We start from the raw sequence: 57,671 nt of genomic DNA on the forward strand, positions 1-57,671 counted from the left end.
TTATTTTGTTCTTCAATCGAGGCGAATTTACGATATACCGGCATCGGGTTTAAAAATTCAACTTTTAAACGCTTTTGAATAGCAGTATAAAGCGGCATAGCAGCATTCAATTGTTCTTGCGCTTTCCAAACTTCTGAATAGCGTTTTAAAACTACCGGATTGTACATACCGCCAGCAATTACAGACGAATTAAAGGATTGGTCTGAAATTACGGTAAATGATTTGTTATGGGCACGTAAGGTTTCGGAAAACGAAATGCCTGCTAACCCTAAACCAACAATTAAAAAATCTTTCATGATGCAAAAATAAAAAACTCCTGCCATAAAGCAGGAGTTTTAATTTATATTTTGAATTAAATTAATACGTCCACATATCTTGTTCGATATCGCGAATTTTCTCTTTAATTCTTTGAGATTCTAATAATTGCATTTGAGCATTTTCTATAATGTACTCATCAATTGCTCGGTCACCATAAACGTTTTCTTCTTTGTAAATAACAGATCCGAAACGACGGCCTGTAAATAAATTATCGAACGAGAAAGGCACAGATGAATTGCGGTTGTTAAATGCATAATGCTCATGTAGTAAATCACGAACAGATGGATAAAAAACCCAAAAAAGTTCGGTTGTTGCATCTTCCATACCACGTGCTTTAGATAAAGCATCAACAGCTACTGGTGCAATTCCTAAAACACGGAATTTCATTTCAGCTTGCATGGCATCAAAAAACCAATAACCTACTAATTTGTATTGTACCACATCGGCAGGTGTTACTTCAGAATTAACAAAATGCCATTCTTCTAAAATTCCTTGTGCTTTTAACTCTTCTTCAGAACGTCCGTTGTACATGTTTACAATTTCGTTTCCTTCGTTAGTTAATTCAGAAAAGGTAAAAGAAGACAAAATTTCTTCTAAAGTTTTTCGGCTTTGAAAATACGAATCAGAAAAAACTTCAGTGACTTCACCATCTTTAATTCCATCTAAAAGAACGCTAAATAAAGGTTTTCTACCACTTCCTAAATTATCTTCGATTGGGAAATAAAATGGAAAGTTGATGCGCTCATCTAAATCAATAATTTCCCAAACGCGCTTTCCGTACAATACATCACGGTCATTAATCCATGGGTAAGGTAACGGTTTGTCGTTATCTGCTTCTAATTGCGCTGCTGTTTTTTCCCCAATTTCTTCAGGAATCTTCGCATTCAACAAGTTAGATTGCGCAAATGTTGCGGTTGAAGAAAATATGATTGAAGAAAATAGTAATAAAAATCTTTTTTGCATTTTGTTCTAATTTTAAATTAGTTAACCTCCCAAATAAAAGGAGATGATCCAGGCATTCTATAGCCAGGAGCTCCGTCTAAAGTAGTTTTTACGTTGTTAATCGTAATTTTATCACCTTTTTGAGCTGTAGCAATTGCTTTTTTAGCTTGATCGGTCATTCTATCACCATTTACAACAATTGCAGGTTGCCCTGGTACAAATAATTCAAATCCGGTAACTTTTGTATTCACATCGTAAACGAAATCTGGGAATGCAACTTGTACTGGTGAATTTGCTAAATCTGCTTTACTTCCTTTTGCTGAGTTAACAGAACCACGAACTTTTGCAACCGGAGCAGGAATACCACGAACATTAAATGTTTTTTGGTCAGTAACTTTAGTTCCGTCAGGTAAAACAGCGGTAACATTTACAGTTGCTTGGTTACCTTGAATAGTTGTTACATCCCAAACGTATCCGTTTCCAGATTTTGATAATCCTGGAGCCGATGCTGTAACTTTATCGTTAGAAACGCCAGCAAAAGAAATAGTCATTGGGTTTTGTACCCCACGGTAAACCGTGTTCATTTTATCTGCAGAAATGTTTGCACTGTTTGGTTTTGGAACAACAACATAATTTCCGTTGATTGGAATATTAATTGCTTTTCCGTCTTCCATAAATGTAAATTGTCCGCCAATTTTATGATCTCCTACATTACCTGCAGCAAATTTAAAAATAGCTTCACCTTTATCAATTTTAACTTTGTTACCGTTTACTACAACGCTTGTTGGTACAGTAGATTCGTCATAACGACCTAAAACCACACGTCCTGTAACTGGTTCACCAGCAAAAAAAGCTGATTTATCCATAATTACAATAGCTTGGTAGTTTGTCATAGAAGCTGCTGCAGCTGCTGTGTTACCCATAAATGCTGAAAAAGCATCTTGTTCAATTTTTCTAACATCATTCTCCATTGCAGAGATTTTTGTTAAAGATGCAATTGATGGGAAACCTTTGTAGTGGTAATCTAAATATTTTTTTGTAATTCCTTCGCCATCTTTAACGTCAGAAATATCAAATTTAGAATCTACTTCTTGTAAAACAGTAGCTAGCTTTTTATCGTCGCCAATTGCTTTGCGCATCCCTGCTTTATAAGCTTCTATAGCATTAATAAAAGCTTGCCCTTTTTCAGAATATCCGTCACCTGAAAACCAAGTTTCGTCTAAACCTGCACCTTTATCCATAGTTTCGTAAGGTAATTTTCCGTTTTCAGGAACAATTCCGTTAGAATCTAAAATTAAGGTTTTAGTAGCTTCTAATTCAGTATAAAACTTATCAGAAACGGCTTTAATTTCTTTTGCTTTATCGTAAGGTATTTTATATTGTGCAGGATTTTCGTCTGCTTTTGCAGCTAAGGCTGCAAATAAATTTTTGTTGTTTGCTGTTGCAGTTGTATTGGCTGCTTCGAATTTTTCATTCATTAACCCGAATGCTGACAATACTTCTTTGGACATATTTAATGCCATCATTGCGATGAAAACCAGATACATCAGGTTAATCATCTTTTGTCTAGGTGTTTGCTTACCGCTTGCCATTTAAATATAAGTTAAATTAATAAGTACTGATAGTTAATATTAACTAACTTTTATTTGTTTGTCATAGCAGATAACATGCCTCCGTAAACGTTGTTTAAGCTTGTTAAATTTGCTGTTAAGTTTTGCATTTGATCTTTTAATAAAAGATTGTTTGCTGCAACTTCTTTATTAATTTCTGCGTTTTTAGATGCGCTTTCTAATTGTGTTTTGTATAATCCGTTTAATGCTTCTAATTGTGAAGCAGCTAACGTCATTTCTTCAGCGTACTTTTTAGTTGAGGCAACAGAATCTACTGTTGGAGCAATTGCTTTAGCAGCACCTTCAAAATTTTTGATACTGCTTCCTAATGAGTTCATTAAGTCAGCATCAATTTTAGCTTCACGTAATAAATTATCTAATTTTTCAGAAAGCAATCCTTGGTCTTGACCATTTCCTGCAAAACCATTTCCGCGGTTTACTGGTTCTCCACCAACTAATTCTGGATATGCTTTTGTCCAATCTAATTCTTCTTCATGGTCGAAAGCAGATAAAGCGAAAATTGCAGCTTCAACTACTAAACCTATAATTAACATTGGAGATGCATACGGCCAATGCATTAATTTGAATAATGCTCCAATAATTACAACTGCTGCTCCCATTCCGTAAGCAAAGTTCATCACTCTTTTAGGTAATAATCCCATAATAATAATTTAAGTGTTATATACTATTTAAATTTAAAGTTCAATTATCTAGGTGCGTTACCTGTAGTTTGCGTTCCCATGTAATCTTGCACAGTACGGAAACCAATGTAACTGCGTGATGTATCTGCATATTCCCAGTAGCGTGTTCCCACTTGTAAGTAATATGCAACGTCTTTCCAAGAACCACCACGTACCACTTTACGACGGTTAGTTGGGTCAGAAACATCCGGATTCATTGTTGAGCTGAATTCAAATGAGTTATGTTGGTACGATGAATGAGTCCATTCTGCAACGTTACCAGACATGTTATATAGGTTATAACCATTTGGATCGAATGATTTTGCTTCTACCGTATAAAGAGCTCCGTCTGCAGAATAATCTCCACGCATTGGTTTAAAGTTTGCTAAATAGCAACCTCTATCATCAATGGTATAAGGACCACCCCATGGGTACGTTGCACCTTCTAAACCACCACGAGCGGCAAATTCCCACTCAGCTTCTAATGGTAATCGGAATGAGTTTACAAAATCTCTACCTTTTTGTTTTTTAATGTAAGCATTTTTATACATGGTTCTCCAAGAACAAAAAGCTTTTGCTTGGTACCAGTTCACACCAACTACTGGATAATCACCATAAGCTTGGTGCCAGAAATAATCATTATGCATTGGCTCGTTGTATGAGTATGCAAAATCTTTAATCCAAACAGTTGTATCTGGATAAATGTTTTGAATTTCTGTTTTTACGTATTGGCTACGTTTAGATCTGGAATTGTTAGTTGACTTATCTTTAGCTGCTTTATCGATATCCATTTGCGTATAACGATAATTAAGCTTAGAAACGTCAATTGTTTTTAATCCGTTGTAAGATTCACTTTCTGGTAAATACATGGTATCCATAACTTCAACATAATGTTCGTCTGGATATTTTTGAGGATCTTGGTGAAGTTTAATTTTTTTATTTAAACGACGTCCCGCAAATTCATCATCAGAAATACTGTAATAGTTTTCATACATATACTTATCGTATGGTGACATTTTAGATTCGTCAACATTAGTAAATGCATAATCAGCTATTGAAGGTTCGGAACCGCGACCTTCGGTTGCAGTTAATCCCATTTCTTCAGCTTTTATTGCAAGTTTAGTACGAATAATAGAATCCTTTACCCAATTTACAAATTGGCGATACTCACTATTGGTAATTTCAGTTTCATCCATATAAAAAGAACGAACTGTAACTGTTTTGGTTGGCGCATCTGTAACACCTAGAAAATCATCATCTGATTTCCCCATTATAAATGCTCCACCTGGCACTAATGTCATTCCATACGGCTTTTCTGGATGCCATTTTTTTCCCTTTGCTCCTACAAGTTCTCCTCTGTCGCTTTTGCTACAGCTTCCTAAAAACAATGAAAAAAGTGCTGATAACACAATGAACTTCTTCATATAAATTTGGGTTAATTATATACTACTTTTAACAGGTGTAAACCTATTTATATTTTTTAAAATAAACAATGATAACGTTAAAAAAAAGAAAATAAAAAATTATGCTCTTTTAAAGAGCTACAACAAGCTTTTTTTTAACAACTTCCACCATCTTTCTGGTATTTCACCAGCACGGGCATTTTCGTAATCTTCTGCAGCGCAAGGAATAACGAGTTGTCCTGCGTTTGTGCTTGCGTCACTATTCATTTCTATCCACCAACGGTTTGTTATGATGCTGTTGTAAAAAACCAACTCTATATCTCTTAACGGAACGATAAATTTCTTAAAATTTATATCGTCTACACTAACTCGTTCGTATACACGATATTGTAAACCTTCTATGAAATACCAAATTATCTGGCTGATCAGCACAGCTTCGGATTTTGAACCTTGTTGATTAAACACACCAAAGCATGATACAGACTCACTAATTCCAGCATAACGAGCTAAAGTACAAATTTCTTTTCCATCAAATCCGTTAGGAACAAATTCTGAAAAATTTCCGGAACTTGCGCTTTTTACCGAAAGCATATCAATAGAAACTAAATTTGCTTCTCGAATAATAGGCTCAGCTAAATGTAACTTTGCCGTTATTTCGCCCAATCTAAAAGCATCAAAACTTAATGACTCAACAAAATTAATTTCGTCTTGTGCATTTAAAAACGTCTGATAACCAATGTTTGCATAATTATATAAATTACTTGGCTCCTCAAGAATCATTTGTGTGACATATGAATCTGCTGGAGATTTATACAAACCTTTAAAATCTAACTTCGCATCAATTGCCACATAATTAACTAATGTTTTTTCCGGATCGAATGCGCGATATAAAGGATAAACATGATCTTGCGAACCGCCTAAAATAATAGGCACTATGTTTTTATGCAACAACGCCGTCACTGCTTTTTGTAAAACATAGTAAGTATCGCTAACATTTTCACCAACAGGCACATCTCCTAAATCGGCAATATTACTGTCCCAGTTACCGGGAAATAAGTTATAAAACGCTAATCGTATATGATTAATTGTATATTCTTGACTTTTTTTTTGTAATCCCCTGGCATCCATCACTCCTACAATAGCAATTTTAACATTACTTAAGTCGGGAAAGTTATTTTTTGAATGTTTTAAAACGCTTCTTCCCAAAGCTAATTCAGGGAGCATTTCAATTTGATGAAGTATTTCTTCATCAATCGGATTTAAAAAACTAAAAGCCATAAATATAAAATTTTAGGTTATTATTTTTTGGGTGCCGCTTTTTTAGCTGTTGTTTTAGTTGTTGCCTTTTTTGCCGTAGTTGTTTTAGCTTTGGTTGCTGTTGTTTTTTTAGCAGCCGTTTTCTTTTCGGGCGTTTTTTTAGCAATCATTTCTTTTACCTCATCTAAGGTTAATTGTACTGCATCAACATCTTTAGACAATTCGATTTTAACTTTACCACTAATAATAGTTGAACGTCCCCAACGTGCTTTTTCGACACGAATACCTTCGTCTTCCCAATTGTGAATTACTTTATCGATTTCTTTTTGAATTTTATCTTCAATCAATTCTACAATATCTGCTTGAGATAGGTTATCAAAATCATATTTTTTATTCACGTTAATAAACATGCCGTTCCATTTTAAGAATGGACCGAAACGCCCTACGCCTTTTTGCACATCCATACCTTTAAAGGTTGCAATTGGTGCATCAGCTTTTTGTTTTTCTTTAATAATTTCGATAGCCATAGCTAACGAAACATCAACCGGATCCATGCCTTTTGGCAAAGAAATAAATTGAGACCCGAATTTAACGTAAGGACCAAATCGGCCATTATTTACTTCAACTTCTTCACTTTCAAATTCGCCTAGTTTTTTTGGTAATTCAAAAAGTTTTAAAGCTTCTTCTAATGTAATGCTTGCTATGTTTTGATCTGAACGTAAACTTGCAAATTTACGTTCTTCATCTTCACGTTCTCCAATTTGAGCCATTGGACCAAATTTACCTAAACGAACAGATACAGGTTTTCCGGATTGCGGATCAACACCTAAGGTACGTTCACCCGATTCGCGTTCTGCATTATCCATAACATCGTTCACTTTTGGGTGAAAATGCGAATAGAATTGATGCATCATATTGGTCCAGTTTTCTTTACCTTCAGCAATCTCATCAAAATCCTGCTCTACCTTTGCGGTAAAGTTGTAATCTAAAATGGTATCGAAATTTTTAACCAAGAAATCGTTTACGATAACACCAATATCGGTTGGTACTAATTTACCTTTATCCGAGCCTGTATTTTCTGTTAATTGCTTGGTTGCAATGGTATTATTTTTAAGAATTAGTTGGTTGTACTGACGTTCACTACCTTCAAACGTTCCTTTTTCAACATAATTACGGTTAATAATTGTTGTAATGGTTGGTGCGTAGGTTGACGGACGTCCGATACCTAATTCTTCTAATTTTTTAACTAAAGCAGCTTCTGAATAACGTGCTGGCGGACGAGAAAAACGTTGGGTTGCTGCAATGTAATTTGCTGATAACGGTTCGTTAACTTTTAAGCTTGGTAACATACCTTCTTCTTGCTCTTCTTCGTCATCGTGCCCTTCTAAATACACACGTAAAAAGCCATCAAACTTAATCATTTCACCAGTTGCTGTAAAAAGATCGCTGTGGTTATTTGCTTCAACCTTTAAATTGGTACGTTCTAACTGCGCGTCGCTCATTTGCGAAGCTAAAGTACGTTTCCAAATTAAATCGTATACACGTGCCTGATCACGATCAATAGCTACCGAATGCTTACTCATATCGGTTGGACGAATGGCTTCGTGGGCTTCTTGAGCGCCTTTAGATTTGGTTGCAAAATTGCGAGGTTTAGAAAATTCTTTACCGTATGAACGAATAATTTCGGCTTGAGCAGCGCTCATTGCTTCATTAGATAAGTTCACGCTATCGGTTCTCATATAAGTAATTAACCCTGCTTCATATAAACGTTGAGCTAACATCATGGTTACCCCAACAGGTAATCCTAATTTACGAGCAGCTTCTTGTTGTAAGGTAGAAGTTGTAAATGGTGCTGCTGGCGATTTTTTTGCGGGTTTGGTTTCGATGTCTGAAACCTTATAAGTAGACCCTACATTTGCTTGTAAAAAAGCTTCAGCTTCTTGTTGCGTAGCAAATGATTTAGGTAATTTTGCTTTAAAAGATTTTCCGTTTTCAGTTTTAAATTCTGCAGAAATATTATAGGTTGCAACCGAATTAAAGTCTTGTATTTCGCGTTCGCGTTCAACAATTAAACGTACCGAAACCGATTGTACACGTCCGGCAGATAATCCGCGTTTAACTTTGCGCCATAAAACCGGCGAAAGTTCGTAGCCCACCAAACGGTCTAATACACGGCGTGCTTGTTGTGCATTAACTAAATTATAATCAATATCACGAGGATTTTCTATCGCTTTTAAAATTGCATTTTTAGTAATTTCGTGAAATACAATGCGTTTTCTTTTTTCAGGTTTAATATTTAATTCTTCGGCCAGGTGCCAAGCAATAGCTTCACCTTCGCGGTCCTCATCGGATGCTAACCAAACCATTTCGGCATCTTTAGCTAACTGTTTAAGTTTTTTAACCAATGCTTTTTTATCTGCGGAAACTTCGTACGTAGGTTTAAAATTATTTTCTATATCTACGCCCATTTCGTTAGCAGGAATATCAGCAATATGACCAAAACTGGATTCGACCTTAAAATCGCTACCCAGAAACTTTTCTATCGTTTTTGCCTTAGCAGGAGACTCAACAATCACTAAATTTTTTGCCATTTATATCAAATTTTATTGAACAAAAGTATAGGTTTTTTTTTAATAATAAGCCAAGGTTAAAAAAGTTTGCTTTTTTACTTACTCAATCTACATCCCTTAAAAATTAGTTAATTGGTTTATTACGACACATTTATAAGACGAAAAAATGTACTTTTAAGGTACTAATCGCCTATATTAAATATTTGTAAAACGTATGAAACTAAATTTTTTATTTAAATCAGCTTTACTTTTTACAGCTTTAATAAGCTTTACAGCCTGTTCTAGCACTAAAAGTTCGGTTAAAAACAACACGCCAAAACAAACAGCTACCAAGCACAAAACTAAAAACAAATCAAAATCGTATAAAAAAAATGTGATTGCGAGCTATTATCACGATAAATTTAATGGAAGAACCACAGCTAGCGGAGAAAAATTTAACAACAACAAATTAACCGCAGCACATAAAACTTTACCTTTTGGTACTATTGTAAAGGTTACCAACACAGCTAACAATCAATCTGTAATTGTGAAAGTTAATGACCGAGGCCCGTTTACTAAAGGACGAGAAATAGATTTATCAAAAAAAGCATTTTTTGATATCAGCGAAAATAAAAAAAACGGATTATTACATGTTAACATAGAAATTTTAGACTGATAAAAAGAAAAAAAAACATTTAAAAATCAGTTGTACAAATCTAATCTGTTTTTAATGCAAAAAACCGCGCTGACAGTTTGTCACATAACCGAAATAAATTCTATCTTTGCAAACTGAATAATACACTTTTAAGTGATTTATGGAAAAAGTAATTGACGAAAACAAACAAGGTACAAGCCTTGAATTAGAACAGAAGGAAAGCAACACCAAAAAACTTTTTATAGAAAGTTACGGTTGCCAAATGAATTTTTCGGACTCTGAAATTGTAGCATCTATTTTAGCAAACGAAGGATATAATACAACGCAAAACTTGGAAGAAGCAGATTTGGTGTTAGTAAACACCTGCTCTATTCGCGATAAGGCTGAACAAACCGTTCGTAAACGTTTAGAACAATATAACCGAGTTAAAAAGCACAACCCAGGAATGAAGGTTGGGGTTTTAGGTTGTATGGCAGAACGTTTAAAAAGTAAGTTTTTAGAAGAGGAAAAAATTGTAGACATGGTGGTTGGTCCAGATGCTTACAAAGATATTCCGAACTTATTAAAAGATGTTGACGAAGGGCGTGAAGCTATAAACGTAATTCTTTCTAAAGAAGAAACGTATGGAGATATTGCTCCAGTACGTTTAAACTCAAACGGAGTTACCGCATTTGTTTCAATCACACGTGGTTGTGACAATATGTGTACATTCTGTGTGGTTCCTTTTACACGTGGTAGAGAGCGCTCGCGCGAACCACAAAGTATTATGTCAGAAATTGCTGATTTATGGGAACGCGGCTTTAAAGAAATTACTTTATTAGGCCAAAACGTAGATTCATACCTGTGGTACGGTGGTGGGTTAAAAAAGGATTTTGTAAAAGCAACTGAAATGGAAAAAGCAACAGCTGTTGATTTTGCTCAGTTGTTAGATATGGTTGCTACTGCATACCCAAAAATGCGTTTTAGATTTTCAACTTCTAATCCGCAAGATATGCACGAAGAAGTAATTCATGTTATGGCAAAACACCACAACATTTGTAAATACATTCACTTACCGGTTCAATCAGGTTCTACACGTATTTTAAAAGAAATGAACCGTCAACATACTCGTGAAGAATATATGGCTTTGGTAGATAAAATTTATGCTATCATTCCAGAAATTTCGTTATCACAAGATATGATTGCAGGTTTCCCAACAGAAACCGAACAAGATCATCAAGATACGTTATCTTTAATGGAATACGCAAATTACGATTTCGGATTTATGTTTGCTTATTCAGAACGTCCAGGAACCATGGCTTCGCGTAAAATGGAAGATGATGTGCCGGAAGAAGTTAAAAAACGTAGATTACAAGAAATTGTTGATTTACAACGTGCAATTGGTTTAAAACGCACGCAACGCTTTTTAGGACAAACCGTTGAAGTTTTAATTGAAAAAGATTCTAAACGATCAGAAACGCAATGGTCTGGTAGAAACTCACAAAATACAGTAGTTGTGTTTGAAAAACAAAATTACAAAGTAGGTGATTTTGTTTTGGTTAAAATTACAGATTGTACCTCAGCAACATTAATTGGTGAAGCTGTAGGTTATTCAGAAATGCAAAGCTAATTAAAAACAAAGCCACATTTAAATTTATATATGGAAAGCGTTCAAGCTATAAAACAACGATTCGAAATTATTGGTAACGACCCCAAGTTAAATAGAGCACTTGAAAAAGCCATTCAAGTTGCCCCTACTGACATTTCGGTACTAGTAACCGGAGAAAGTGGAGTTGGTAAAGAAAGCATTCCTAAAATTATACATGCACTATCTCACAGAAAACACGGCAAATATATTGCCGTGAACTGTGGTGCAATTCCAGAAGGAACCATTGATTCTGAATTATTCGGACACGAAAAAGGCGCATTTACCGGAGCAACCACAACCCGCGAAGGTTATTTTGAAGTTGCCGATGGCGGAACCATTTTTTTAGATGAAGTTGGTGAATTACCTTTAACCACCCAAGTTCGCTTACTTCGCGTACTTGAAAATGGTGAATTTATAAAAGTAGGTTCGTCACAAGTACAAAAAACCAACGTACGCATTGTAGCCGCAACCAACGTAAAAATGCACGAAGCTATTGAAAAAGGTAAGTTTCGTGAAGATTTGTACTACCGTTTATCAACCGTAGAAATATTTTTACCTCCATTACGCGAACGTCATGGCGATATTCATTTGTTATTCCGCAAATTCGCATCAGATTTTGCAAACAAATACAAAATGCCTCCTATTCGTTTAGACGAAAATGCAGTAAATTATTTAACCAATTACCGTTGGAGCGGTAACATTAGGCAACTACGCAATTTTGCCGAGCAAATTTCTATTTTAGAAACCAAACGCGAGGTAAATTTAGAAACCATAAAACATTATCTACCCATGCAAGGTAAAAACTTACCAAGCGTGATAGAACATAAAAAAGCAGATTCTGATTTTAGCAGCGAGCGCGAAATATTATACAAAGTGCTTTTTGACATGAAAGCCGATTTAAACGATTTAAAAAAATTAACGTTAGAATTGATGCAAAACAACAATTCTAAAAACGTGCAAGAAAATAACAAATCGTTAATTCAGCGTATTTACGGTCAAGAAAATAACATAGACAATGTAGTACCAACGCACGAACGCAATAAAGAAGAAAGTTTTGCTGCCATACCAATTGTACCACAAAACAACAAAGCAACTACGCCAGAAATTATAAACAATTATAATTTAGACGAAGATGAAGACTATTTGTTAGCAGAAACCGTTGATGAAGAAGATTCTTTACGTTTAGACGAAAAAGAAATCGAACTAATAAAAAAAGCTTTAGAACGCAACAACGGCAAACGCAAAGCAGCAGCAGAAGAATTAGGTATTTCTGAACGAACCTTATATCGAAAAATTAAACAATTCGATTTATAGCATGAAAAAATTATACAAAATAATATTACCAAGCCTTTTATTAGTACTTTTATCAGGCTGTGGTATTTATAGCTTTACTGGTGCAGGGCCAATTAACGCAAAATCTTTTCAGGTAAATTATTTTTTAAATAATGCGTTATTGGTAGAGCCAGGTATTGACAGAAAATTTACAGTTGCCTTGCAAGATTTAATTCAGAACCAAACCAATTTGGTATTAACAAATGCCGATGGCGAATTGGTTTATGAAGGTGAGATTGTAGATTATCGTATTACCCCAATGGCAGCAACAGCCAATCAGTTTGCAGCTCAAAACCGTTTAACTATTAGCGTTAACGTACGTTTTATGAGTAAAAATGATCCGGAAGATGATTTTGAAAAACGTTTTTCTCATTTTTACGATTACTCAGGCGATGCTATTTTAACGGGAGCACAATTAAATACAGCGGTTGACGAAATTTTTGAACGTATTACACAAGATGTTTTTACAGCATCTTTAGCTAAATGGTAAACAAGATTGACGAAAAATGATTTAACATATTTATTGGCGCATCCGCATCAAATTACCCCGGAGCAAACAACCGAGTTAGAAAAGGTTTTGCAAAACTTTCCTTTTTTTCAATCGGTGCGTGTGCTTTACCTAAAAGGTTTGTTTAATCAAAACAATTTTAATTACAATAAAGAGTTAAAAATAACGGCAGCTTATACAACCAATCGTACGTTGTTGTTTCATTTTATTACTTCAAATTTTTTACAAAATATTTCTGCCGAATCTGTTTCAGAAAACAAAGAAAATAATACATTTGTTACCGAAACAAAAATTGAAACAATTGCTCCAGTAATTCCTGATAGCGAACCGTTAGAGCGGTCGATTAAAAAATTAATTAATCAGGTCGACAACCACGCAAATTCGTTTATTATTAATTGGGGGGAAGAAGTTGAAAAGGTAGAAATTAATTCAACACCAAAAAAAATAGAACCAACATCAAATACCGATTCCGATCAGTTGGTTGCTTTTAATACCAATGAATCGCATTCGTTTTCGCAATGGTTGCAGCTTACTAAAATGAAACCCATTGAACGTGAAGATATAGAAAAGCCAAAACCAGAAGCATCTATTGAAGAAGATAGTAAAACTACTAAATTTGAGCTGATTGATAAATTTATTGAAGCAAATCCGAAAATAGGAACAGTAAAGCAAGCTATTGCACCGGTTAACGTTGAAAAATCGAATCAGGAAAATTCAAGGTTAATGACCGAAACATTAGCAAAAATATATTTAGATCAAAAAAAATATCAAAAAGCAATACAAGCTTATGAGATTTTAATTTTGAAATATCCAGAAAAAAGTAGTTTATTTGCAGAACGAATTACCGAAATAAAAAAAATTCAGAACAACAATAATTAAAAAACAACCAATATGTTTACACTTTTTTTAGTACTTATTACTATTGTGTGCTTATTATTAATCGTAGTTATAATGGTACAAAATCCTAAAGGTGGAGGTTTATCTTCAGCAATTGGAGGAACACAAATGTTAGGAGGCGTTCAGAAAACTTCAGACTTTTTAGACAGAAGTACATGGACATTAGGGTGCCTATTAATGGCTTTAATCTTATTATCTTCTATCAGCTTTACATCAGCTTACGGAGATACAGGATCTATTTTAATAGATAACACTGTGGTACCAGCATCTTTACCAGAAGCTCCACAAACTATTACCAACGAAGTTCCGGCAGAAACTCCAGCAGAATAATTAAGTATTTACATACATCAATATAGAATGTCAGTTTTGTGAAAAACTGACATTTTTTTATGCAAAATTGTCAGCAAAAATGAATTGGCACACTTTCTGAATTATATTTTAGTGTAATTTTAATTATAATAAAACAAATTAAATATGGCATTAAACATTAAACCATTAGCAGATCGCGTAATCGTTGAACCGGCTGCAGCTGAAACACAAACAGCATCTGGAATCATCATCCCTGATACAGCTAAAGAAAAACCACAAAAAGGAATTGTTGTTGCTGTAGGAAATGGGAAAAAAGACGAACCTTTAACTGTAAAAGTTGGTGATACCGTTTTATATGGTAAATACGCAGGTACCGATTTAAAGTTTGAAGGAAAAGATTATTTAATTATGCGTGAAGATGATATTTTAGCAATCATCTAATTGAGAAAAAAGAATTAAAGTAACATTTAACTAAACTCAAAAAAATTAAACAAAATTAAAATGGCAAAAGATATAAAATTTGATACAGACGCTCGCGAAGGTTTAAAACGCGGTGTTGATGCATTAGCTAATGCAGTAAAAGTAACCTTAGGTCCAAAAGGTAGAAACGTTATTATTTCTAAATCTTTCGGTGCTCCTCACGTAACTAAAGATGGTGTTTCAGTAGCGAAAGAAGTTGAGCTAGTTGATACGTTAGAAAACATGGGCGCACAAATGGTTAAAGAAGTTGCGTCTAAAACCAACGATTTAGCTGGTGACGGAACAACAACTGCAACTGTTTTAGCACAAGCAATTGTTAAAGAAGGTTTAAAAAACGTTGCTGCCGGAGCAAATCCGATGGATTTAAAACGCGGTATTGATAAAGCAGTTGAAGCTATTGTAGCTGATTTAGCAACACAAGCGCAAGAAGTTGGTTCTACTACAGAAAAAATTAAACAAATCGCATCTATTTCTGCTAACAACGACGAGGTTATCGGTGAATTAATCGCTGAAGCTTTTGGTAAAGTAGGTAAAGAAGGTGTTATTACGGTTGAAGAAGCTAAAGGAACAGATACATACGTTGATGTTGTTGAAGGTATGCAATTTGACCGCGGATATTTATCACCATATTTCGTTACAAATCCTGAAAAAATGGAAACGGAATTTGATAACCCATACATTTTATTATACGACAAAAAAATATCTTCTTTAAAAGAATTATTACCTGTTTTAGAGCCGGTAGCGCAATCAGGTAAAGCTTTATTGATTATTGCTGAAGATGTAGATGGCGAAGCTTTATCTACCTTAGTAGTAAACAAATTACGCGGTGCTTTAAAAATTGCTGCGGTAAAAGCGCCAGGTTTTGGTGATAGAAGAAAAGCAATGTTAGAAGATATTGCTATTTTAACAGGTGGAGTTGTTATTGCTGAAGAAAGCGGTTATACATTAGAAAATGCAACTTTAGAAATGTTAGGAACTGCAGAAAGAGTTTCTATTGATAAAGATAACACAACTATTGTAAACGGTGCTGGTGATTCTGAAATGATTAAAAACAGAGTGAACCAAATTAAAGCGCAAATGGAAACTACAACGTCTGATTACGACCGCGAAAAGTTACAAGAGCGTTTAGCTAAATTAGCTGGTGGTGTTGCTGTTTTATACGTAGGTGCAGCTTCTGAAGTTGAAATGAAAGAGAAAAAAGACCGTGTAGATGATGCATTACATGCAACACGTGCAGCAGTTGAAGAAGGAATTGTTGCTGGTGGTGGTGTAGCTTTATTACGTGCTAAAAATGTTTTAGCAAACGTAAGTGCGCTTAATGCTGACGAAAAAACCGGTATTCAAATCGTAGCGCGTGCTATTGAAGCACCTTTACGTACCATAGTAGAAAACGCAGGTTTAGAAGGTTCTGTAATTGTTGCTAAAGTAAACGAAGGTTCTGGTAACTTTGGATACAACGCAAAATCTGACGAATATGTAGATATGTTAGCAGCTGGTATTATCGATCCTAAAAAAGTAACTCGTGTAGCTTTAGAAAATGCTGCGTCAGTTTCTGGAATGATTTTAACTACAGAATGTGCTTTAGTTGATATTAAAGATGAAGGAGCAAGCCAAATGCCAATGGGCGGAGGTATGCCTGGAATGATGTAATATTTTATTTACAAACAAAAAAAGCCAACTCGTACGAGCTGGCTTTTTTTGTTATATATTAATTAGTTAAACCGATTGTGGTTCATTTTTTTTACCAATAAAATAACCAACTACAAAACCAATAAGCGATGGCAATACCCAACCCAAACCAAAATCAAATAACGGAATCTGATTTAAAAATGCATCAAAACTTGGGGTTACAACATTATTCATTTCATAAATTAGCTTAATAACCATTAATAAAGCAATAATACTGGTAGCTAAAATTGCACCAACATACGCTTGTTTTACTTTTACAAATCCGCCAAAAAATAAAGCGTATAATATTAAAGTAATCGTTATTGGATAAACAAATGCCAACGGCGGGTAAGCAAAGTTAATAATCGCATCAACCCCATAAATAGATAAAAATAAAGACACCAAAGCACAAATAATAACAAAAGCTTCGTATTTAATTTTTCCGTTGGTTAAATCGCTAAAAAATAAACCTGCAGCTGTAGTTAACGCAATTGCTGTGGTTAAACAAGCAAATCCCATAGCTAAAGCTATTGCAATTAAACCATATTCTCCTAGAATGTTTGCTGCAATAGTAATCAACAATTCAGAGCGAGAAATACCGGTATCATAAATACCTGAAGATGCACCCAAATATATTAAACCACCATAAACAAATAATAAGCTTAAAACTGAAATTACACCTGAAATAATAACAACTTGTGTTTTGCTTTTATTATCGGTATAACCTTTAGCTTTTGTTGCTTTAATAATAATTCCAGCAAAAATAACAGAAGCCAAAACATCTAAAGTTTGGTATCCTTCTGTAAACGCATATGAAAAGGCATTAATCATGTTTAACTCTGTTTGCTCTGTAGCCGATTGCGGATTAATAACGCCAGCAAAAATTAACAAAGCCAACAACACCAACAATATTGGGGTTAATACGTTACCAATTACGTCAACAATTTTTGATGGACGAATAGATAGTGCTATCGTAATAATAAAAAACAGCAAACAAGGAATAAAAGCACCAACTGAAGGAAAAAAAGTACTAACTCCAACCTCGTACGTTACAGCTGCTGTTCTTGGAATTGCAATTAACGGTCCAATGCAAATCATAATAATCGTACCAATAATTGTACTTAATTTACTGCTAATTATTGCCCCCAAATCATTAAATGAATCTCCAAATTTAATTACTGCTAAAATACCTGTAAACGGTAATAAAATACCAGATAAGCCAAAAGCTAAAATTGCTATTAAAAATTCGTTACCTACTTTAACGCCAATATGCGGAGGTAATAATAAATTACCGGCACCAAAAAACATGGCAAATAAAGCAAAGCCAATAGTTAAGGTGTGTGTGAATTTTTTATTATTCATCTTGTAATGTGAAATGTTTGTTAAGTTATTTCAAATATAAGATTATCATATAAATAAAAAACCCTCAAGTAAAAAACTTGAGGGCTTATTTAAAATTTTAACATATTAAGCACGTTTAAATGCAATTTTTTCTCCAACTTTTAGCTTATTAGATTTTGCTAAAACGCCGCACATATGAAATAACATTCTAGCGCCAACGTTTCCGTCCCAATCATCAGATTCTCCTGGAGCAACTTCAACCAAATCAAATCCAATAATTTGCTTATTTGTAGCTGCTAAACGTGAAAGTAAATAAGTAGCTTGTTCAAATGAAAAACCACCTGGTACTGGAGTTCCTGTATTTGGACAATACCACGGGAACATGCCATCAATATCAAATGAAATAGCAACTTTTTCTGGTAACGCAGCAATTATTGTATCACATTGTTGTTGCCAAGTTACGCCTTCAAAAGTTTCTTGTTTTAAATCCATATCAGTATGCACAATAACACGGTCTTTTTGAGCAACGTCAACTTCTTGCTCACAAAAATCACGAATACCAACTTGAACAATTTTTGATATTTGAGGAATTTGTAAAGCATTATACATAATTGATGCATGCGAATAGGTAAATCCTTCGTAAGCAATACGTAAATCCATGTGTGCATCTAAATGCAAAATGCCAAAAGAATCGTGTTTTGTAGCTAAAGCTTGGTAATATCCTAACGGAGTAGAATGATCACCTCCTAAGAGTGCTACCAACTTTCCTTGATCCATCCAATGTAAAATACGCGCTTTTACTTCGTCGTTCATGGTTGCACAAGCACGATTAATTTTATCTAAATCTGCTTGCAAAGCAGGAAACGTTTCTACAGCTTCACCGTTTTCTAAAGCTTCAATAATAGGTTGAGCTAAGCTTTTATATTTTTCAGAATTTTCAGCCCAATGTTCTGGCGCTTGATCCATATAAATACCTAATTTCCATAATTCTGGAAATTCTTGGTGATTTAAATCAACCTGAAAAGACGCATCCATAATAGCATCTGGTCCTTCAGATGCTCCTGCGCCGTAGCTAACGGTAACTTCCCAAGGAACCGGAACAATAACAATATCACTTTCTTCAGCTGTAAACGGTAATCCGTAAACCGTTGCATCTGCTAATCCTGGTTGAGAAGGATCAAAATTCTATTTTTTTTTGTTTTGTTGACATTTTATCAATCTAAATTATACTGCAAATTTAAATATTTTTTTAAACTAAACCAGCCTTTAATATTTGACCAAAATTATAAATGTCTTGATACGAAGTATAAAAAGGCACGGGTGCTAAACGAATTACGTTGGGCTCACGCCAATCTACAATTACTCCGTTTTGCATCAAATAGGTAAACAATTCTTTACCTTGCCCATGCAAAAATAAAGAAATTTGAGAAGCGCGTTGTTCAGGCTCAGCTGGTGTAATTACTTCAAAATTAGCATGAACTTGCGAGGCAATATCTTGTAAAACAAAAGCTAAATAGGCAGTAATTGTATCGCGTTTAGCAATCAAAGCATCCATTCCTACTTCATTAAACATAGCAACCGAACCTAAATAAGGCGCTAACGATAAAACAGGTGGATTAGAAATTTGCCATCCTTCTGCACCTTGAATCGGATCAAAAGCTGGTTCCATTAAAAAACGGCGTTCCTTATTATGCCCCCACCAACCGGCAAAACGCGGTAGGTTAGATTTATGATGTTTTTCATGCACAAAAATTCCGGAAGCACTACCCGGCCCAGCATTCATATATTTGTAACTGCACCACGCAGCAAAATCAACTTGCCAATCGTGCAAATGCATTTTAATATTTCCGGCTGCATGCGCTAAATCCCAACCAACATAGGCACCAACTTGATGCCCAGCTTTTGTAATAGCTTGCATATCTAAAACTTGGCCGGTATAATAATTAATTCCTCCCATTAAAACCAAAGCCAACTCATTACCAACCGATTGAATGGTTTGCAAAATATCTTCAGTTCTAAAATTATGTTCGCCCGGTCTACGTTTTACCTCAACAATTGTAGTTGCCGGATCTAAACCGTGATTACGAACTTGTTCTTGAATTAAATATTGATCAGAAGGAAAGGCTTTTTCTTCGCAAATAATTTTAAATCGTTGTTTTGTTGGGCGATAAAATGAAACCAACAAAAGATTTAGATTTACAGATAAGGTATTCATTACCGTAACTTCTGACGGTTTTGCACCAACAATTTTACTTAAAGGTTCGGCAAAACGCTCCTGGTAATCCCACCAAGGTTTTGATCCGTTAAAATGACCTTCTACACCTAAATCAGCCCAATTGGTCATAACTTCATCAACATATTCTTTAGCTATTTTGGGTTGTAAGCCTAAAGAGTTTCCGGTAAAATAAATAACTTCCTCTCCGTTAACTTTCGGAAAGTTAAACTCAGCTTTATATTTAGCTAAAACATCTTGTTGGTCAAGCTGTTTGGCAAAATCTAATGTATTTTTAAATTGCATGTTCAGGTTTGTTTATTTGTTCAATGTACAAATTTTGGTAGATAAAAACCACAAAAAAAGCCAACCTATTGGTTGGCTTTTTATATGAAAATAAGTTTACTTATAAAATTAACATGGCATCACCATATGAATAGAATTTGTAACCTTCTTTAACTGCTTCATCATATGCTTTACGCATTAAATCGTGCCCCATAAATGCAGAAATCATCATCAATAAAGTAGATTTTGGCGTATGAAAGTTTGTTACCATACAATCTGCAATTGAGAAATCGTAAGGAGGGAAAATAAATTTATTTGTCCATCCGTCAAAAGCATTTAATGTACGGCTTGAAGAAACTGAACTTTCTAAAGCACGCATAGATGTTGTACCAATGGCACAAACTTTAAATTTCTTTTGTTTTGCGTTGTTTACAATATCACAAGTTTCTTGAGAAATATGTGCTTCTTCAGAATCCATTTTGTGTTTAGATAAATCTTCAACTTCAACCGGATTAAAAGTTCCTAAACCAACGTGTAAAGTAAGTTCTGCAAAATTAATACCTTTAATTTCTAAACGTTTCATTAAATGTTTAGAAAAGTGCAAACCAGCAGTTGGTGCTGCAACAGCTCCTTCTTCTTTAGCATAAATGGTTTGGTAACGCTCAGCATCTTCTTCTTCAACCGGGCGGGTGATATATTTAGGAATTGGAGTTTCTCCCAATTCAACTAATTTAGAACGAAATTCTTCGTACGAACCGTCATATAAAAAACGTAATGTACGTCCGCGAGAAGTTGTATTATCAATTACCTCAGCAACTAAAGAATCGTCTTCTCCGAAATATAATTTATTACCGATACGAATTTTACGAGCCGGATCTACTAAAACATCCCATAAGCGTTGTTCTGCATTTAATTCTCTTAACAAGAAAACTTCAATACGCGCTCCGGTTTTTTCTTTATTTCCGTATAAGCGAGCAGGAAAAACCTTGGTGTTGTTTAACACCATTACATCGCCTTCGTCAAAATATTCAATAATATCTTTAAATAATCTATGTTCAATCTCCCCGGTTTTACGGTGAATCACCATTAAACGAGATTCATCTCTGTTTTCTGCAGGATATTCTGCTAATAACTCCTCAGGTAAGTTAAAATTGAAATTAGATAACTTCATGTGTCATAGTTTAAAATGCTTGCAAATATACGACATTGAACTAGGGGTTGTCAAGTAAATCGCGATTTATATTTTTTGTTCGTCTAAAAATGTTACTTTACCAGTTTCTAAATCGTAGATAGCACCTACAATTTTAATTTGTCCTAAATCTTCCATTTCTTTTAAAATCGGACTATTTTCTCGAATTACTTTCATTGAATTTAATACGTTAAAATAGCAAACCTGATCTACAAATTCTGGATTTTTTGATGTAGTTGGTCCATCAAAATCTTTTTTTGCTTCGTCAATTGCGGGATCAATTTTTTCTAAAACAGCAGTAATATGGCCTAATTTAACCCCATCAATGCTTGATTTTATGGCTCCACAATATTCATGTCCTAAAACAACAACAACTTTAGAACCTGAAACCTTGCAGCTGTATTCTAAACTTCCTAAAATATCTTCATCTACAATATTTCCGGCAACGCGTGCTACAAAAATATCACCAATCGCTTTATTAAAAACATCTTCGACCGGTACGCGAGAATCAATACAAGATAAAACAACCGCTTCTGGATATTGCCCTAAAGCAGCTTCGCGCATGCGTTGCGTTGTATTTCTGATGGTTAACTTTTCGCTAGCAAAAGCTTCGTTACCTTGTTTTAAATCTAAAATAACTTCGTCTGGAGTTAAGCGTTCTTGCTCTTCCTTGCTTAAAACGTGATTCGGAATGATATCTTTTTTATCAACCAAAGCAACTTTACAAGAACTTACCAGTAAAGCTAAAAGGAATATGCTTAAATATTTTTTCATAAAATGAGATTTGATTTGTAAAGAAAAACCTTTACACAGTAGCAAATATTGTTGTTTATTAAAAATTTAACCTTTTTAAATCGTCCCAAAAGGCAAGGTACGATTTGGTTACCACCTCGGCTTCTAAAATTGTTATGGGCTGCTTGCAGGCCAAAGGTGCAAATGCCATGGCCATACGATGATCTTGATATGTTTTAATTGCAATTTCAGGATTTGTAGCAAATAGCTCAACATTAAAAGGTGCTAACAAAAGTGTATTTGATGTAGTTGAAATACTTGCTCCGAATTTAGATATTTCGTTTTCTAAAACCAATAAACGATCGGTTTCTTTAATTTTTAAGGTATGTAAACCTGTTAAATTACACCCCATTCCTAAAGCTAAACAAGTTACAGCAATGGTTTGTGCAATATCTGGCGCATTACGCAAATCATAAGCTACAGATTGCTTGGTTGGATGAGCAACTTTTTTTAAAGTTATCTGATTTTCAGAAAAAATGGTTTCTACCCCAAAATCTTTATAAATTTCTTGCAACACGCTATCGCCTTGCAAACTTGATTTTTTATAAGATGCTAAATGCGTAGTAAAGCCAATAGGTTGGAGTGCAACAATAGAATAAAAATACGAAGCAGAACTCCAATCGGATTCTACCGTAAATTCTTGAAGCGTTAACTTTTCACAAGGTTTTACAATAATTTTGTTTCCTGAAAAATGATTTTCGATGCCTAAATCGGTTAAAATTTGCAAGGTCATTTTTAGGTACGGGACAGAGGTAACTTCACCCAATAATTCTATTTCTAATCCATTTTCTAACTTTGGAGCAACCAACAAAAGTGCAGAAATGTACTGACTGCTAACATCAGCTTTTATTCGTACTTGGTTTAAAGTAATGTTTTTACCTACAATTTTTAAAGGCGGATAACCTTGATTTTCTAAATAGGTAATATTTGCGCCAAGTTGTTGTAACGCATCAACCAAAACGCCAATTGGACGCTCATGCATTCTAGAAGAACCTTGCATAACAACTTCTTGACCTGCAGTAGTTGCGTAAAAAGCTGTTAAAAAACGCATGGCTGTACCTGCGTGATGAATATCTTTAATTGTGGATACCGATTGTAATGCTTTTTGCATAAATTCGCTATCATCAGAATTAGAAAGATTATGAATTTTTAAATATGGATACAGCGCTTGTAACAATAAAATGCGGTTGGATTCGGACTTACTTCCTGAAATTACAAGTTTTACGTCTGATTTTAATTGTTTGGCGTTTAAGTGAATATCCATTATAAAGGTTTTATTTTAGTTTTTCGTTATTGTGATGGCGATCGTGATCGCGTTTGGTTTTTACATCCATTTTTTTGTCAAAAGCAGCTTGTAAATCTACTCCGGTTTGGTTAGCTAAACAAAGCACAACAAAAACAACATCGGCAAGTTCTTCGCCTAAATCTTTGTTTTTATCGCTTTCTTTTTCAGATTGTTCTCCGTAACGACGGGCAATAATGCGGGCAACTTCACCAACTTCTTCGGTTAATTGTGCCATATTGGTTAATTCGTTAAAATAGCGAACACCGTGCTCTTTAATCCACGTATCTACAGCTAATTGAGAATCTTTAATATTCATTGCTTTTTATTTTTTTTGAAATAAGGGTTTTATAAACTTATCGTAAACAAACATGATTAAAACAAATATAATCCATTTTACTACTATTGATGCTATGCACATTTCGTTAAACTGCAACGAACAAGCTAATTCATCTGTTGCAATTAGTGCACAAGCAATAAAGTAAATAAGGCTGTACAAAACAAATTTGCAAAAAAAGGATTTCATGTTATTCTTTGTTTTTAGAATCTATAAAAATAGTTACAGGACCGTCGTTTAGCAAAGCAACTTTCATATCGGCACCAAACTGACCGGTTTGAATTTTTTTTCCTAAATCTTGTTCTAGTTGTACAATAAACTTTTCGTACAAAGGCACAGCAATATCTGGCTTAGAAGCTTTTATGTACGAAGGGCGATTGCCTTTTTTAGTTGCGGCATGTAAGGTAAATTGGCTAACCAAAATTATATCGCCATCAACATCTTTAACTGACAAATTCATCACATCATTTTCGTCGCCAAAAATGCGAAGATTAGTAATTTTATTAGACAGCCATTTTATATCATCATCCGTATCAGCATCTTCAATTCCTAATAAAACCAATAAACCTTGGTTAATTTCTGCAACCTTGATTTGATTTATAGTTACTGAAGCTTCAGAAACGCGTTGAATTATTATTCTCATTTTATTCTATTCCTTGTCTTTTTGGGTCGTGATACACATCGGTTCTGTAATGATGTTGTTCGTCATCACCCTCTAAAATTTGCAAATAACTACGATATCTTGACCAAGAAACTTCTTCATTTTCAAGTGCATCTTTAACAGCACAATGTGGTTCTTCTTTATGCAAGCAATTGTTAAACTTACATTGATCTTTTAAAGCAAAAAACTCCGGAAAATAGTCAGTAACTTCTGTTTTTTCCATATCCACAATTCCAAAACCACGAATACCAGGCGTATCAATAATTTTAGCTCCAAAATCTAAATCAAACATTTCGGCAAAAGTTGTGGTATGTTGCCCTTGTTGATGCTGCTCAGAAATCTGATTGGTTTTAAGTGCTAATCCAGGCTGTAAAACGTTTATTAAGGTTGATTTTCCTACGCCCGAATGCCCAGTAAACATAGAAACCTTATCTTTCATCATGACTTTCAAATCATCAATTCCTTGTCCCGTTGTTGCTGAAATACGCAAGCACGGATAACCAATTTGAGAATAAATGTATTGTAAATACAACTGATCTTCTAAAGCAGTTTCATCTAAGGTATCAATTTTATTAAAAACTAAAACAGCCTGAATGCCGTAAGCTTCTGCCGTAATTAAAAATCGATCTATAAAACTGGTTGTGGTAATAGGATTATTTATGGTGACCAAAATAAACATTTGATCTACGTTTGAAGCAATTATGTGAACTTGTTTAGATAAGTTTACTGACTTACGTACTATATAATTACGTCGGTCTGTAATTGCGGTAATAACTCCCGTAATAACATCCGACGTTTTATCTAATTCATAAGTTACCCAATCGCCAACAGCAATAGGATTTGTACTTTTTATACCTTTAATTCTAAACTTACCTTTAATACGGCACTCTACAAATTCACCCGTTTCAGATTTAACCGTGTACCAGCTACCTGTAGATTTATAAACAATACCATTCATACCGCAAAGATATTTATTTTTAGGTAAGTTGCCCTAAACTTTTAAGGTTTTGGCATATATCCTGTTGTGTATGTCGTAATAAAAATCATTCGTTTTATAACGTTGCTTTTTTGCTACTTTATCAAAATACACATGGTAAACTTTTTGATCAATAGTTTTTAAGGTAATTTTATTAAAATCTTTTTCTATATCAACTATGTTCTTAATTTTTACATAATGAGGAAAAAATTCTTCATAAAAAATTACGTGAACCTTTGTTAACTTAACAGCATACCCTGTCAACCCAAATAAATTTTGGGATAACAAAAATATTGAAGCTATTATTTGTAAATAAAAGAGAACGTTTAAAGGAAATTTTAAAAATAGTAAATACAATGGATGTACTAGCACTAATATTCCCAACAAATCAGTAATCTTAAAAGTAAATTTACCTGATTTTATTTTGCTATACATTATGTTAAATATTTATGGTTTTAGTACATAGATACAAAAAAAAACAAATACAAAACAAAATACCTATTAATTTTTACTAATTAATTATTAACTATTGCTTCTTGGTGGTTAATACTTTCTTGATGAATGGCTTTAAATAGTTCAACAACAAATTCTTCACTTAATCCTTTTGCTGCACCATCTTCTACAATTCTGTCAAGCATATTTACCCATCTGGTATTTTGTAAAACCGCAACATTGTGCGCTTTTTTTAATTTACCAATTTCATCAGCAATTAGCATTCGTTTCGATAAAATATCTAAAATTTTGGCATCTACTTCATCTATTTGTAATCTAAGATTATCTAAATTTGCGTTATAATTTTCAGATGTATCTTCTTTTTTTCTCATTTTTAGATGAACGAACATATTTTTTAGATGATCGGGCGTAACTTGCTGAGCAGCATCGCTCCATGCATTATCAGGATCAATATGCGTTTCGATAATTAACCCATCATAATTCAAGTTTAATGCTTGTTGCGAAACCTTTTGAACCATATCTCGATTACCTGTAATATGTGACGGATCACAAATTAATGGTAAGTCAGGAAAACGATTTTGCAATTCGATAGGAATTTGCCATTCTGGAATGTTTCTGTATTTTGTTTTTTCGTAAGACGAGAATCCACGGTGAATTACGCCTAACTTCTTAATATCTGCATTATACAATCGTTCTATACCGCCCAACCATAAAGCTAAATCTGGGTTTACAGGATTTTTAATTAAAACAATTTTATCAGTTCCGGCCAACGCATCAGCTATTTCTTGTACGGCAAACGGATTTGCAGTTGTACGAGCACCAATCCATAACACATCAACATCATATTCCAAAGCTAATTTTACGTGATTAGCTGTAGCAACCTCGGTTGCTATTAACATGCCGGTTTCTTCTTTTGCTTTTTTAAGCCATTTTAAACCAATTTCGCCAACGCCTTCAAATCCTCCAGGGCGTGTGCGTGGTTTCCAAATTCCTGCTCTAAAAATACTTACGTCAGAATTTTTTAATTCGTGTGCAATTTTTAAAACTTGCTCTTCGGTTTCTGCACTACATGGTCCGGCAATTACTAGCGGATGTTCTAAATTAAAATCGTTTAACCAAGTGCGTAATTCGGGTGTATTTTTCATGATATATTTTTAAAATTAATTTGTTGTAATAAGTTTGTTTTGTTTTACTCGCGCAATTGCTTCATCAATTAATTGTTCTGATAAACAAAGGGAAAAGCGAATGTAATTGTTACCGTTGCTACCAAAAATAGAACCTGGAGTAATAAAAATATGATTGTTTTGTAGTTGATAATCTATTATTTCGGTTGCGCTTGCACTCCCTAAAGGTAATTTTGCCCAAACAAACATGCCAACCGCTTTTGCATCAACTTCACAATCTAATAAATGTGCTAATTCAATAATTTTTTGTTTGCGTTTTTTATAAATTTTATTTAAGCTTGAAAACCAATCAGTATCAAGCGATAGCGCTTGAATAGCACCTTTTTGAATGCCATAAAACATACCGCTATCCATATTTGATTTTACTTTTAAAATAGCATCAATAAAATATTTAGCTCCCACAACCATGCCTACGCGCCAACCAGCCATGTTGAATGTTTTAGATAAAGAATTTAGCTCAATTGCTATATCTTTAGCGCCATCAGCATCTAAAATAGAAAGCGGATTATCATTCAAAATAAAGCTGTACGGATTGTCATTAACAAGCAATATGTTATGTTTTTTAGCAAAATCTACAATTTTTTGATACAAAGCTTTACTGCCTGCTGCTCCGGTTGGCATGTGCGGATAATTGGTAAACATAAGCTTTACACCTGCTAAACCTTGTGCTTCTATAGCATCAAAATCTGGTTCCCAGTCAGACGCTTCGGTTAAATCATAATAAACAGCTTCTGCATCTACAATATTTAAAACCGATTGATAGGTTGGATATCCTGGATTAGGAACTAAAACCTTATCCCCTGGATTTAAAAAAGCTAACGCAATGTGCATAATCCCTTCTTTAGAACCCATAAGCGGTAAAATTTCTGAATGTGGATCTAGGTTTACGTTATAAAACTTTTTATAAAAATTGGCCATAGCTTGACGCATTTCTAACAAGCCCTGATAGGATTGATATTGATGCGCTTTTGGATCGTTCATCGCTTCTGTAATAGCTTGTATTACGGATGGATGCGGATCTAAATCTGGGCTCCCAATACCTAAATTAATTACTTTTTTTCCTTCTGAAAGCATTTGCGCAACTTCGCGTAATTTTACAGAAAAGTAATATTCTTGCGTGCTGTGTAAGCGATTCGCTACTTCTATCATACCAATGCGTTTTTATATTCTCCTAAAACTTTTAATTCTTGTGCCATAATGGTTAACAAAGCTTTTCCTTTTTCATAATCTTCATAATCCTGAAAAGTAAAATCAACAAAAAAGGAATAGCACCACGGTTTTTCAATCACAGGCATAGATTGAATGCGGGTTAAATTTAAATTACAATCGTTCATTACATTAAGCACCGTAGCTAAACTTCCGCCTTTATGTTCTAATTCAAATTTTAAAGATGCTTTGTTTAAATTTTCTTTGGCATCAAAATCATTTGTAGTTTTAATAATTACAAAACGGGTGTAATTATTTTTAATGGTTTGAATTTGATGACCAATAATTTCTAATCCGTACAATGTTGCTGCAGTTTCGCTAGCAATTGCGCCAATACCTTTTAATTGGTTCGCATAAATTCTGCGTGCCGTTTCTGCCGTATCAACATCTTCAACCAATTTAATGTGCGGATATTGTGCAAAAAAATCTTGACATTGTAACAACGCCATGGGATGCGAATGTACCTCAGTAATATCACTAATGGTTTGCCCAGGTAAAACCATTAAATTTTGGTTAATGTTTAAATAATGTTCTCCCACTACATGCAAATTATTGGCATCAATTAAAGCATGGTTTGGAATTATAGAACCTGCTATAGAATTTTCTATCGCCATAATAGCTACATTACTTTTTTGGGTTAACAAGCTATTTACCACAGCCGGGAAAGACAAGCATTCGTCTAAATTATCATACGCACCAAAATATTCGTTAGCAACTTGATGATGAAAAGAACCTTTAATGCCTTGAATGGCGATTGTATTTTTCATAAAAATTAGTTTATAAAAAAATCCCGACGGATTACCATCGGGATTTATTATGTATTATTAAAAATTAACTAAAACCTAAATTTAAGACATACAACAAAATCCCTCTCTGTTCCAAAAGAAGTAAAAGAAAAAGTTGTAAAAATAGGTTGCAGATAAATTCATTATTGTATTTGTCTAAATTTTCGCATTGTGCGTTTCACAAATATATGTAAATATTTTTTTGATGAACAAGAAAAAAATCAATTTTTTTTTACTGTATATTAGTGCTTTCGTTTTAAACACAAAATATCCATGTCAATAGAAGTAAAAAACATATCTAAATTTTACGGCGAGCAACAAGCCTTGCAAGACGTAAATTTTACCATAAAAAAAGGAGAAATTGTTGGTTTTTTAGGCCCGAATGGTGCAGGAAAATCAAGCTTAATGAAAATATTGACTACCTTTCTAACTGCTGATGAAGGTGAAGCTTTTGTGAACGGATTTAATGTAAATACGCAAGCCAAACAAGTACAAAAATCGGTGGGATATTTACCCGAACATAATCCGTTGTATTTAGATTTATACGTGCGCGAATATTTAGCTTTTAATGCCGATGTATATAAAATTAGCAAAAACAGAATAGAAGAAGTTATTGCTTTAACCGGATTAACGCCCGAAGCGAACAAAAAAATCGGACAACTTTCTAAAGGCTATCGTCAACGTGTAGGATTAGCAACTGCCTTATTGCACGATCCGGAAGTTTTAATTTTAGACGAACCAACTACCGGATTAGATCCGAATCAATTGGTTGAAATTCGAGATTTAATTAAAAATATTGGCAAAAACAAAACGGTATTTCTATCAACGCACATCATGCAAGAGGTAGAAGCCATTTGTGATCGCGTTATTATTATTAATCATGGAAAAATAGTTACCGATAACAATTTAGGTAATTTAATAGCCGAAGAAAAAGGTAAAAAACAAGAGTTAATTGTTGAATTTGATAAAGAAATTATTGCCGAGCTTTTATTAGAAATTGAGCAATTACAAGCGCACAAACAAATCAACGCAACAACATGGGAATTAACTTTTGAAACTGAACAAGATATGCGCCCGGTGCTTTTTGACTTTGCACAAAAACACCAATTACGCACGTTACAATTGTTTTTAAAAGACAAAAACTTAGAAGTTATTTTTAGAGAAAAAACAAAAAAATAAAAAAGTCCGATTTAAAATCGGACTTTTTTATTGAAATTTAATCGCTTTTGAAGGCGCTATTTTTGTTATAATATAGGACGGAATTAATAAAATTAGTAAACAAATTACTATGGTTCCAACATTTAATGCTGCTATTTGCAACCAATCTATATGCACCGGAGCATATTTTACATAATAACTTTCTGGGTTTAAAGTTACCACTTTACCATATTTTTGAATATAAATTAATCCAATACCAATAGCATTTCCAATAGATAAACCAATTATGATTAAATAAGCAGCGTTGTATAAAAATATTTTTCTAATAGTCCAGTTGCTTGCGCCCAAAGCTTTTAAAATACCAATCATTTGGGTACGTTCTAAAATTAAAACCAACAAAGCAACAATCATATTTACAGCTGATATTAAAATCATGAAAAATATGATGCCAATAATATTAAAATCTAACAATTCTAACCATTCAAAAATATTGGGAAATTTTTGTACAATGGTATAACTATTATAAGTTGCCGGAATTTCGGTGTACACCGCATCCCCTATTTCATCAATCTTTTTAAAATCGGTTACAAAAACTTCAAGGTTACCAACTTGGTTTTCTTTCCATTTATTAAAACGCTGTACATGTCGAATATCGCCAATAATATAACTTGCGTCGTAATCAGCTAAGCCGGAATTGTAAATAGCCGCAATTGTAAATCGGCGAGAAAAAGGCAACTTTTCGGCACTATCACGCAAAAAAAACGTGTTAAATGCATCGCCAACTTTTAAGTTTAATCGGTTTGCTAAAAATTCCGATATCGCAATATCATTCGATATATTTTCAGAAAATTGCGGCAATTTGCCCGCAACCACATATTCTTGCAGTTGGTCCCAATAAAAATTTTTATCAACGCCTTTTAAAATAATTCCTTCAAAGGCATCTTCTGTTCTAATAATTCCGCCGGTGCTTGCAACCGCTTGTACATGACTAATTCCGTCCATTTCTTTAACATAATCATATAAATTATCAGAAACGGTAATGGGCGAAATACTAACTTCAGAATTATTATTATCAAAATTAGAAATAATAATGTGCCCATGAAATGCGCCAATTTTTTCGCGTATTTTTTCTTGTAAGCCAATTCCAGTAGCTACCGACACAATCATCATAATCATGCTAATTACAATTGCTGTAATTGCTATTTTTATAATTGGGCCAGAAACATTACTTTTATTACTTTTAGCTTTTATAAGTCGTTGAGCTATAAAATATTCTAATTTCAAAATTTATGCATTCAAATTTAATTCTCAAAAATACAGTTTTATTTTTTGCTTTAAGTATTTTTTCGTGCGGAAAATCAGCGCAAATAAATAATTCGCCCATTCCAACAACAACAAGCTTACAAACAGTACAGCAACCTATAAAAACAGGTGCACAAGTTTTGGATAAACATCTTGATTTGTTACAAAATAAAAAAGTTGGGGTTTTAACCAATCAATCAGGTATGGTAACCGATTCGTTGCATTTGGTTGATTATTTATTGGAACAAAAAATAAACGTAACGAAAATTTATGCGCCCGAACATGGATTTAGAGGAACTGCTGATGCGGGAGAATTAATTAAAGACGGAAAAGACACAAAAACCGGATTACCAATTATTTCGTTATACGGTAACAACAAAAAGCCAAAACCCGAACAATTAAAAGATGTGGACGTTTTAGTTTTTGATTTGCAAGATGTAGGTGCACGTTTTTACACCTATATTTCATCCTTACATTATGTAATGGAAGCTTGCGCTGAACAAAACATTCCAATTGTTGTTTTAGATCGACCAAACCCAAACGGTGCGTTGGTTGACGGTCCTATTTTAGAACCAGAACATACCAGCTTTGTTGGCATGCACCCAATCCCCGTACTTCACGGTATGACCATTGGCGAATATGCCCAAATGATTAATGGGGAAGGTTGGTTAAAAAACAAAGCAAAAGCGGATTTAACCGTAATTAAAAATGAAAATTACAACCATAATTTACCGTACGTTTTACCTGTAAAACCTTCGCCAAACTTACCAAATGCGCAAGCAATTAATTTATATGCAAGCTTGTGTTTTTTTGAAGGAACCAATGTTAGCGTTGGACGCGGAACCGAACAGCAATTTCAAATATATGGTTCGCCATTTATTAAAAACGCAAATTTTAGCTTTACCCCCAAACCAAACTTCGGAGCGAAAGATCCGATGCATAATGGCAAACTTTGTTATGGCGTTGATTTAAGTAATGAACCGCAATTAACCCAACTAGAATTAAAATATTTGTTAGATGCTTATCAAAATACCGAAGATAAAACCAAGTTTTTTAATTCCTTTTTCACCAAATTAGCCGGTACCAAAAAATTACAGCAGCAAATTGAAAAAGGCATGACCGAAGATGAAATTAGAGCAAGTTGGGAAGTTGGACTTAATCAGTTTAAAAATACGCGCGCAAAATATTTATTATATTAAAAAGTAAAAGTCGAGAAATTCTCGACTTTTACTTTTTATAAAGGCATTTTCTTTTTCATTTCTTCTACAATGCGATACGCTGCCGGACAAATTTCTACATTTTTTAAAGTTAAGTTTGAAATTTGATGAAACTTGTTTCGATCGGTATGCGGAAATTCTTTGCAAGCTTTAGGGCGCACATCATAAATCATGCAATAATTATCCTGATCTAAAAACGTACAAGGAACTTGCTGCAAAACATAATCTTTATCTTCATCAATACGTAAATACTGATCTATAAATTGTTGTGGTTTTTGTCTAAAATGTTTGGCAATACGTTCTATATCTGCCGTTGTAAATAACGGACCAGTAGTTTTACAACAATTGGCACAAGTTAAACAATCGGTACGTTTAAATTCGGCATCATGCAGTTGCTGCATCCTATAATCTAAATCTTTAGGTTGTTTCTTTTTAAGCTTATCAAAATACTTTTTTGTTTCCTTATGCGTATCTTTGGCCAACTTTGGCAGCTGTTGTAAAAATTTTTGCAAAACGTAATTTTTTTTACAAAAATACAGCGCTTTATTTTTAATTGAAATTTTTTATGAAAGATTTATTTGGTCAAGCCATATACGATTATCATTTTAATCAGAATCCTGAAGATTTAATTACAGAAACATCGATTTCTGAAGCCGATGATATGCCTGTTGCGTATTTGTTTAGAACTTATAAAGAAATGCCTAAAATAGAACAAAAAGCCATGCAATTGGCTTATGGTAAAGTTTTAGATGTTGGTTGCGGAGCAGGCAGCCATGCGTTGTATTTACAAAACGATAAAAATTTAGAAGTAACTGCTATTGACATTTCGCCTAAAGCTATTGAGGTTTGCTTAGATCGCGGATTAAAATCAGCTTTAAATGTAAATGTTTTAGCAATTGAGAATCAGAAATACGATACCATTATTTTATTAATGAACGGCATTGGTATTGCGCAGCAACTAAAAAAAATAAGTACTTTTTTAAAACAACTTAAAAACTTACTAAACCCAAACGGACAAATATTAGTAGATAGCAGCGATATTATTTATATGTTTGATGAAGATGAAGATGGCGGAAAATGGATTCCTTCTGAACGCGATTATTACGGCGAAGTAAGTTTTACCATAACCTACAAAGGCGAAACCGAAAATGCTTTTGATTGGTTGTACATAGATTATAATACCTTACAAAATGCTGCACATGCAAACGGATTAAATTGCGAATTGGTTATTGAGGGCGACAATTACGATTATTTAGCTAAGCTAACCCATTTATAAAAAAGAAAGCCAATCTTAAAGATTGGCTTTCTTTTTTATTGCATATATTTCATAACCGCTTCTTGCATTTCAGTCATTAGCGCTTGTTGGTTCGCAATTACATCGCGAGTAATTTTAGCGTTATTCTCTTTCATTTTTTTTCCGATAGAAGAATTATAAAAGTTTTTAAGCTCTGCAATTTCAGCTTTTGTATAATATTTAATCCAGATTTCGGCAACTTTATCGGTATTACGATCTAAAATACCTTGAAAATCTTTTTTAAAATCAGCTTGTTTTGCTTCAGGAATCATGCCAATAACTTGCTCTAAAGCAACATCGTATTGGTCGTTAACACCTGCTAAAACCATAACTTCTTTAACTTCAGCAACCGATGGTTGTTGCGCTTGGGCAAATTGTACAAAACCAATTACAAGGGCAGTAAAAAATAACTTCTTCATATTTAAAATGTATTAGATAGTAAATATAACGTGAAAAAGTTAAAAAACGTTTACGGAATATTTAAATATTTATGTGTTTGTAATGATATGCGCCATTTTGGATTGGCCATGACATAATCAACAATCATTTGCGTATAAACTTCTTTTTTACTCCATTCAGGTTGTAAATACAACACACAATTTGGTCCAACTTTAGCAGCTTGTTGTTCTGCAAACTCAAAATCATTTTTGTTATGAATAATCATTTTAAGTTCGTGAGCTAACGGATATATTTCATCAACCGGTAACTTTGTTTTTTTAGGAGATAAACAAATCCAATCCCAATGTCCGGTAACCGGATAAGCACCAGAAGTTTCAATATGCACGCGTAAACCTGCATCTTTTAAAGCTAAAGTTAACGGATTCATGTTCCAAGTTAATGGTTCTCCTCCAGTAACAACAACCGTTTTGGCATGTTTTTTTGCATTATCAACAATAACTTGTGTTGCTGTTGGCGGGTGTAAATTGGCATCCCAACTTTCTTTCACATCACACCAATGGCAACCTACATCGCATCCTCCAACTCTAATAAAATAAGCAGCAGTACCGGTATAAGCGCCTTCACCTTGAATGGTATAAAACTCTTCCATTAAAGGCAACATTGTGCCTTGGTCCACAGCTAATTGTATTTCTTCAGTCATCATATCAAATAAAATAGTTTGCAAAGATATATAATATATCGGTAAAGATTGGGGTTCTAAAACTTAATTTAACAAAAAACTCAAACCTAGGTTTGAGTTTTTTGTATTATTTAATAATTTGAATTTCGCGTGTTGGCGGGTAAGATGGTACCAAGCCCGCTTTTAAAATGATGCGTTGTCCGTCTTGTCCGGCAATGTAAGAAGCAAATCCCATGCCTAAACCAGTTTTACCTTGAATGTTAATTAAGTAAATATCACGAGTGAATGGATAGGTTTTATCCATAATTTCTGTTTGGTTTGGCTTAGAAATTTTACCGTCTTTTTCAATACCCAAAACTTTAAGTTTATCTACTTGTGGTGCTAATTTACCAGGTTGTGTTAACCAATTTACGCCAACAATACCAATAGCATCAACAGTATTTGCCGTATTTTTAATAACTTCGGCATTACTTTTAGCTGCAAAAATATTAGTTGTTACGGCTTTATCTAATCCATATAAATCTAATAACGATTGCATAGTACTCGAATTCGAATTGTCAAAATATAACTTATAAGCAGAAGGCTCTCCTTTAAGTATTTTTTCAATTTCTGAATATGAAATCACTGAATCTTTAGCTGTTTTTGGCGCTATGAATGCAATAGCATCTGTAGCAATTGGGGTACGTACTGGCGTAACAGGAACAGATTTAAAATAAGCAATTTCTTGTTCAGTTAAATCTCGTGCGATAATTCCAATGCGCTCTTGATCTTTAACTAAATCATTAAAAACTTCGTTTTGAGGTTTGGTTACCAAATTCAACTTGGCATTAGAATAAATGGATTCAAATACCAATTGTGCATCTTCTACCACAGGAAAAACTGTTTCATCTACTAAAATGGTTGCAGTACCCTGAACTGGAGTTTCTTTAAAAGTTTCAGGTTGTCCCTTTTGATTTTGATTTGGGTCTTTTTTACAAGCAGAAAATCCTAATGCAAGTAATGACAGGCAAATTATTTTATATCTCAACATATGATTAGTTTTAATATTAACAAAAAAAATTAATTGAATTCAATAGGTAATGTATAAGAGCTACGAACAGCAACTTCGTTTAATTGAGCAGGTTCCCATTTAGGCATAGCTTTCATAACACGAATAATTTGTCCTGAAAGACCATAATCTAAATCGTTTAAAACTTGAATCTCACTAAAACTACCGTCACAATCCACATAAAAAGATAATAAAAATTTATATGTAATAGGCGTACCAAAAAAATTGTAAGCTTCTAAATTATTTTGAAATCTCTTATAAAACTCATCATATCCTTCCTTAGGTTGTGCTGCTATAAAACTTTCATTCAAATCATCATTAGTAACAGTAATACAAGAAAGCAAATTATTATTTGTAGAAATAGCATCAGTTTGTTGTGCAAAAACAGAAAACGAGAACAAACAGAAAAACAACAATTTATTCATAAAAATAAAATTAATAGTTTGTATAAAGATAAAATAAAAAAAGGAAGCTATTGCCTCCTTTTATTCAATTTGTTTAAATTTTAAACTCAATCGATAAAATCTAATAATGGCATAAATAATTAAAATTACACCTAAAATTACGCGACTTTTATAAGGTATTTCTACAGGCATGGTTTTCCAAACAAATAAAACCACAGCCATAAACACATATAAAATTAAGAAGATTAAGTTTAAAACAAACAGAAATCGCTGTAAAGGCGATTTCTGTTTTAATATTTCTATAAAATTCATTACTGAACGTTAATAGTAATTGGTAATGTAAATTGAGAACGAACTTTACGACCGTTTTGTTCTGCTGGAGTCCATTTTGGCATAGAGCGTAAAACGCGCATTGCTTCTCTTCCAGCTCCGTAACCTGGGTCACGTAAAACTTTGATATCAGTAAAACTTCCGTCTTTCTCTACAACGAACTGAAGCATTACACGAATTTGACGAACACCTTCATCAACTTCTGGTGCATTAAATTTACTTGCAAAAGATTTGTAGAATGAAGGAAGACCACCTGCAGGTTGAGCTGATTTTTCAACTGCATAATAAATTTGGTTTCCATCTCCATCACCTCCAGAAGTACCTTTGCCTTTATCGGCTTCACCAGTTCTTTCAGCAACTTTAATTTCTCCTTTTTCTTTATCTCCTTCTTGCGTTTTTTGGCCTGGATCTGCTTTTTTCAGATCTTCAACCGTAGCAATTTCTTCTTTTACTTCTTCAGCTTTAACAATTTCTGGTTCAGTAAACTTCACCTCATCGTTAACTGATTTAGCAGGTTCTTCTGCTGGTGGTGGTGGTGGTGGTGGTGGTAATTCCTCTTCAATTTCTGGTATTTCAGGAATATCTGGCATTTCAATATCTGCCATGGTTACCAAAACCACATCTTGTTCCACATTTTCATTATCGTTACCTGCAAATAATAATGGAGATACAATTGCAGCAACAAAAACAGTAGCACCAATGAAGAAAGATGTTGTAAGAATTTTCGGAGCTTCGGCACGTAATTCGTAAGCACCGTAACTTTTGTTACGTCCTTCAAATAACATGTCAAGCCATTCTTGTTTAAATAAATCTAGCTTTGCCATGATTCTAATGTTTTAATTAATTTAATCCCTGTGAAGTTAACAATTCAACTTCAGGTTCTGAAATATCTACAATTGCATAAGTCTGAACTTTGGTAATTGCCATTTCATCTAAAATGTCAACTACGTTTTTGTAGTTCGCTTTATCATTTGCTTTTATGATAACAATTAATCCTTTTTTAGGATCGTTACCGTAACGAGCTGGAACCGATTTAATGTACTGTAAAAGTACTTGACGGATACCATCTTTACCATAAGTAGCTTGACTAGGTGCAACAAACGGATTTTGTAATTGTCCAAAATACCACATTAGTTTGTTATCGCTACCTAATAAAATAGTCATGGTTCTATCGTCGGCAACTTCAGTTTTGTTCTCAATCACTGCATCTGGATCCTTATCAGGCATAGCCAAATTCATAGATTGAGGTTTTGACAACGAAGTGGTTAACATAAAGAACGTAATCAATAAGAAAGCTAAATCAACCATGGCAGTCAAATCTACTTTACCACCGTCTTTTTTACTTCTTACTTTACCGCCTTTACCATTAGAGTTGCCAGTATTTAATTCTGCCATTTTTTACTTTTTTAAAAAATTAAAAATCCTCACCGCGTAAGCCGGTAACTAAATAGAACTTATTGATTCTTTGTTCTTGCATCATGTCAATAACCTTCTTCATCATCGGATATGATTCTAAAGCATCACCTTTAATTGCAATTTTAAGCTCATCATTTTTAACATCACGAGCAGCAAGACGTGAAGCAAGTAACCATTCTTTTAACTGGTTATTGTCTGGTGAATAAGGAATTCCTCCTTGTACACCTTCTTTATTTCTATCAGAACCTTTCAATTTTAATAGAGCTGGTAATTGTTTAATATCAACACCAAAACCATCCATTAATTCGAAAGCTTTTTTCTCTTCGTCAGTAAAAGTAACATTGTACTTTTCTGCTACTCTATCCAAAACAGCCCCACGTAAATCTCTATCAGAAATTGTGAAGAAAACTTTTTCGTCACCAACGGTTACCATAGCTAAATTAGCATCAGGTAATTTTTGTTGTACTGTAGATGCCGGAGTATCTACTGGGTGTGGTTCTGGCAACTTAGCAGTTGACGTCATAACGAAGAACGAAAGTAGTAAGAAAGCAACGTCACACATTGCAGTCATGTCTACCGAAGCACTTCCTGACTTTTTCTTTGCTTTTGCCATATTTTTTTTACTTTAAAATTGATGTGCGATTTCGCACTACGTTAATAATCTTACTTTATTTTTCGAAAATTATTTCGAAAATTTTCTGTAAGCTTGCGCTAATGAGAAAGCAGCTTCGTCAATACCGTAAGTTAACTTATCAATTTTAGATGTAAAGAAATTATAGAATACAATTGCTAATGTAGAGATACCAATACCTGTAGCTGTGTTAAGTAACGCCTCAGAAATACCGTTTGCTAATGCAGCTTGGTCAGGAGCACCTGCAGCAGCTAATCCAGCGAACGCTTTAATCATCCCTGATACTGTACCTAATAAACCTACTAAAGTACCAATAGAAACCATCGTAGAAATGATAACCATGTTTTGTTGTAACATTGGCATTTCTAATGTAGTTGCTTCTTCGATTTCTTTTTGAATCATTTCAGCAGCCTTATCATTATCTAAACCATCTCTCTTAACTTCAGAGAATTTTACTAATGCTGCATTAATAACGTTTGCAACAGAACCTTTTTGCTCATCACAAGCAGCTCTAGCTTCATCAAATTTACCTTGTAAAATTAAAGATTTCACTTCAATAACAAACTTGTCAACATTTCCTTTTCCAGAAGCTTTAGAAATAGCCAAGAATCTTTCAATACCGAAAACAATTGTCATTAACAACATAGAAATAAGTAATGCAATAACATTTCCTCCTTTGTACATTAATCCTAAAAAGTTTCCATCAATTGGGTGTCCGTTAACTGGGTCACCATTTTCGAAGTTATCTGGATTACCCATTACAAAGTTGAATAATGAAAAACCAATAACTAAACATAATATAATAGTTAGTGGTGCGAAAATTTTTGAACCTTTTGAACTAGTAGAAGTTTTTTCTACATTTTCGTTTACGTTTGCCATTTTTAAATTTTTTTTTGAGTTTTCGATTTTATTGTAATTATCAAAACACACTTTTTGTGTATGTCAATGGCAAATTTATACGTTTGCAGCAAAAAAAAAAAATTAATTACTGTTTTTTTTGTACTTTTAGGCATGCTAATTTAACATTAGGGCTCGTTTTAGTGGGGTTAACACAATTTAATTTAACAATAAAAAAACAATAAGACTACCAATCAAACAACAAGAAACCCAAATAATTACTAAATAATCAATAAAAATAATATTTTTACACTATTTTACTAATTATTCAAATTATATAATAAAAAATAAATAATCACATAAAAAATGTCAACAAATAAGTTTTCTGACTACATAAATTCGGGATATAGCTGTAAAAACGACTATATAACCTTAGGTGGCGCCCTATTAAATGGCGAAGCAATTCCGAATACACACATAAACATTCCGCTAAAAACAATTAACAGGCATGGTCTTATTGCAGGTGCTACCGGAACCGGAAAAACCAAAACTATTCAGGTTTTTTCAGAACAATTATCATTAGCAGGAATTCCGGTATTGATGATGGACATTAAAGGAGATTTTTCGGGGATTGCTGTTCCTGGTACAGAAAACGATTTTATAAAAAAAAGACATCAAGACATTGTGCTTCCATACAGCACACAAGGTTTTCCGGTAGAATTTTTAACCTTATCCGAAGAAAAAGGGGTGCGCTTACGTGCAACAATTACCGAATTTGGTCCGATCTTTTTTTCTAGAATATTAGATTTAAACGATATACAAAGCGGCGTAGTTGCAGTAATATTTAAATATTGCGACGATCATAAAATTCCGTTAATCGATTTAAAAGATTTCAAAAAAGTATTGCAATACGCAACCGATCAAGGCAAAAAAGAATTTGAAGCCGAATATGGCCGAATTTCTGCAGCAACAACCGGAGCAATTTTGCGTAAAATTATAGAATTAGAACATCAAGGCGCAACAACTTTTTTTGGAGAACTTTCTTTTGACATTGAAGATTTGATGCGTGTAAACCAAGAAGGTTTAGGATATATAAACATTTTACGATTAACCGATATTCAAGACAAGCCTAAACTTTTCTCAACATTTATGTTAAGTTTATTAGCAGAAGTTTATCAGAAAATGCCTGAACAAGGAGATTCTGGACGTCCTGAATTAGTTATTTTTATTGACGAAGCCCATTTAATTTTTGACCAAGCAACTAAAGCATTGCAAGACCAAATTGAAACTATTATAAAACTTATTCGCTCTAAAGGCATCGGAATTTACTTTATCACGCAAAATCCAACCGATATTCCTGCAGGAGTTTTATCACAATTGGGCTTAAAAATTCAGCATGCGCTACGTGCTTTTACTGCAAACGACAGAAAAGCGATTAAACTTACTGCCGAGAATTATCCGCTTAGTGATTATTATAAAACGGCTGAAGATTTAACCAAACTAGGAACCGGCGAAGCTTTTGTTACCGCATTAAACGAAAAAGGAATTCCTACGCCTTTAGCAGCTTGTTTGATGCGTTCACCCATGAGCCGAATGGATATTTTAACAAATCAAGAAATTGATTTACTGATTGCAAATTCTAAATTGGTAAAAAAATACGAACAAGCTATTGATAACGAAAGTGCTTACGAAATACTAACCGCTAAAATTGAAGCTGCCGAATCAGAAAACGAAAAAAACTCAGCAAAAAAATCAAATAAAGCAAGTACTAAAAATTCAGATCAGCCCAGCGCAACACAAAAAGCTATTATTAAAACGGTAACAAGCGCAACATTTATTCGTGGCGTTTTCGGTATATTATCTAAAGTTTTAGGAGGATCAAAAAAGAAATAATGAATAAAAAATATACCATACAAAATCAACCTTTTATTGTGCCAACAACAGATGGCAAATTAATAGAAGAACATCACGGTTTAGCAAGTACCGAAAATCAGGAAATTTCTATTGCACATATGGTTGCACCGCCCGGATGGTCAGAACCATTTCAGACTCCAGAATTTGATGAATATACCTATATTATAAAAGGCAAAAAGCAGTTTATTATAGATGACGAAAAAGTAGTTTTAGAAGCTGGACAATCTATTAAAATAAACAAGAATGTACGCGTTCAATATTCAAATCCATTTAACGAACCGTGCGAATATCTTTCTATTTGCAAACCCGCATTTGCACCAAATAAAGTACATCGTGAATAATAAAAAAAGCCGTTTTTAAAAACGGCTTTTTTCATTATTTTTCAAGTAAACTTATAATGGTTTGTTCAACTATTTCAGAATCCCAAATTGCATCAATATTTGGTATTTGAAGCACTTGTTGCATAATGTAATTTTGCTTATCTCCTATTTGTAATGCACTTAGGTACGAATCGTGCGAAAAAGTTACACGGTCGTACAACGGCAACCATTTTTCAGGGTATTTTTTTGCAAAATGCTGTTCAATTTTTTTCTGTAATAAAAAAGATTCATCAGCTGTTTTGGTGCTCATTTCGGTATGATTTCTGTACGAAAGTTCAGCAATTGCATCGGCATTGGGCTTACGTGCTTGTTGGTAAGTTTCTAAAATAGTTTGCCAATCTCCGTTATGTTGTGCTATTAATTCGGCTAAAACGGTTACATCTTCAAAACCAGCATTCATTCCTTGTCCGTAAAAAGGCACAATAGCATGCGCTGCATCACCAATTAAAGCAATTTTATCTTGATAAACCCACGGATAACATTGCATGGTTACCAAAGAACTTGTTGGATTTTTAAAAAAATCATGCGTTAGATTTGGAATCAAATTTTTGGTATCTGGAAAATAGGTTTCAAAAAAAGTTGCAACTTGTTGCACATTGGTTAATTGTTCAAATGAAATAGCACCTTCAAAAGGCATAAATAAGGTACAAGTAAAACTGCCGTCTAAATTAGGTAAAGCGATTAACATAAATTCACCACGAGGCCAAATATGAAACGAATTTTTATCTAATTGATGCGATCCGTTAGCATCAGCAGGAATATGTAATTCTTTATAACCTGTATTTAAAAAATGCTGCGAATAATTAAATCGGTTTTGGCGTTGCATGCGATGGCGAATTCTAGAAAAAGCACCATCGGCCCCAAAAACCATATCATATTGCAAAGCTTGCCATGCACCAAATTCAGATTCTCCTGTAAATAAAGTTGCAGTTGCTAATTCTACATCCCAAATTCGAGTTTCAAAATGAAAATGCACACCTTCTTTTTCTGCAATATCAATTAACAATTTATTTAATCCGCCACGCGAAATAGAAAAAATACTTTCGCTATTCATGCCATAAGGCTGATATTTTAATTCTTGATTGGCAATGTGAATGGCACGCTTATTCATCGGAATCCCAATGGCATGTACCTGATCTGCGATTCCGATATTTTCTAACGCACGCCAACCACGGGTTGACATAGCTAAATTAATAGAACGTCCTGAAAAATCAATAGTTCGAATATCTTTACTGCGATCTAAAACATGAACTTCATGCCCTAGTTTTTTTAAATAAATTGCTAATAAGGTTCCGACTAATCCCGAACCTACAACAGCTATTTTTTTATTTACATGCATTTTTTTTGGGATATTTGATAAGAGCGGTAAAAGTACAAATTATTTACGGGTTGCTTAATAAAAAAAATCCTCAATGCAATTGAGGATTTTTAATGAATTATTCGCGTTCGTACAAACAACAACCATGTAAATTTTCGTAATCGGTTGGTGTTGCTTTTACATCTTTATTATTAAACTTGGTATCGTGTCCTTGCGCTGCAACAGCTTGTTGCACTTGTAAAGGTGTTGCTTTTTTGTCATTTAACATTACATGTAACGTTTGATCGTCAGCATGCCATTCGGCAGAACGTACTCCGTTTACTGAATATGCTGCTTTTTCGATGCGTTTTTTACACATATTACAATTTCCTTTTACCTCAATATCATATTTTCCATGAGTTTTAGAAACTGATTTTGCATCTTGTGCATGAGCTTGTAAACCAAAAAAGGTTAACAAAGCCAATAAAAGTATTTTTTTCATATTCTTGAGTTTTAGTATTTATAAAAATTTGTAACGTAATCCGGCATAATACATTTGTCCAAAAAGCGGACCATAAATCATAGATGCATCAAAATACTGCCCAAACGGATCGGTATTACCTAAAATAGGGCGCGGTTGTTTGTAATTAGTCATATTTTCGCCCCCTACATAAATTTCAAAGCTGTCAGAAAAAACCTTGGTTACTTGCGCATTTACACTGCTAAACGGATTAGAATAAGCCGGAAATCTTTCGTTAACCGGATTTGATGCCGTATGTGGCAAACGTTGTTTATCTAACCAATTGTAGGTTGCATCGAAACGCCAGTGCCCATTGCCGTGATCGTGCGTTTGGTATTCTAAATTAACAAAAACACGGTTTTTAGCTTGTAGCGGACGTTCTAATTTACCCGAGTAATATTGTGTTTTAATATCGTAATATTTATAAGCGGTACGTAAATTTAAGTGTTTTATTAATTCAATATTAAAATCTACTTGTAAAGAATTCGCGTAAGAAGATCCGTTTAAGTTATGAAAAACAACTTGTTGTGGGCTAAAATCAACATCAACAACGGCTTGTTTTGTAAAATCAGTTCTATAAAAATCAAAACCTGCATCGGCGCGTTTACCAAATAAGGTAAACTTTTGATTAAAGCTTAAGCCATAATTCCATGCAATTTCTGGGCTTAATCCGTAAACTTTACCTCCGTCTTGCGCTACAATAAATTGACGTGATGAAGCAAACAAGTTTTGATTTTCTGCAAAAATATTTGCAGCACGTTTACCACGCCCAAAAGATCCGCGAATTACAGCATCTTCCCAAGGTACATAACGTGCATGAATACGTGGCGTTGCAAAAACACCTAAACGGTTGCTTACATCTAAACGGCCACCTAAAATAACACTAAAATTATCTAGGTTGTCGTACGTATATTCAAAAAAAGCACCCACCGAATTATCGCGTCGGCTCCAATCTGTTACTTGATTTTGATATAAAAATTCGTTGTAATTGTCGTACGAAAAGTTAATTCCGGTAGAAAACTTATTTAAGGTATTGTTGATAATAGAATTGAAAATTAAATTACCATAAACCGAATTTTGTTTGATATCGTATTTATTTAACCCGAAGTACGAATTTTGATTGTGGTAATTGTAAGCAACTTGTAAACCGATAGATTGGAAAGGTAAATCCGGAAAAACATACCCAACTTTACCAGAAACATCAACCTTTTGGGTGTTTATTTCTGAACCCCAATAATTGGTTGTGCCTTTGTCGGTACGCGGATTAAAATCCATTTGTCCGCCTTGTTTTTTATCGTCCATATAACGCACGTTAAAAAAACTTACAATTCCTTTTTCTACGTTTTGATATTGCCAACGATTTAAAACATTTATCTGAGAGCCAATTGGGCTGTCTAAAAATCCGTCGTGATTATTATCATGACGGCCTAAACGCATATTTCCGTGAATAAAAAACGTAGTTGCTAACTTGTCAGACAACTTTTCGTTGATGTGGGAATTTAATTCAAAACGTGAATCAGACGAGCCGTAAACATTTAAATAATACGGAATATCATCCATCGGTTTAATCAATTCCGTATTGATTTGCCCCGAAATGCTTTCGAATCCATTTATTACGCTTCCGGCACCTTTTGTTACCTGAATGCTTTCTACCCAAGTTCCGGGTGTGAAAGATAAACCATAAGCTTGAGAAGCTCCGCGAACAGACGGAATATTTTCTTCAGCAATTAAAATATACGGGCTTGTTAAACCTAACATTTTTATTTGTTTACTACCCGAAACGGCATCAGAAAAATTTACATCGATTGATGGATTGGTTTCAAAACTTTCGGATAAATTACAACAAGCAGCTTTTAATAGTTCAGCGCTTGACATTACCACCGTGTTGGCAGTTGGACGTTGAGATTTTATCATGCTGCGGCGAGCGGCCGAAACAATAATTTCTTCTAATGCGCCATCTGTATAAAGTTTTACACGAATAAAAGTTGTTGAAATAGGCAAAACTTCTGTTTTATAACCTACAAAACTAACTACTAATTGATTAGAAGATGAATTTAAAGGCAATTCAAAATTACCACTTTCGTCGGTATTGGTTCCTTCTGAGGTGTTTTCCCAAACTACAGAAGCACCGTAAACGGGTTGGTTGTCTTGATCTATAACAACACCACGCAAAATATTTTGAGCTACAGCCATTTGCGCTGCAACAAAGAAAATTAAAAATAAATAGTTACGCATAATTTTATATTATTTGTGATTGAAAAAAAATCGAAAAACAAATAATAATTACGCGTATAAAATGTATTTACAATATAATTTGTATAAAGGAGGTGCATTTGATGCAAAATTAAATAGGTAAAAACCTAAAGTTTTAACTTCTACTACATCAACAAATTGCATAACGGTATAAACCGTTGTAGGTAAGTAAAAAGCAGAAAACTCGAAAGATAAAGCTTTCGTGATTATATCTGCTTTAGAAATTTGATCTAAATCAATATTAGAATCTTTACAGCATTTTTTGTGTGATTCTGAAGGGGTTTCTTTACAACAAGCTGAATCAGCTTCGGCTGCAATTGGTTTGTCTAGATCACAAACTTCGATTGTTTCACCAAATGTAATCGCTGCTAAAGCACCTTTACAATAATGAAGATTAAAAGCCATACCCGATTGAGACGCAAAAAGCAGCGTCGCAAAAACTAAGGCAAAAAACTTTTTAAATATCTTCATGGTTAAACAATTAACTTGGCAAATATAACAATTTATGTTTGTATTAATCTGCTTTTTGCATCACATTATTAGTTAAATACTGAAACAGAAATGCGGGTACAAACAACATTAGAAATAAAGGTTGAATTAAAAATCGACGTACGTAAAAAATTACTTGCCAATCTATAAAACAAACATATAAAAAAAAGTAAAAGGCAGCAATTAGTACCACAAACAATCCGAAATAAACGATCAAAAGCATTTTTATGGCTTTACGTTGTTTAAACAAGTAATAAATAATAGCAATAGATAAAATAGCATTGATGCTGTATCTAAAAAAATACGATAAAAAAAGCAAGCCGTTATTAATTTCTGGAATAATGTTATAATGGTAGGCACGTTTAAAAAAAACGAGAAACGGATCATAAAACAATTTACTTTCTACTCCTCGTACCAATATTAGTACAATAAGCAGTAAAAAAGCAATAAAAAAATTGAATTTATTTTTGAGGAAAATATTTTTTAGCATAGCCCGAAAATTTAAAAATCCATAAAAACCATAACAACAAAACTACGCCGTATATAAAAATAGGAAAAGCAATATCATGTAAAAAGCGTTGTGCACTTGGGTATTTTACTACCAAAACTACAATTAAACAAATGCGAATAATGTTTAAAACATGAATAAATAAAACGCCAAAAATAATATAAACCAAGGTACGCATAAAATATGCAGAGAAAGCGATGCAAAAAGAAGCAAACAAAATCATAACGCTAATGGCATTGCATCCTTCTACAACCCGAACATAAAAATCATTAGGCCCGTGATACAAATTCATAGATGGTAAATTAGGATCAGGCGTTATATAGCTTTCATAACCAAAAAAATTAAGTACCGCGTTACATTGTTCGGCTACCAAAACGGTCATGCTATCGGTTTCAAAATTAGCTGCATCAAAACTATTTAAATACGCCTTATAAATAAGTAAAAGAATTATGTAAGCACCAATAAACTTGGCTAAAAACAAAAAAAAGGGTTTATATTGAGCAAACAGTTCTTTCATTATTTATTTAAATTTATATTTGTATAAAAATGTACATATGAATTTAGAATCACTTAAACCACAAGTAAGCGCTATATTACAACATTCTGAACATACAAGAACGGAAAAACTTCAGAATTTATGCGAATTTTTAAAAGAAAAAGTTTCGTATTACAACTGGGTAGGTTTCTATTTTAAAAATGGTGATAAGCGTGAGTTAATTTTAGGTCCGTACGCTGGTGCAGAAACAGACCATACTGTTATTCCGTTCGGAAAAGGCATTTGTGGACAAGTTGCCGAATCAAATCAAAATTTTGTGGTGCCTGATGTTAGTGCACAAGATAATTATATTGCTTGTAGCATTACGGTAAAATCTGAAATTGTTGTTCCGTTGTTTGTAAACAATGAAAACATTGGTCAAATTGATATTGACAGCCATGAATTAGATCCGTTTACAGCGCAAGACGAACGCTTTTTAGAATTTGTAAACCAAGAGGTTGCACAATTATTTTAATAAATAATTAAATATTGTTGTGTAGTGCAAAAAATTAATTTACTTTTGCAACGAATTTTATATATTATTTAATTCATACATAATAATCATTTAGAACAATATTAGCATGTACTTAACTAAAGAAGTAAAAGCAGAAATTTTCGCTAAACACGGTGGAGCTGCTGCAAACACAGGATCTGCTGAAGGTCAAATCGCGTTATTCACTTTCCGTATTAACCACTTAACTGAGCACTTAAAGAAAAATCGTCACGATTACAACACTGAGCGTTCATTAGTTATGTTAGTAGGTAAAAGAAGAAGTTTACTTGATTATCTTAAGAAAAAAGAAATCAACAGATACCGTGAGATTATTAAAGAATTAAACATCAGAAAATAATCAACTCATAAAGAGGTGTGTTTTTGCGCGCCTCTTTTTTTATTTTATAATATTTAAACAGAAAGTTTGGTTTTTCATTGGGTTTCAAATAACTACACACAACAACACAACAACAACACACAACTGAGACACCATTGTTCAATCAAGAATTTAAGTTTATGATTCCTAAGGTAACCCAAGAAATTATCGATTTAGGGGATGGGCGCACCATTACAATCGAAACAGGCAAACTTGCCAAACAGGCAGACGGATCTGTTGTAGTGCGAATGGGAGATGCTATGTTATTAGCAACTGCTGTTTCTGCACGCAAAGCCTCACCAGGGGTAGATTTTTTACCATTAACGGTAGATTATCGTGAAAAATTTGCTGCCGCTGGTAGATTTCCAGGCGGTTTTTTTAAAAGAGAAGCTAGACCAAGTGATAGCGAAATCTTAGTTATGCGTTTAGTAGACCGTGTTTTAAGACCATTATTTCCGGACGACTACCACGCAGAAACACAAGTTATGATTCAATTAATGTCTCATGACGAAAACGTGATGCCAGATGCATTAGCAGGTTTAGCAGCTTCTGCAGCATTAGCAGTTTCAGACCTTCCTTTTTACAACTACATTTCAGAAGTTCGAGTAGGACGCGTAGACGGTAAATTAATCATTAACCCAACAAAAGCACAATTAGCTGTTTCTGACATTGATATGATGATCGGAGCATCTAAAGATTCGGTAGCAATGGTTGAGGGTGAAATGAAAGAAATCTCTGAAAAAGAGATGGTTGAAGCTATTAAATTTGCTCACGAAGCAATTATTAAACAAGTTGAAGCTCAAGAACGCTTACGTGAAAGAGTTGGAAACTTAGAGTACCGTACGTACGATGCTGAAAAAAGCAACGAAGCAATTTTAGCTAAAGTAAACGAATTTGCATACGATAAATGTTTTGCAATTGCTGCTGAAGCAAGTGGAAAACACGAAAGATCTGAAAAGTTTGATGAAGTTTACGAAAACTTAAAAGCCTTATTCACTGAAGAAGAATTAGCAGAAGATGGAGATTTAATTGGCCGTTATTACCATGACGTACAAAAAGAAGCCGTTCGTAACCTAATTTTAGACAAAGGCATCCGTTTAGACGGTAGAAAAACAAACGAAATCAGACCAATTTGGTCAGAAATTGATTATTTACCTTCTACACACGGTTCATCTATTTTTACACGTGGTGAAACACAGGCTTTAGCTACAGTAACTTTAGGTACATCAAGAGAAGCAAACGTAATTGACACACCATCAGATCAAGGAGAAGAGCGTTTTTATTTACATTACAACTTCCCTCCTTTCTCAACTGGTGAAGCAAGACCTTTAAGAGGAACTTCAAGACGTGAAGTTGGACATGGTAACTTAGCACAACGTGCTTTAAAAAACATGATTCCAGCAGATTGTCCTTATACAATTCGTGTAGTTTCAGAAGTTTTAGAATCTAACGGTTCATCATCAATGGCAACGGTTTGTGCTGGTACATTAGCATTAATGGATGCTGGTATTCAAATCTCAAAACCAGTTTCTGGTATTGCAATGGGTTTAATTTCTGATGCAAAAACAGGAAGATGGGCAGTTTTATCTGATATTTTAGGAGACGAAGATCATTTAGGTGATATGGACTTTAAAGTAACAGGTACAAAAGACGGGATTACAGCTTGTCAAATGGATATTAAAATTGAAGGATTAGCTTACGATATTTTAGAAAGCGCTTTAGAACAAGCTAAGGAAGGACGTATGCATATTTTAGGTAAACTTACCGAAACAATTGCTACACCAAATCCAACAGTTAAAGCAAAAGCTCCTAAAATTATCAAGTTCGAAATTCCTAAAGATTTCATTGGTGCTATTATCGGTCCTGGAGGTAAAAACATTCAGGCATTACAAGCAGATACTGAAACAACAATTGTTATTACAGAAGAAGGTGATTTTGGTATTATCGAATTATTAGGTACTAACCAAGAAGGAATGGATAAAGCAATTCAAAGCATTCAAAACCAAACCTTCCAACCTAAAGAAGGAGAAGTTTATTCAGTAAAAGTTACTAAAATTTTAGACTTTGGTGCTGTGGTAGAATTTGTACCTGGTAAAGATTCATTACTTCACGTTTCAGAATTAGATTGGAAACGCATCGAAAAAGTTTCTGATGTATTAAAAGAAGGTGATGTAATCGATGTAAAATACATGGGATTAGATCCAAAAACTAAAAAACCAAAAGTTTCTAGAAAAGCTTTATTACCTCGCCCTCCAAAAGTAGAGAAAAAGGATGAAGCTCCTAAAACAGAAGATAAGCAATAAGCTATTTTAAATAAAAAAAGCACCTCGTAACGAGGTGCTTTTTTTATTTATGCATTTTTATCACATTACCAATAAAACCACAATTCAACAAAAACATTCTCAAACACCAACTACAACACAACGTACATTATTAAAATAACACGTAGATTTTTTGCAGTTTATCAATCAAAAACATCAATTTAAAGTAATAAAAATTGGATAAAAGCTTAATTTTTACTAACTTAGCAATATTGTCATCTGGGTGAAAATTATTTTAATACAAAATAACATCGTTTTACCCCTCTATATATAAAAGTAGTTTTTTTTACTGCTTTATTCATTTTTCGGCATTTTATCATGCTGTCCTAATGTACCATAATGGTATTCTTACACTGTATCTCAAGATACAATTGTACTATTTAAAGACAATCTAAAATTTAGTCATTTATTAATCTCTTCGTTATATTTTAACGAGGACTAAAATCTTTATATTAATATGTCAAATATTAAAGTTGGAATTATTGGAGCTGGTCCAAGCGGATTAGCTATGTTAAGAGCCTTCGAATCCGAACAAAAAAAGGAAATCCAATCCCAGAAATTAAATGTTATGAAAAGCAAGATAACTGGGGTGGAATGTGGAATTATACATGGAGAACCGGTGTAGGTAAATACGGTGAACCAATTCATGGTAGTATGTACAAATATTTGTGGTCAAACGGTCCGAAAGAAGTATTAGAATTTGCCGATTATACGTTTATGGACCATTTTAAACAACCAATTTCTTCATATCCTCCACGCGAAGTACTTTTTGATTATATTCAAGGAAGAATTAAACAAAGTAATGCACGCGAATTTATTAAATTCAACACCGTAGCAAGATGGGTAGATTATTTGGAAGATAAAAAACAGTTCCGTGTAATTTTTGATGACTTAGTAAAAAACGAAACTTTCGAAGAGATTTTTGATTACTTAGTTGTAGGAACCGGCCATTTCTCAACTCCAAACTTACCATATTTTAAAGGTATTGATAATTTTCCTGGTACTGTAATGCATGCACACGATTTTAGAGGTGCAGACCAATTTATTGGTAAAGATATTTTATTAATCGGAAGTAGCTATTCTGCCGAAGATATTGGTGTGCAATGTTACAAACATGGTAGTAAATCAGTTACCATTTCTTATCGTACAAATCCAATTGGAGCTAAATGGCCAAAAGGCATTGAAGAAAAACCTTTAGTAACGCATTTTGAAGGTAATACAGCCTTTTTTAAAGACAGATCTACACAAGAATTTGATGCGGTAGTTTTTTGTACCGGATATCAACACAAATTCCCATTCTTACCAGACAATTTACGTTTAAAAACTAAAAACTGTTTATACCCAGACAACCTATACAAAGGCGTTGTTTTTAATGAAAACGATCATTTATTGTTTTTAGGAATGCAAGATCAATATTACACATTCAACATGTTTGATACCCAAGCTTGGTTTGCACGCGATTATATGTTAGGTAGAATTACATTACCAAGCCAAGAAGAAAGAAACAAAGACATTGAAAAATGGTTGAAATGGGAATCTGAATTAAAATCTGGCGAAGATCATGTTGATTTTCAAACTGCATATATTAAAGAATTAATGCAAGCAACCGATTATCCAACATTTGATATCGATAAAGTTGCCGATATGCTAAAAAGCTGGTTAAACGATAAAGAAGAAAATATTTTAAATTATCGTGATAAAGTTTACACCTCAGTAATGACTGGCGTAACAGCAGAAGAGCACCATACGCCATGGATTAAAGAAATGGACGATAGCTTAGAACGTTATTTAGATGAAGTTGAAGCAGATGAAGCTGAATTAAGTAAAACAAATTACTACTAATAAGCGCTATAAATCAACAACATACAACGTTTTTAAAAAAAGTTTATTATTTTGTAACCTTTTGGTAACATCGTACGTATAACTATTGTACGCATCAGTGCAAATAACCGTAAAAGGCATTACAAATAATATGAGACAACTTAAAATTACCAAGCAGGTTACAAATCGTGAAACCGCATCCCTAGATAAATACCTTCAAGAAATCGGAAAAGTAGATTTAATTACTGCCGATGAAGAAGTTGAATTAGCACAACGCATTAAAGCCGGTGATCAACGCGCTTTAGAAAAATTAACCAAAGCAAACTTACGTTTCGTGGTTTCTGTTGCTAAGCAATACCAAAATCAAGGGTTAACGTTACCCGATTTAATTAACGAAGGTAACTTAGGTTTAATTAAAGCGGCACAACGTTTTGATGAAACACGTGGTTTTAAATTTATTTCATATGCTGTTTGGTGGATTCGTCAATCTATTTTACAAGCTTTAGCAGAACAATCTCGTATTGTACGTTTACCATTAAACAAAATTGGCTCTATTAACAAAATCAATAAAATGTATGCGTTATTAGAACAATCTAACGAACGTGCCCCATCTGCAGAAGAAATTGCTAAGGAATTAGATATGACTGTAAATGATGTAAAAGAATCTATGAAGAATTCTGGACGTCATTTATCTATGGATGCACCTTTAGTTGAAGGAGAAGATTCTAACCTTTACGACGTTTTACGTTCTGGCGAATCTCCAAATCCTGATCGTGAATTAATTCACGAATCATTACGTACTGAAATTGAACGTGCGTTAGAAACTTTAACGCCACGTGAAGCAGACGTAGTTCGTTTATATTTTGGTTTAGGTGACCAACATCCAATGACGTTAGAAGAAATTGGTGAAACTTTTGAATTAACGCGCGAACGTGTTCGTCAAATTAAAGAAAAAGCAATTCGTCGTTTAAAACACACCTCTCGAAGCAAAATTTTAAAAACATATTTAGGATAATTTTATTCTAATAAAACATAACAAACAGCATTAAAACTGTTCGTTTTTTGATTGATGATTGAACTCCGGCTGATTACCGGAGTTTTTTTATTTTATTTTGTACCTTTGCTAAAACACACAACAAATAAAATGAATTCAAAACTAATTGCACCCTCAGTATTAGCAGCAGATTTTGCTAATTTACAACGCGATATTGAAATGATTAATCAGTCAGAAGCAGATTGGTTTCATATTGATATTATGGACGGCGTATTTGTACCAAACATATCTTTTGGTATGCCCGTGTTAGAAGCCATAAATAAACATGCTAAAAAAACAATCGATGTACATTTAATGATTGTTGATCCTGATCGTTATATTCAAACTTTTAAAGATTTAGGAGCAGATATTTTAACTGTGCATTACGAAGCTTGTACGCATTTACATCGTTCTTTACAAGCTATAAAATCTGCCGGGATGAAAGCTGGAGTTGCAATTAATCCACATACAAACGTTGCTTTATTAGAAGATTGTATTGCTGATATTGATTTAGTTTGTATTATGAGCGTAAATCCAGGTTTTGGAGGACAATCTTTTATAGAAAATACCTATAAAAAAGTAAAACAACTTAAAGAAATTATTACACGTAACCAAGCCAATACCTTAATTGAAATTGACGGAGGCGTAACCAACAAAAACGCAAAAGCTTTAGTTGATGCTGGTGCCGATGTTTTAGTTGCTGGTAGTTATGTTTTTAAAGCTAAAAACCCGATAGAAACAATTGCTGATTTAAAACAGATTATAAAATAAAAAAAAGAGCGTTTAAAACGCTCTTTTTTTATTCTTCGTATTGAGATATATAATATTTTAATAAATCTATCGTAGTAACAATTCCAACTAATTTGTCGTGCTCAACCACAGGAAGCGCATTAAAATTAGCTTCGCTTAATAAAATAGCGACTTCTTTAATTGGTGTCCAAGGAAAAACGGTTAAAACTTGTTTACTCATAACTTGCTCTAAAGTAAAAGCATTATAAACAACCGTTTCAATATTAGTTTCGGCATCATCACCTTGATCAGCAAAACAAACTTTTTGCAAATCGGTGTAACTTAACATACCAATAACCTGGTTAGCTCTTACAACGGGCAAATGTCTAATTTTATGTTTTTTAAACAAATCTTCAGCTTTAGTTAATTGATCGTCGTAATTCAATTTTACTAAATTGGAAGTCATAATTCGAGAAACCGGATCTAAAGCTTTCATACTAAATGGATTTTACTTAAATATACAAAAATATTTAAAACCAAAAACTGATAAAAAACAACAAAAGCACTTTACAAAAAAGTAAAGTGCTTTTGTTGCGACCGCGGAGGGGCTCGAACCCCCAACCCTCAGAGCCGAAATCTGATATTCTATCCAGTTGAACTACGCGGTCATTAGCTTAATCTACGCTAATAATTTTTTTACAATGGTAGAAACTGTTTTACCATCTGCCTGACCAGCTAAAACTTTAGATGCTATCCCCATAACCTGCCCCATAGCAGCCATTCCAGCAAAACCACCTTCGGTAATGATATTTTTTACAATAATTTCAACTTCTTGTTCTGATAATTGTTTTGGTAAAAACTGCTCGATAACAGTAATTTGAGCTAATTCTGGTTCAGCCAAATCTGATCTACCTTGTTCTGTATAAATAGCTGCGCTATCTTTACGCTGTTTTACTAATTTTTGTAATAGCTTTATTTCATCTTCTTCTGTAAAGTTACCTTCACTTCCTGATGTTTGGGCTAACAATATTTCTGATTTAATAGCACGTAACGCTTCTAAAGCAACAGTATCTTTTGCTTTCATAGCAGTTTTAAGTGCTTCTGTAATTTTTGCTTGTAAACTCATGGTTGCAAAATTTTTAGTTGCACAAATTTAACAAATAACCCGAAACCATAAAAGTTTCGGGTTAAAGATATTTGATATTTTTTTAAAAAAATCTAATCTACGTTATCGTGTAAAAAAGAATTGTTCGATCTCATTTTTAACTCATTGTTTTCCGTTGTGTTAACAGAAATACGAGATGTACCTTTATTTTCGGTAGTACTTAAGTTAATACCCAAGCGTTCGTAAGCTGGTCTTTCTAACTCAGGAACGTTGCGGCTGTTAGAAAATGTATGATTAAACTCTTTCATTTTTAACTTACGCGCTTCTACCCGAGCTTTAAGTGTTTCTTGATGCTCTTTTGTTTTAAGTAAATCTTCGTTTTCGCGGGTTACGTAAAAACTTTTCGCCTTGAGGAACCGATTTCTCTACACGAACCGTCATTTGTAAATCCGGATCTTCTTCTTTATCTTCAAGCTTAGTTTCTGCTTTAACAACTGGTTTAGCATTGGTTAAGGCAGATTCTTGCTCTAAATAATCATAATTTAAAATGTGTTTAACAACATCTTCCTGTTTTGTTTCTAATTTAGGTTCAACCTCAAAATTTGGATCAATTTGTGGCTCAGCAGGAGCAACTTCATCAGAAACTTGAATAGTTTCGTTTAATAAAAACAAACTTGATGTATTTGCACTTGGTTGCTGTTTTAACTCGAAATTCAGATTATTTTCAGGTTGATTTGGCTGAGACGGTGCGCTTAACTTTTGCTCAAACAAATTAGGTTTTACAACTTCAATTGGTTTAATCGGATGCGGTGCAGATTGAACTGTTTTAATTTCTATTTGAGGTGTTGGTTTAGAAACCGGAAAATCTAAATTTTCGGGAGCAACGATATCAAAAAAGCTATCTAATTCATTAACTACCGGAGCTTCTGGTACAACATTAGCAATTGGTTCTGTTACTTGAGCTTGCGGTTTTTCTAAATCAGCATCTAAAACATGTACAATACGTTTTTCTGGTACCGGTTTTACAGCAGGTACATCAAAAGCTTTATCTAAATTATTTTGAACTACTGCATTTGTTAAACTTGAATTAGATGAAACCGATTTTACGCCCGGTGTTAAATTAAGTTCTTGAGTAACTGATTGCTCTGCACCCAACATGTGCTTAATAACATTGTCTTTGTTGATTAATTCTGATTGTTGTTCAAAATTAAATCCAGTAGCAATTACGGTTACAGAAACAGAATTTCCTAATTTTTCATCATTACCAACCCCCATAATGATATTGGCATTATGTCCGGATTCGTTTTGAATGTAATCGTTAATTTCTCCTATTTCATCAATAGTAATTTCATCTTCCATTTCAGTACCACAAACAATTAATAATAATACGTTTTTGGCACCTGTAATACGATTCTCGTTTAACAATGGTGAATCTAAGGCAGCAACCACAGCATCTTTTGCACGATTTTCACCAGATGCAGTTGCCGATCCCATAATAGCTGTTCCGCTATTAGAAAGTACGGTTTTTGCATCACGTAAGTCAATATTCATGGTATAATGTTGCGAAATTACTTCGGCAATACCACGTGATGCGGTTGTTAAAACCTCATCAGATTTGGCATATCCTGCTTTAAATCCTAAGTTTCCGTAAACTTCACGCAATTTGTTGTTGTTTATAACAATTAACGAATCTACGTGTTTACGTAATCTTTCAACTCCTAATAAAGCTTGTTCGTGACGAATTTTACCTTCAAATTGAAAAGGAATTGTAACAATACCAACGGTTAAAATGTCTTTATTTTTGGCTAATTCTGCAATTACTGGTGCAGCACCGGTTCCGGTACCACCACCCATTCCGGCAGTAATAAAAACCATTTTTGTGTTTTTATCTAAAACACGGTCAATTTCTTCAATACTTTCTTGCGCAGCTAAACTTCCAATTTCTGGGTTTGCACCAGCACCTAAACCTTCAGTTAAATTAACACCTAACTGGATTTTTGTTGGCACCGGGCTATTTTCTAGCGCTTGCGAGTCGGTATTACAAATAATAAAATCAACCCCTTTAATGCTTTGGTTAAACATGTAGTTAATTGCATTACTACCGCCACCACCTACACCAATAACTTTGATTACATTTGATTGACCACGTTCCATATCAAATGCTAACTTTGTGCCTAATCCTGAATTATTTTCCATAGTAATCCTTCGGTTTAATCAACGTTGTCTATAAAATCTTTGAACTTA

58 protein-coding genes, 1 tRNA gene and 3 pseudogenes (2 of these 62 cut by a window edge) are annotated in these 57,671 nt (G+C 33.8%); 19 read left to right on the forward strand and 43 right to left on the reverse strand.

The features are described 5' to 3' along the window. The 7 genes from K5I29_RS08610 to topA all read right to left on the reverse strand — a co-directional run. Nucleotides 1-323 carry the beginning of an NAD(P)/FAD-dependent oxidoreductase gene (locus tag K5I29_RS08610; RefSeq protein WP_317134273.1) on the reverse strand. The gene continues 778 nt to the left of window position 1, outside the view, so only the first 323 of its 1,101 coding nucleotides appear in the window; it begins with the start codon at nucleotides 321-323; its stop codon lies beyond the left edge, outside the window. A gap of 34 nt (nucleotides 324-357) precedes the next feature. After that, nucleotides 358-1,281, reverse strand: a complete 924-nt coding sequence (gene porN, locus K5I29_RS08615) for a type IX secretion system ring subunit PorN/GldN (RefSeq protein ID WP_264432500.1) — start codon at nucleotides 1,279-1,281, stop codon at nucleotides 358-360. Nucleotides 1,282-1,298: 17 nt separating this feature from the next. Beyond that, nucleotides 1,299-2,852, reverse strand: a complete 1,554-nt coding sequence (porM, locus tag K5I29_RS08620) for a type IX secretion system motor protein PorM/GldM (protein WP_264432501.1) — start codon at nucleotides 2,850-2,852, stop codon at nucleotides 1,299-1,301. A gap of 50 nt (nucleotides 2,853-2,902) precedes the next feature. Then, nucleotides 2,903-3,532, reverse strand: a complete 630-nt coding sequence (gene porL / locus K5I29_RS08625; RefSeq protein WP_264432504.1) for a type IX secretion system motor protein PorL/GldL — start codon at nucleotides 3,530-3,532, stop codon at nucleotides 2,903-2,905. A gap of 44 nt (nucleotides 3,533-3,576) precedes the next feature. After that, the gene (gene porK / locus K5I29_RS08630; RefSeq protein WP_264432505.1) at nucleotides 3,577-4,974 is read right to left on the reverse strand and encodes a T9SS ring complex lipoprotein PorK/GldK; all 1,398 of its coding nucleotides are present in this window, start codon (nucleotides 4,972-4,974) and stop codon (nucleotides 3,577-3,579) included. Between the two features lie 117 nt (nucleotides 4,975-5,091). Then, a complete protein-coding gene (locus tag K5I29_RS08635; protein WP_264432508.1) occupies nucleotides 5,092-6,231 on the reverse strand; it encodes a formimidoylglutamase in 1,140 nt (379 codons plus the stop codon). 20 nt (nucleotides 6,232-6,251) lie between these two features. Further along, nucleotides 6,252-8,801 carry a type I DNA topoisomerase gene (topA, locus tag K5I29_RS08640; RefSeq protein WP_264432510.1) on the reverse strand — a complete coding sequence of 850 codons (2,550 nt, stop codon included), beginning with the start codon at nucleotides 8,799-8,801 and terminating at the stop codon, nucleotides 6,252-6,254. 193 nt (nucleotides 8,802-8,994) lie between these two features. On the opposite strand from topA, the gene K5I29_RS08645 reads away from it, so the two are divergent. The 8 genes from K5I29_RS08645 (at nucleotide 8,995) to groL (ending at nucleotide 16,217) form a co-directional block, all read left to right on the forward strand. Beyond that, entirely contained in the window at nucleotides 8,995-9,435 is a 441-nt protein-coding gene (locus tag K5I29_RS08645) for a septal ring lytic transglycosylase RlpA family protein (protein ID WP_264432512.1), read from the forward strand. A gap of 139 nt (nucleotides 9,436-9,574) precedes the next feature. Further along, nucleotides 9,575-11,023: a tRNA (N6-isopentenyl adenosine(37)-C2)-methylthiotransferase MiaB gene (miaB, locus tag K5I29_RS08650; protein ID WP_264432514.1), complete on the forward strand. Its 1,449-nt coding sequence runs from the start codon at nucleotides 9,575-9,577 to the stop codon at nucleotides 11,021-11,023. 30 nt (nucleotides 11,024-11,053) lie between these two features. Next, the gene (locus K5I29_RS08655) at nucleotides 11,054-12,355 is read left to right on the forward strand and encodes a sigma 54-interacting transcriptional regulator (RefSeq protein WP_264432516.1); all 1,302 of its coding nucleotides are present in this window, start codon (nucleotides 11,054-11,056) and stop codon (nucleotides 12,353-12,355) included. Nucleotide 12,356: 1 nt separating this feature from the next. Next, complete coding sequence (locus tag K5I29_RS08660) at nucleotides 12,357-12,863, forward strand: LptE family protein (RefSeq protein ID WP_264432519.1); 507 nt, start codon at nucleotides 12,357-12,359, stop codon at nucleotides 12,861-12,863. Nucleotides 12,864-12,869: 6 nt separating this feature from the next. Next, entirely contained in the window at nucleotides 12,870-13,760 is an 891-nt protein-coding gene (locus tag K5I29_RS08665; RefSeq protein ID WP_264432522.1) for a tetratricopeptide repeat protein, read from the forward strand. A gap of 12 nt (nucleotides 13,761-13,772) precedes the next feature. Next, nucleotides 13,773-14,108: a preprotein translocase subunit SecG gene (gene secG, locus K5I29_RS08670; RefSeq protein WP_264432524.1), complete on the forward strand. Its 336-nt coding sequence runs from the start codon at nucleotides 13,773-13,775 to the stop codon at nucleotides 14,106-14,108. A 144-nt stretch (nucleotides 14,109-14,252) separates the two neighbouring features. After that, nucleotides 14,253-14,528, forward strand: a complete 276-nt coding sequence (locus tag K5I29_RS08675; protein WP_264432527.1) for a co-chaperone GroES — start codon at nucleotides 14,253-14,255, stop codon at nucleotides 14,526-14,528. Between the two features lie 60 nt (nucleotides 14,529-14,588). Further along, on the forward strand, nucleotides 14,589-16,217 hold the full coding sequence (groL, locus tag K5I29_RS08680) for a chaperonin GroEL (RefSeq protein ID WP_264432530.1): 1,629 nt from the start codon (nucleotides 14,589-14,591) through the stop codon (nucleotides 16,215-16,217). 66 nt (nucleotides 16,218-16,283) lie between these two features. Here the strand turns inward: groL and brnQ are convergent, their stop codons facing one another. From brnQ to K5I29_RS08745, 13 genes and pseudogenes are all read right to left on the reverse strand, one after another. Then, nucleotides 16,284-17,597, reverse strand: coding sequence for a branched-chain amino acid transport system II carrier protein (brnQ, locus tag K5I29_RS08685; protein ID WP_264432532.1), 1,314 nt, complete (start codon nucleotides 17,595-17,597; stop codon nucleotides 16,284-16,286). A 105-nt stretch (nucleotides 17,598-17,702) separates the two neighbouring features. Further along, a pseudogene (locus K5I29_RS08690) lies at nucleotides 17,703-18,786 on the reverse strand (agmatinase family protein). A 39-nt stretch (nucleotides 18,787-18,825) separates the two neighbouring features. After that, nucleotides 18,826-20,094, reverse strand: coding sequence for a kynureninase (gene kynU, locus K5I29_RS08695; RefSeq protein ID WP_264432534.1), 1,269 nt, complete (start codon nucleotides 20,092-20,094; stop codon nucleotides 18,826-18,828). A 100-nt stretch (nucleotides 20,095-20,194) separates the two neighbouring features. Continuing rightward, nucleotides 20,195-21,244, reverse strand: coding sequence for a tRNA preQ1(34) S-adenosylmethionine ribosyltransferase-isomerase QueA (queA, locus tag K5I29_RS08700; RefSeq protein ID WP_264432537.1), 1,050 nt, complete (start codon nucleotides 21,242-21,244; stop codon nucleotides 20,195-20,197). Nucleotides 21,245-21,310: 66 nt separating this feature from the next. Continuing rightward, on the reverse strand, nucleotides 21,311-22,036 hold the full coding sequence (locus K5I29_RS08705) for a carbonic anhydrase family protein (protein WP_264432539.1): 726 nt from the start codon (nucleotides 22,034-22,036) through the stop codon (nucleotides 21,311-21,313). A 58-nt stretch (nucleotides 22,037-22,094) separates the two neighbouring features. Further along, nucleotides 22,095-23,318 (reverse strand): 3-phosphoshikimate 1-carboxyvinyltransferase, encoded by a 1,224-nt coding sequence (locus K5I29_RS08710; RefSeq protein WP_264432541.1) that lies wholly within the window; start codon nucleotides 23,316-23,318, stop codon nucleotides 22,095-22,097. A 10-nt stretch (nucleotides 23,319-23,328) separates the two neighbouring features. After that, a complete protein-coding gene (locus K5I29_RS08715; protein ID WP_264432544.1) occupies nucleotides 23,329-23,655 on the reverse strand; it encodes a nucleotide pyrophosphohydrolase in 327 nt (108 codons plus the stop codon). A gap of 208 nt (nucleotides 23,656-23,863) precedes the next feature. Continuing rightward, on the reverse strand, nucleotides 23,864-24,316 hold the full coding sequence (dtd, locus tag K5I29_RS08720; RefSeq protein ID WP_264432546.1) for a D-aminoacyl-tRNA deacylase: 453 nt from the start codon (nucleotides 24,314-24,316) through the stop codon (nucleotides 23,864-23,866). 1 nt (nucleotide 24,317) lies between these two features. Beyond that, nucleotides 24,318-25,292: a ribosome small subunit-dependent GTPase A gene (gene rsgA / locus K5I29_RS08725; RefSeq protein WP_264432549.1), complete on the reverse strand. Its 975-nt coding sequence runs from the start codon at nucleotides 25,290-25,292 to the stop codon at nucleotides 24,318-24,320. Nucleotides 25,293-25,325: 33 nt separating this feature from the next. Further along, on the reverse strand, nucleotides 25,326-25,745 hold the full coding sequence (locus K5I29_RS08730) for a hypothetical protein (protein ID WP_264432551.1): 420 nt from the start codon (nucleotides 25,743-25,745) through the stop codon (nucleotides 25,326-25,328). A gap of 80 nt (nucleotides 25,746-25,825) precedes the next feature. Further along, nucleotides 25,826-26,908 carry a bifunctional 3-deoxy-7-phosphoheptulonate synthase/chorismate mutase type II gene (locus tag K5I29_RS08735; RefSeq protein WP_264432554.1) on the reverse strand — a complete coding sequence of 361 codons (1,083 nt, stop codon included), beginning with the start codon at nucleotides 26,906-26,908 and terminating at the stop codon, nucleotides 25,826-25,828. A 15-nt stretch (nucleotides 26,909-26,923) separates the two neighbouring features. Continuing rightward, on the reverse strand, nucleotides 26,924-28,096 hold the full coding sequence (locus K5I29_RS08740; protein ID WP_264432558.1) for a pyridoxal phosphate-dependent aminotransferase: 1,173 nt from the start codon (nucleotides 28,094-28,096) through the stop codon (nucleotides 26,924-26,926). Further along, nucleotides 28,093-28,920: a prephenate dehydratase gene (locus K5I29_RS08745; RefSeq protein WP_264432560.1), complete on the reverse strand. Its 828-nt coding sequence runs from the start codon at nucleotides 28,918-28,920 to the stop codon at nucleotides 28,093-28,095. Before K5I29_RS08745 ends, K5I29_RS08740 begins: the two co-directional genes overlap by 4 nt. 291 nt (nucleotides 28,921-29,211) lie before the next feature. On the opposite strand from K5I29_RS08745, the gene gldA reads away from it, so the two are divergent. Continuing rightward, a complete protein-coding gene (gene gldA / locus K5I29_RS08750) occupies nucleotides 29,212-30,117 on the forward strand; it encodes a gliding motility-associated ABC transporter ATP-binding subunit GldA (RefSeq protein ID WP_264432562.1) in 906 nt (301 codons plus the stop codon). Between the two features lie 27 nt (nucleotides 30,118-30,144). On the opposite strand, the gene K5I29_RS08755 is transcribed toward gldA, so the two are convergent. Beyond that, nucleotides 30,145-31,380 carry an ABC transporter permease gene (locus K5I29_RS08755; protein ID WP_264432564.1) on the reverse strand — a complete coding sequence of 412 codons (1,236 nt, stop codon included), beginning with the start codon at nucleotides 31,378-31,380 and terminating at the stop codon, nucleotides 30,145-30,147. Between the two features lie 5 nt (nucleotides 31,381-31,385). Here K5I29_RS08755 and K5I29_RS08760 point away from each other — a divergent pair, with 5 nt between their 5' ends. Next, nucleotides 31,386-32,597, forward strand: coding sequence for an exo-beta-N-acetylmuramidase NamZ family protein (locus tag K5I29_RS08760; RefSeq protein WP_264432568.1), 1,212 nt, complete (start codon nucleotides 31,386-31,388; stop codon nucleotides 32,595-32,597). 35 nt (nucleotides 32,598-32,632) lie between these two features. Here K5I29_RS08760 and K5I29_RS08765 read toward each other — a convergent pair whose 3' ends face one another. Continuing rightward, nucleotides 32,633-33,127: a YkgJ family cysteine cluster protein gene (locus K5I29_RS08765; protein WP_264432571.1), complete on the reverse strand. Its 495-nt coding sequence runs from the start codon at nucleotides 33,125-33,127 to the stop codon at nucleotides 32,633-32,635. 53 nt (nucleotides 33,128-33,180) lie between these two features. On the opposite strand from K5I29_RS08765, the gene K5I29_RS08770 reads away from it, so the two are divergent. After that, complete coding sequence (locus tag K5I29_RS08770; protein ID WP_264432573.1) at nucleotides 33,181-33,891, forward strand: class I SAM-dependent methyltransferase; 711 nt, start codon at nucleotides 33,181-33,183, stop codon at nucleotides 33,889-33,891. 35 nt (nucleotides 33,892-33,926) lie between these two features. Here the strand turns inward: K5I29_RS08770 and K5I29_RS08775 are convergent, their stop codons facing one another. From K5I29_RS08775 to K5I29_RS08815, 9 genes are all read right to left on the reverse strand, one after another. Continuing rightward, nucleotides 33,927-34,328 (reverse strand): DUF2059 domain-containing protein, encoded by a 402-nt coding sequence (locus tag K5I29_RS08775; protein ID WP_264432576.1) that lies wholly within the window; start codon nucleotides 34,326-34,328, stop codon nucleotides 33,927-33,929. Nucleotides 34,329-34,378: 50 nt separating this feature from the next. After that, nucleotides 34,379-35,011 (reverse strand): 7-carboxy-7-deazaguanine synthase QueE, encoded by a 633-nt coding sequence (locus K5I29_RS08780; protein WP_264435184.1) that lies wholly within the window; start codon nucleotides 35,009-35,011, stop codon nucleotides 34,379-34,381. 103 nt (nucleotides 35,012-35,114) lie between these two features. Beyond that, the gene (locus tag K5I29_RS08785) at nucleotides 35,115-36,017 is read right to left on the reverse strand and encodes a PstS family phosphate ABC transporter substrate-binding protein (protein WP_264432578.1); all 903 of its coding nucleotides are present in this window, start codon (nucleotides 36,015-36,017) and stop codon (nucleotides 35,115-35,117) included. 29 nt (nucleotides 36,018-36,046) lie between these two features. Further along, complete coding sequence (locus tag K5I29_RS08790; RefSeq protein WP_264432580.1) at nucleotides 36,047-36,460, reverse strand: energy transducer TonB; 414 nt, start codon at nucleotides 36,458-36,460, stop codon at nucleotides 36,047-36,049. 60 nt (nucleotides 36,461-36,520) lie between these two features. Beyond that, nucleotides 36,521-36,751: a hypothetical protein gene (locus K5I29_RS08795; protein ID WP_264432583.1), complete on the reverse strand. Its 231-nt coding sequence runs from the start codon at nucleotides 36,749-36,751 to the stop codon at nucleotides 36,521-36,523. Next, nucleotides 36,751-37,593: an energy transducer TonB gene (locus K5I29_RS08800; protein ID WP_264432584.1), complete on the reverse strand. Its 843-nt coding sequence runs from the start codon at nucleotides 37,591-37,593 to the stop codon at nucleotides 36,751-36,753. The genes K5I29_RS08795 and K5I29_RS08800 overlap by 1 nt, the downstream gene beginning before the upstream one ends. A 16-nt stretch (nucleotides 37,594-37,609) precedes the next feature. Next, nucleotides 37,610-38,164, reverse strand: a complete 555-nt coding sequence (locus K5I29_RS08805) for an ExbD/TolR family protein (RefSeq protein WP_264432586.1) — start codon at nucleotides 38,162-38,164, stop codon at nucleotides 37,610-37,612. 19 nt (nucleotides 38,165-38,183) lie between these two features. Next, nucleotides 38,184-38,798, reverse strand: a complete 615-nt coding sequence (locus K5I29_RS08810) for a biopolymer transporter ExbD (RefSeq protein ID WP_264432588.1) — start codon at nucleotides 38,796-38,798, stop codon at nucleotides 38,184-38,186. Between the two features lie 69 nt (nucleotides 38,799-38,867). Then, a complete protein-coding gene (locus tag K5I29_RS08815) occupies nucleotides 38,868-39,695 on the reverse strand; it encodes a MotA/TolQ/ExbB proton channel family protein (RefSeq protein WP_264432590.1) in 828 nt (275 codons plus the stop codon). A gap of 324 nt (nucleotides 39,696-40,019) precedes the next feature. On the opposite strand from K5I29_RS08815, the gene K5I29_RS08820 reads away from it, so the two are divergent. Both K5I29_RS08820 and K5I29_RS08825 read left to right on the forward strand, forming a co-directional pair. Continuing rightward, entirely contained in the window at nucleotides 40,020-41,546 is a 1,527-nt protein-coding gene (locus tag K5I29_RS08820) for a DUF853 domain-containing protein (protein WP_264432591.1), read from the forward strand. Further along, a complete protein-coding gene (locus tag K5I29_RS08825) occupies nucleotides 41,546-41,908 on the forward strand; it encodes a cupin domain-containing protein (RefSeq protein ID WP_264432593.1) in 363 nt (120 codons plus the stop codon). Before K5I29_RS08820 ends, K5I29_RS08825 begins: the two co-directional genes overlap by 1 nt. Before the next feature lie 34 nt (nucleotides 41,909-41,942). Here the strand turns inward: K5I29_RS08825 and K5I29_RS08830 are convergent, their stop codons facing one another. The 6 genes from K5I29_RS08830 to xrtF all read right to left on the reverse strand — a co-directional run bounded on the left by K5I29_RS08830 (nucleotide 41,943) and on the right by xrtF (nucleotide 47,531). Next, nucleotides 41,943-43,286: an FAD-dependent oxidoreductase gene (locus tag K5I29_RS08830; RefSeq protein WP_264432595.1), complete on the reverse strand. Its 1,344-nt coding sequence runs from the start codon at nucleotides 43,284-43,286 to the stop codon at nucleotides 41,943-41,945. A gap of 97 nt (nucleotides 43,287-43,383) precedes the next feature. Next, nucleotides 43,384-43,746 carry a heavy-metal-associated domain-containing protein gene (locus K5I29_RS08835; protein WP_264432597.1) on the reverse strand — a complete coding sequence of 121 codons (363 nt, stop codon included), beginning with the start codon at nucleotides 43,744-43,746 and terminating at the stop codon, nucleotides 43,384-43,386. Nucleotides 43,747-43,764: 18 nt separating this feature from the next. Then, complete coding sequence (locus K5I29_RS08840; RefSeq protein WP_394358602.1) at nucleotides 43,765-46,002, reverse strand: TonB-dependent receptor; 2,238 nt, start codon at nucleotides 46,000-46,002, stop codon at nucleotides 43,765-43,767. 45 nt (nucleotides 46,003-46,047) lie between these two features. Next, nucleotides 46,048-46,488 carry an HYC_CC_PP family protein gene (locus K5I29_RS08845; RefSeq protein WP_264432600.1) on the reverse strand — a complete coding sequence of 147 codons (441 nt, stop codon included), beginning with the start codon at nucleotides 46,486-46,488 and terminating at the stop codon, nucleotides 46,048-46,050. A gap of 43 nt (nucleotides 46,489-46,531) precedes the next feature. Beyond that, nucleotides 46,532-46,996 (reverse strand): exosortase F system-associated membrane protein, encoded by a 465-nt coding sequence (locus tag K5I29_RS08850; RefSeq protein WP_264432602.1) that lies wholly within the window; start codon nucleotides 46,994-46,996, stop codon nucleotides 46,532-46,534. Then, complete coding sequence (gene xrtF, locus K5I29_RS08855) at nucleotides 46,968-47,531, reverse strand: exosortase family protein XrtF (protein WP_264432604.1); 564 nt, start codon at nucleotides 47,529-47,531, stop codon at nucleotides 46,968-46,970. Before xrtF ends, K5I29_RS08850 begins: the two co-directional genes overlap by 29 nt. Before the next feature lie 37 nt (nucleotides 47,532-47,568). Here xrtF and K5I29_RS08860 point away from each other — a divergent pair, with 37 nt between their 5' ends. From K5I29_RS08860 to rpe, 6 genes and pseudogenes are all read left to right on the forward strand, one after another. Further along, entirely contained in the window at nucleotides 47,569-48,024 is a 456-nt protein-coding gene (locus K5I29_RS08860) for a GAF domain-containing protein (RefSeq protein ID WP_264432605.1), read from the forward strand. 106 nt (nucleotides 48,025-48,130) lie between these two features. Then, complete coding sequence (gene rpsO, locus K5I29_RS08865) at nucleotides 48,131-48,400, forward strand: 30S ribosomal protein S15 (RefSeq protein WP_264432607.1); 270 nt, start codon at nucleotides 48,131-48,133, stop codon at nucleotides 48,398-48,400. 158 nt (nucleotides 48,401-48,558) lie between these two features. Beyond that, a complete protein-coding gene (locus tag K5I29_RS08870) occupies nucleotides 48,559-50,721 on the forward strand; it encodes a polyribonucleotide nucleotidyltransferase (protein ID WP_264432608.1) in 2,163 nt (720 codons plus the stop codon). 475 nt (nucleotides 50,722-51,196) lie between these two features. Next, nucleotides 51,197-52,581: pseudogene (locus K5I29_RS08875) on the forward strand (NAD(P)-binding domain-containing protein). Nucleotides 52,582-52,711: 130 nt separating this feature from the next. Then, entirely contained in the window at nucleotides 52,712-53,575 is an 864-nt protein-coding gene (locus tag K5I29_RS08880) for a sigma-70 family RNA polymerase sigma factor (protein ID WP_264432612.1), read from the forward strand. Between the two features lie 129 nt (nucleotides 53,576-53,704). Continuing rightward, nucleotides 53,705-54,364: a ribulose-phosphate 3-epimerase gene (gene rpe / locus K5I29_RS08885; protein ID WP_264432615.1), complete on the forward strand. Its 660-nt coding sequence runs from the start codon at nucleotides 53,705-53,707 to the stop codon at nucleotides 54,362-54,364. 28 nt (nucleotides 54,365-54,392) lie between these two features. Here rpe and K5I29_RS08890 read toward each other — a convergent pair whose 3' ends face one another. The 6 genes and pseudogenes from K5I29_RS08890 to ftsA form a co-directional block, all read right to left on the reverse strand. After that, nucleotides 54,393-54,818 carry a CBS domain-containing protein gene (locus tag K5I29_RS08890; protein ID WP_264432616.1) on the reverse strand — a complete coding sequence of 142 codons (426 nt, stop codon included), beginning with the start codon at nucleotides 54,816-54,818 and terminating at the stop codon, nucleotides 54,393-54,395. Between the two features lie 98 nt (nucleotides 54,819-54,916). After that, nucleotides 54,917-54,990: transfer RNA gene (locus tag K5I29_RS08895), tRNA-Arg, on the reverse strand. Nucleotides 54,991-55,001: 11 nt separating this feature from the next. Beyond that, on the reverse strand, nucleotides 55,002-55,448 hold the full coding sequence (locus K5I29_RS08900) for a GatB/YqeY domain-containing protein (RefSeq protein ID WP_264432618.1): 447 nt from the start codon (nucleotides 55,446-55,448) through the stop codon (nucleotides 55,002-55,004). A gap of 92 nt (nucleotides 55,449-55,540) precedes the next feature. Further along, nucleotides 55,541-55,735, reverse strand: a complete 195-nt coding sequence (locus K5I29_RS08905; RefSeq protein ID WP_264432620.1) for a hypothetical protein — start codon at nucleotides 55,733-55,735, stop codon at nucleotides 55,541-55,543. Nucleotides 55,736-55,790: 55 nt separating this feature from the next. Next, complete coding sequence (gene ftsZ / locus K5I29_RS08910; protein ID WP_264432622.1) at nucleotides 55,791-57,623, reverse strand: cell division protein FtsZ; 1,833 nt, start codon at nucleotides 57,621-57,623, stop codon at nucleotides 55,791-55,793. Between the two features lie 14 nt (nucleotides 57,624-57,637). Then, nucleotides 57,638-57,671, reverse strand: a pseudogene (gene ftsA, locus K5I29_RS08915) (cell division protein FtsA); it runs 1,374 nt beyond the window's last position.

The sequence above is a fragment of the Flavobacterium agricola genome (assembly GCF_025919725.1).
Lineage (GTDB): Bacteria > Bacteroidota > Bacteroidia > Flavobacteriales > Flavobacteriaceae > Flavobacterium > Flavobacterium agricola.

Excerpts from the sequence above, each read along its gene's own strand:
- gldA (WP_264432562.1), top strand. The coding sequence starts at position 29,212 with ATGTCAATAGAAGTAAAAAACATATCTAAATTTTACGGCGAGCAACAA.
- queA (WP_264432537.1), bottom strand. The coding sequence starts at position 21,244 with ATGAAGTTATCTAATTTCAATTTTAACTTACCTGAGGAGTTATTAGCA.
- K5I29_RS08780 (WP_264435184.1), bottom strand. The coding sequence starts at position 35,011 with ATGATGACTGAAGAAATACAATTAGCTGTGGACCAAGGCACAATGTTG.
- rpsO (WP_264432607.1), top strand. The coding sequence starts at position 48,131 with ATGTACTTAACTAAAGAAGTAAAAGCAGAAATTTTCGCTAAACACGGT.
- K5I29_RS08645 (WP_264432512.1), top strand. The coding sequence starts at position 8,995 with ATGAAACTAAATTTTTTATTTAAATCAGCTTTACTTTTTACAGCTTTA.
- K5I29_RS08785 (WP_264432578.1), bottom strand. The coding sequence starts at position 36,017 with ATGTTGAGATATAAAATAATTTGCCTGTCATTACTTGCATTAGGATTT.
- K5I29_RS08835 (WP_264432597.1), bottom strand. The coding sequence starts at position 43,746 with ATGAAAAAAATACTTTTATTGGCTTTGTTAACCTTTTTTGGTTTACAA.
- porM (WP_264432501.1), bottom strand. The coding sequence starts at position 2,852 with ATGGCAAGCGGTAAGCAAACACCTAGACAAAAGATGATTAACCTGATG.
- porL (WP_264432504.1), bottom strand. The coding sequence starts at position 3,532 with ATGGGATTATTACCTAAAAGAGTGATGAACTTTGCTTACGGAATGGGA.
- groL (WP_264432530.1), top strand. The coding sequence starts at position 14,589 with ATGGCAAAAGATATAAAATTTGATACAGACGCTCGCGAAGGTTTAAAA.
- K5I29_RS08870 (WP_264432608.1), top strand. The coding sequence starts at position 48,559 with ATGATTCCTAAGGTAACCCAAGAAATTATCGATTTAGGGGATGGGCGC.
- K5I29_RS08815 (WP_264432590.1), bottom strand. The coding sequence starts at position 39,695 with ATGGCAAACGTAAACGAAAATGTAGAAAAAACTTCTACTAGTTCAAAA.
- K5I29_RS08770 (WP_264432573.1), top strand. The coding sequence starts at position 33,181 with ATGAAAGATTTATTTGGTCAAGCCATATACGATTATCATTTTAATCAG.
- K5I29_RS08705 (WP_264432539.1), bottom strand. The coding sequence starts at position 22,036 with ATGAAAAAATATTTAAGCATATTCCTTTTAGCTTTACTGGTAAGTTCT.
- K5I29_RS08635 (WP_264432508.1), bottom strand. The coding sequence starts at position 6,231 with ATGGCTTTTAGTTTTTTAAATCCGATTGATGAAGAAATACTTCATCAA.
- porK (WP_264432505.1), bottom strand. The coding sequence starts at position 4,974 with ATGAAGAAGTTCATTGTGTTATCAGCACTTTTTTCATTGTTTTTAGGA.
- K5I29_RS08800 (WP_264432584.1), bottom strand. The coding sequence starts at position 37,593 with ATGGCAAAGCTAGATTTATTTAAACAAGAATGGCTTGACATGTTATTT.
- K5I29_RS08745 (WP_264432560.1), bottom strand. The coding sequence starts at position 28,920 with ATGAAAAATACAATCGCCATTCAAGGCATTAAAGGTTCTTTTCATCAT.
- K5I29_RS08880 (WP_264432612.1), top strand. The coding sequence starts at position 52,712 with ATGAGACAACTTAAAATTACCAAGCAGGTTACAAATCGTGAAACCGCA.
- K5I29_RS08775 (WP_264432576.1), bottom strand. The coding sequence starts at position 34,328 with ATGAAGAAGTTATTTTTTACTGCCCTTGTAATTGGTTTTGTACAATTT.
- K5I29_RS08845 (WP_264432600.1), bottom strand. The coding sequence starts at position 46,488 with ATGAAGATATTTAAAAAGTTTTTTGCCTTAGTTTTTGCGACGCTGCTT.
- kynU (WP_264432534.1), bottom strand. The coding sequence starts at position 20,094 with ATGCAATTTAAAAATACATTAGATTTTGCCAAACAGCTTGACCAACAA.
- K5I29_RS08730 (WP_264432551.1), bottom strand. The coding sequence starts at position 25,745 with ATGTATAGCAAAATAAAATCAGGTAAATTTACTTTTAAGATTACTGAT.
- ftsZ (WP_264432622.1), bottom strand. The coding sequence starts at position 57,623 with ATGGAAAATAATTCAGGATTAGGCACAAAGTTAGCATTTGATATGGAA.
- secG (WP_264432524.1), top strand. The coding sequence starts at position 13,773 with ATGTTTACACTTTTTTTAGTACTTATTACTATTGTGTGCTTATTATTA.
- K5I29_RS08810 (WP_264432588.1), bottom strand. The coding sequence starts at position 38,798 with ATGGCAAAAGCAAAGAAAAAGTCAGGAAGTGCTTCGGTAGACATGACT.
- miaB (WP_264432514.1), top strand. The coding sequence starts at position 9,575 with ATGGAAAAAGTAATTGACGAAAACAAACAAGGTACAAGCCTTGAATTA.
- K5I29_RS08710 (WP_264432541.1), bottom strand. The coding sequence starts at position 23,318 with ATGGATATTCACTTAAACGCCAAACAATTAAAATCAGACGTAAAACTT.
- dtd (WP_264432546.1), bottom strand. The coding sequence starts at position 24,316 with ATGAGAATAATAATTCAACGCGTTTCTGAAGCTTCAGTAACTATAAAT.
- K5I29_RS08900 (WP_264432618.1), bottom strand. The coding sequence starts at position 55,448 with ATGAGTTTACAAGCAAAAATTACAGAAGCACTTAAAACTGCTATGAAA.
- K5I29_RS08675 (WP_264432527.1), top strand. The coding sequence starts at position 14,253 with ATGGCATTAAACATTAAACCATTAGCAGATCGCGTAATCGTTGAACCG.
- K5I29_RS08790 (WP_264432580.1), bottom strand. The coding sequence starts at position 36,460 with ATGAATAAATTGTTGTTTTTCTGTTTGTTCTCGTTTTCTGTTTTTGCA.
- K5I29_RS08760 (WP_264432568.1), top strand. The coding sequence starts at position 31,386 with ATGCATTCAAATTTAATTCTCAAAAATACAGTTTTATTTTTTGCTTTA.
- topA (WP_264432510.1), bottom strand. The coding sequence starts at position 8,801 with ATGGCAAAAAATTTAGTGATTGTTGAGTCTCCTGCTAAGGCAAAAACG.
- K5I29_RS08660 (WP_264432519.1), top strand. The coding sequence starts at position 12,357 with ATGAAAAAATTATACAAAATAATATTACCAAGCCTTTTATTAGTACTT.
- rpe (WP_264432615.1), top strand. The coding sequence starts at position 53,705 with ATGAATTCAAAACTAATTGCACCCTCAGTATTAGCAGCAGATTTTGCT.
- xrtF (WP_264432604.1), bottom strand. The coding sequence starts at position 47,531 with ATGAAAGAACTGTTTGCTCAATATAAACCCTTTTTTTTGTTTTTAGCC.
- K5I29_RS08850 (WP_264432602.1), bottom strand. The coding sequence starts at position 46,996 with ATGCTAAAAAATATTTTCCTCAAAAATAAATTCAATTTTTTTATTGCT.
- K5I29_RS08890 (WP_264432616.1), bottom strand. The coding sequence starts at position 54,818 with ATGAAAGCTTTAGATCCGGTTTCTCGAATTATGACTTCCAATTTAGTA.
- K5I29_RS08820 (WP_264432591.1), top strand. The coding sequence starts at position 40,020 with ATGTCAACAAATAAGTTTTCTGACTACATAAATTCGGGATATAGCTGT.
- K5I29_RS08860 (WP_264432605.1), top strand. The coding sequence starts at position 47,569 with ATGAATTTAGAATCACTTAAACCACAAGTAAGCGCTATATTACAACAT.
- K5I29_RS08830 (WP_264432595.1), bottom strand. The coding sequence starts at position 43,286 with ATGCATGTAAATAAAAAAATAGCTGTTGTAGGTTCGGGATTAGTCGGA.
- porN (WP_264432500.1), bottom strand. The coding sequence starts at position 1,281 with ATGCAAAAAAGATTTTTATTACTATTTTCTTCAATCATATTTTCTTCA.
- brnQ (WP_264432532.1), bottom strand. The coding sequence starts at position 17,597 with ATGAATAATAAAAAATTCACACACACCTTAACTATTGGCTTTGCTTTA.
- K5I29_RS08805 (WP_264432586.1), bottom strand. The coding sequence starts at position 38,164 with ATGGCAGAATTAAATACTGGCAACTCTAATGGTAAAGGCGGTAAAGTA.
- K5I29_RS08795 (WP_264432583.1), bottom strand. The coding sequence starts at position 36,751 with ATGAATTTTATAGAAATATTAAAACAGAAATCGCCTTTACAGCGATTT.
- K5I29_RS08715 (WP_264432544.1), bottom strand. The coding sequence starts at position 23,655 with ATGAATATTAAAGATTCTCAATTAGCTGTAGATACGTGGATTAAAGAG.
- rsgA (WP_264432549.1), bottom strand. The coding sequence starts at position 25,292 with ATGAATGGTATTGTTTATAAATCTACAGGTAGCTGGTACACGGTTAAA.
- K5I29_RS08825 (WP_264432593.1), top strand. The coding sequence starts at position 41,546 with ATGAATAAAAAATATACCATACAAAATCAACCTTTTATTGTGCCAACA.
- K5I29_RS08740 (WP_264432558.1), bottom strand. The coding sequence starts at position 28,096 with ATGATAGAAGTAGCGAATCGCTTACACAGCACGCAAGAATATTACTTT.
- K5I29_RS08655 (WP_264432516.1), top strand. The coding sequence starts at position 11,054 with ATGGAAAGCGTTCAAGCTATAAAACAACGATTCGAAATTATTGGTAAC.
- K5I29_RS08905 (WP_264432620.1), bottom strand. The coding sequence starts at position 55,735 with ATGAAAGAGTTTAATCATACATTTTCTAACAGCCGCAACGTTCCTGAG.
- K5I29_RS08735 (WP_264432554.1), bottom strand. The coding sequence starts at position 26,908 with ATGAAAAATACACCCGAATTACGCACTTGGTTAAACGATTTTAATTTA.